Raw genomic sequence first — 57671 nt, 5'->3', positions numbered from 1 at the left:
TTTTTGAAGGATTTCTTCCTATTAAAAAAGGTCGTCAGACAAGATTGCAAATGCTGGCGGAAGAATCGCGGACCATGGTGTTTTACGAATCGCCACACAAACTGATTAAAACTCTGACCCAATTTGTGGAATATTTTGGAGCTGATAGACCCGTTTCGGTTTCACGCGAATTGACCAAAATGTACGAGGAAACAGTTCGGGGAACCCTTACTGAGGTCCTGGAGCGTTTTACGGCAAAACCACCTAAGGGGGAGTTTGTTATTGTAGTGGGAGGAAAGACTTAAACTGTTAGTAAACCGCTTCTTTTCCGACTTAAATTGGCAATAACCAGAAGCCAAAGTGGTAGAAAAGCTACATCCCGAGATAAACAAGGTGTACTTCATAAACAAGTATACGCTACTTCATATTATTTCAGGCTCAGGAACCATTCAGGTCGATTTCAAAAATTACAATGATTGGCAAGACAAGGCCATCTATTTGGAAAAGGGGCAGTACATCAAGTTCTTTTCAGATGATTTTGTCGTTCAAAAAATAGAATTCCCCAACAAGACCATTTTTGAAAAGAAGGAAGTTCGTGTACTCTTTAAGCATTTGATTTCGTTGGGATACATCAACTTTAATGAATGTGAGGAATGTAAAAGATACCTGTCCAACACCGTATTTTCAGAGCATACTTCCGAAATTATCGATATTTCATCAAAGCAGTGGTATTGGCAAAATCCGTTCAAGGCCAGCAAGCAAGAATATCAAATTATTTTTGATGTCAAGGATATCATTGATGAAAACTACTACGGCAATTTCAACCATAATGACCTTACCCAGTTAATGACCGAAAAGGGGTATGAGGCCCAAGCTTTGGTGAAGGATAAAATTGGGTTATCCATCAAAAATTTGATATCCAACAAAAGGTTGATGGAGGGCAAGAAGAAAATCGCGTTTACGGATAAGAGTATTCAAGAGGTTGCTTATGAGGCTGGCTATAAAGACCCAGCGTATTTCAATAGGGTCTTTAAGAATACGACAGGAATAACCCCATCCCAGTTTCGTAATGACTTTGACTATGAAAATAGGGACACCTTTGCCCAAAATCTCATTGAACTTTTGAAGGCGCATCATACCGAGCAGCGCTCCCTTGGTTTTTACGCGGACAAAATGAACCTTTCGGTAAAAGCACTTTCCAAAAAAACAAGGGCGAAAATGAATGCTTCCTTGGGACAACTGATTCGAAATGAATTGATTTTCACTTCAAAAAAAATGCTGGCCCAAGATGCCCCAATAAAGGATATCGCCTTTGCCTTGGGTTTTGAGGAAGCCAATCATTTCTCCCACTTCTTTAAAAATTACACAGGTACAACTCCCTCTGATTACCGTATCAAAAAGTACAATTCTTAGCGTCTTTTTTGTAGGCCATAACGGCCATTCTGTGCTGAAATTTGCAATGTAATTACAAACTAAAATTTGTTTAATCATTAAAAAATAACAGTAATGGATATTAAATCATTAGCCACAGAAATGGACGGTATTGTTGCCCAAGGAGCTATTGTGGATGCGGTAAAGCAATATTTCGCCGAGGACGCGACCACATCGGATTACAATGGCATCGCAACAACCAACAAGCAACAAATGGTTGAAAAAATGGAAGGCTTTGCAGGAGCAATTGCCCAAGTGAACGGTATTACCCATCACCACACTATTGTGGATGGAAATGTATCTGCATCAGAATTCACTTTCGATTTCAACATGAAGGACGACAGTAAAATTTACTGGCACGAGATTATTCGACGCATCTGGAACGACAAGGGCGAGGTAGTGCAGGAAGAATACTTTAACGCACAGTAATGAAGTTCAGATGTATATCTCCAACACTACACGGCGTGGCCGATTATTCAGCCGGAGTCGGTTTGATTTTGGCGCCCTTTTTACTCGGGCTCGGTGGAACCAACAGTTTGGCCCTCTGGATATCGGTGATAACGGGAACGGCGGTCTTGGTGGTAAGTGCCTTAACGGATTATAAATTGGGAGCACTGCGTACCATTCCGTTTCAGGGTCATTTGACCATCGATTTGGCAGTAGCCATAGCCTTTATGGTAATCCCCTTTGCCCTTGGGTTTCAAGGGTTGGACGCGCACTATTATTGGATCAATGCAGCGGTGGTCTTCACCGTGGTCTCACTAAGTGCAACAACAGAAGAATTATAAAACAACATGCAAACAATTATTAAAAACAGAACAATGAAACATTCAATTAAAACAACAATGATCCTTTTTGCTTTGGCGGTTAGCTCAATTGGCTTTGCGCAGGATAAAAAAGCAAACAATATTGACAACAGTAACATCGCCCTGCAAGGGTACAGCCCAGTATCGTATTTGGATTTGGGAATTGCACAAAAAGGCTTGAAAGAGCATAAATCTGAGCATAACAAGGTGGTGTATTACTTTACCAATGCTGAGCAAAAGAAGACGTTTGACAAGAACCCAAGCAAATATTTACCCCAATACGGCGGTTTCTGTGCCTTTGGAGTGTATGCTGGAGCCAAGTTTAGACCAGACCCGAATAAATTCATAGTGAAGGATGGCAAGTACTTTTTGTACCTCTATAATTTGGAGTTGGATGCACAGCAGCTTTGGTTGGCAGAAAACAATCACAAAAAATTGGTAAGCACTGCCAACACCAATTGGAGCAAGCTGAAAAATACCTACAACTAGGGTTTTCATGACAGGTTGTGTGACGAAATGCCCCGACACTTTGTTGGGGTGTTTCTCGTTTTTGGTAAATTTCATTTGATTTTATGAAACAACTCCTCTCCGATATTCGAAACTGTGAAGTGTGCGCAGCACATCTGCCATTAGGTCCAAGACCCATTGTGGCGGCACATCCCGAAGCCAAAATTCTAATTATAGGTCACGCTCCAGGAACCAAAGTACATGAGACTGGAATTCCTTGGGACGACCAAAGTGGCAAACAACTCAGAAAATGGATGGGCGTTACAGATGAAACCTTTTATGACGAAACCAAAATTGCCCAAATGCCCATGGGATTTTGTTATCCTGGAAAAGGAAAGTCTGGAGATCTGCCACCACGACCTGAATGTGCCCCGCAATGGCATAAATTACTGTTGGAAAAATTGACAAGCATAGAATTGACCATTCTAATCGGGCAATATTCCCAACGCTACTATTTGGGCAACCGAATGGAGAAAAATTTGACCGAAACCGTTCGAAATTATGGCAACTATGCGCCTGAATATTTTGTGTTGCCGCACCCCTCTCCAAGAAACCGATTTTGGTTGAGCAAAAATCCTTGGTTTGAAACGGAAATCATTCCGAAGCTTCAAGAACAGATAAGATTACTGTTAATTTAAGCCGTCACTTCGGGATGTCATCCTGAGCGCAGTCGAAGGAGCGGAGAAGTCTTTTTAAATATAGCGCTACGTCAATTCGAGTGAATTTCGCCCATTTAGGGGTGAAATTTGTATCGAGAATTTTTTGTTTTATAGCTGTTCTGATACAAAATATAGCCGCTTCGACTTCGCTCAGCGGCCAATAATTCTCAATAAGAAGTACAGGCTCGCAACCTACTAAACGTTTCCGGTTTCATGTTGAGGTAGGACGCCAAATATTTTTGTGGAATCACCTTGAGTTCGTCGGGGCAACGTTGCATAAAAGTTTGATACCGCTGCTCTGCAGATAAGGTCAACAGCTCGACTTCGCGATGCAATCTTCCAAACAAAATTTGTTGAAAAAACTCATGTCCCCAAACATAAAACTCTTGGTGCTTTTCAAACAAGCTTTGATAATCTTCATAGGAGATGGCCAACATTTTGGAAGGCTTTAAAGCCTCGAGAAAAGTATCCGAAGGTTGTTTTTTGATGAATGAATCAAATGCTCCGGAGGGATTCCCCGAATACGAAAACCCCAACACTACTTTCTCCCCTTTTTCATTTAAAAGATAAATGGCCTGCACACCTTCCAGCACAAAATAAAAATAGCGCTCAATGTTTCCGGCCTCGGTGATAAGATCGTATTGGTTAAACGTCTTTACCGACCACAACGATTTAAAATGGTTTTCTTCTTGTTCGGTCAAAGAGACCTGAGGAAAAAATGTCTTTAGGCGAAGGAAGGCTTCATTATCCATTTCAAAAGGATATTTTTCTCAAAAATAACACATAAAGTTCCTCCCCATGGCTAGGGGGAGGTGTCCACCAAAGGTGGACGGAGGGGGTAAAACACTGCCTCAGTATAAATGTTTGGCATCATCCTGCCCTTATTTGCCAAGTAAAGAACTGTTTATGAAGATGTTAATAGCTTAAAAAGCATATCTTTAGAAAAACCAACCAACTGCTAATGATAAAATTCTTTAGGCGCATCCGCCAAAAGCTACTCTCCGAAAACAAATTTTCGAAATTTCTGCTTTACGCCATTGGCGAAATCATATTGGTGGTCATTGGCATTTTGATCGCGCTACAGATCAATACTTGGAACGAGAATAGAAAAGAGATGGAAAGTCAGCGGAAGCTCTTTGCCAATCTTCAAATTGACTTTCAAAATAGGCTCAATGAACTGGAAGAATTCTACGAACAGAAAAAACAGGCAGTAGCAAAAATCGATAAATTAAATACGGTGATTTCCGATTCTGGAAGTGAGGTCGATAAGGAGGAGCTTACGAGTTTGTTAGCTGCACTGCTGAACAATTTCACGTTCAATGAGGATTTTAAATTGCTCGAGGGCGTTTTTAATACCGGTTTGATTAATGATATCAAAAACGAAAAACTCAAGCGTAAACTCATCGAGTGGCCTCAACTTGTGGAAGAAATGTTAGAAGAGCAAAGGATATTTCAACAAGACAACCTGACCAAGTATGGACCTTTGTTAGATCAATACATTTCCAACCGAAGGTTGTACGAGAGTTTTGAAGTTAGAAATTATGCCTTGCCCAAAGGAGCCCAGGTTTCGCTTAAAGAAGATTTTGTTGGGTTGCTTCAAAACCCATTATTGGAAAACTACTTGGCCACCAAGGAGGTTCATTTAAGAATATCGATCATTGATAATGGCAATTTGATCACTTCGGCCAAAGAGATCATCAAATTATTGGAAACACAGTATGATTAAATTCTTTCGAAAAATTCGACAACGACTACTGTCTGAGAATAGATTCAGCAAATATTTGATATATGCCATTGGCGAAATTATTCTTGTGGTCATTGGAATTTTGATTGCGTTGCAAATCAACAATTGGAATGAAAAGCAACAAGAAAAAAGCGAGGAGTTAAGGCAACTAAAAGCTTTGACACTTGAATTTGAAAAAAACTTAATCTCATTCGATAGTATTTATAACCATCATAAAGACAATGAGGATGCCACAATAAAACTCATGAATGCAAAAAATAGCAGCTATTCTATTGAGGAGTTGGACGAGCTATTTTTGAAGACTATCTATAACTACAATTTTGATCCTTCAAGAGGTATTTACAACGCACTAATTAATTCTGGGAAAATCGAGTTAATTTCTAATGAAGCCTTAAAGTATAAACTAGCTGAAATACAGGACATAGTTGCAGACTATATCGATGACGAAAATCTAGCGCGTAAATACGGCACTCATGACATTATTCCATTTGTGGTTAATCAAATGCCATATAATCCACTTCGGCCTTATAAAAACAGAAGTGATGAAGAAAAAGCCCTTCACTTACAGTATTTTCAAGAAATGCTAAATAATCGCGTATTTATTGAACACTTATCTGTGATAAAACTATTTAGAATTGGTGTATTTGATGAAGGTGAAAGAGTCCGTAAAGAATATAGGGAAATTCTTATGCTCATAAATAAAGAGATTAATGCAAAAGAATATAACAATGATTAAATTCTTTCGTCATATTCGTAAATCTTTGCTGGACCAAAACAAAATGGGAAAATACCTTAAATACGCTATTGGTGAAATTGTCTTGGTGGTCATTGGAATATTGATTGCCCTTCAGATCAATAATTGGAATGAAGAAAAAAAGCTTAAAAATGAAGAAGTTAGGTTTCTTCGAAATTTTAAAACGAGCCTCAAATCGGATATAAAAGAGAATGAATGGCGTAGTAGACAATACTTGTTGGCCAAAGAAGCCATCCCCGTGCTTTTAAATCACCTTGAAGACGATTTACCATATCAAGATTCTCTGAAATTTTATTTCGGGAGAATTACACAAACCTGGACACCCAGAATAAACAACGAGGTATTTGAAACGCTCAAATCAAACGACTTAAATCTAATTGCCAATGATAGTTTGCGAAATAAGCTTGTTAGCTATTATTCTTGGTCCAACAACATAGTTAATGATGATATAAATAGGTATGTGTCCATTATAGAAAACGCAAGCACAAATATTTTCCCTTCAAGATTTAAGGCGCTGTGGAATGGAAATTACGAGAAATTTGAAATTGACAAAAAGAACGTAGCGGCATTAGAATTGGAAATGATTCCAAATGATTTTAACGAGTTAAAAAAGGATGCTGAATTTCTATATTTTTTACGCAGTCTAAAAAATCAATACTATTGGTTTAATGAAGTAAATCAAATGGAAATAAATGAAAGGGCAATGGATTTAATAAAACATATTGACGCTGAGTTAGAAAAAAGAAATTAACAAATAACCAAGGCACAGGGTATTTGCACTTCATGCTTAAACCATTAAAACATGATCAAATTCTTTCGAAAAATCCGCCAAAAATTACTTATTGAAAATCGTTTCAGTAAATACCTTGTTTATGCTATTGGTGAAATAATTCTTGTTGTAATAGGTATTCTTATTGCTCTGCAAATAAATAATTGGAATGAAGAAAGAAAAGCGTATACACTTGGAAACGAATATTTATCAGGAATAAAGAATGATCTCAAAAAAGACTTTGTTCTTTTGGATAGTGTAATGCATCAAAATTCTCAAGAAATAAGCCTTTTACATAGTGTTACACCGGTTTTCACAAAAGACATTTACAATACCGAAAAATATAAAAGTTTCTTTGTAGATAATTCTTCCGCCATTACCCAACAACTATTCTACCGGGGATTATCCTTTAGGCCAGTAAGGGCAAATTACAATTCATTGATTGCAGATGGAAAATCGAGCTTAATAAAAAATAGGACCTTGTTCGAGTCAATCCAGGAAATTTATGATGAACGCCATAATCGAATTGAAAGTATTTATGAGACTTTGAAACCAAGTGAAAACCGCTTACAATGGATGTACGCGTTTGAAAAACGAAACTGGAAATATGAAGATTTGCAAGGATCGGTAAATGATCAGATCTTTTTGGATTTGATAAATTTTATAGAAATCAAATTCTTCTATAACCAACATCTGTTTGATCTAAAGGAGCAAATGGTTGATGTAATTTTCCAAATAGATAGAGAGCTGGAAACCAATGATTAAATTTTTCAGACATATCCGTCAAGGACTGCTCCAAGAGAACCGATTCTCAAAGTACCTTTTGTACGCCATTGGCGAAATTATTCTTGTGGTCATCGGAATTTTGATTGCAATTCAATTGAATGAGTGGAGAAATGATACGCTGAATGCAAAACAAAAACAAAATGTTTTAAAATCGCTGCAAAGAGAATTTAACGCTAACATAGCCCAATTGGACACTGTGGTTTTTTATACTAAAAAAATAAAAAACACCTACCCTCGCGTAATGGAACTTATAAGGGCAGACACAACTGGTTTGGATAACGAAGTATATGTTGAACCTTATCAAAATTTGGGTTGGACCTGGACTTTTAACCCAATTAACGGAGCGCTTCGCTCAGCAATTTCATCGGGGGAGATTCACCTGATCAATAATGATAGACTCATAGAATTATTGTTTAGTTGGGAAGACGTTGTAAAAGATTCGGAAGAAGAAGCCGCAAGATTAAGAAATTATCAGATGGCCACTATAGCGTTTAGACAGAAGTACATTAGAATTCTTGACCCTTGGGTTCAAAACACACCGGGCTTAAAGAGTAGCAACTATGCTTCCAATTATAAAGGCTTATTTAAAGATATTCAATTTGAAGATTATGCAAGCTCTTGTTTCCTTTGGGCTTTTGAATATATTGACGAATTGGATGTGATCAGGACAAACAATACCGAAATTCTAAAGTTGATCGATATTGAATTAAAAAAATAACCCGAGCGCAGCGTATTTGCAGTTCATGTTTACAACCCTTGACTCATGATTAAATTCTTTCGAAAAATCACACAGATTTTAATTCCCTCATTTTTAATGGTTACCCTTTTGGTTTATGGATGCCTGCCAAAACAGGCGGAAAAGAAAAACGTGATCATTAACCCGGAGGGTGTCTTTGCGCAACATTTAAGAATAGAGGTTCAAGATAAATCGGAAGAATTTAAAGATTTGATGTTTCAACTGAAGCAGATAGGGGATTCCGCCCAACTACAAAGCCGATACCACTGGATTTGCTATCAAGAAGCTCCAAATCATTACTGGATTCTTGCCATGAGTGACTCGTTGAACAAGTTCGCTTATCCAGCTTCCATCAAAGGGTTTGCCAGTGTGATTGGCGAATATGCGCGGTCTTCAAAACGAGATAGTATTATGGCTTTGGCCGAATCACTTAAAGATTTACCGGTTACCGAAAGTATCACCCGGCAATATTCCAACTGGAGTACCACAAACAATGTGGAATCCAGGGATTACCCCAACTCTAGGATTGTGACCTACAGTTTTGACGAGGCGGACATCATTGAATTCAATAATGGTATGGTTGAACTGAAAGGGTTTTTGGAGAAGAATCAAGTTTCCTTTCCTATCGAGGGGTTTCTGGCCTATCCCGAAACCAAAAATGAAGCTTGGCGGGTCATTTTTTTGCCTGATGATACCCCTTTTGATGAGGTGCATACATCTTATGACTTTCAGGTCGAACTCAGTGATGAAGCAAAGCACGAACTCAAAAGCATTCAGAAGAAAATCCGTACCAGTACCAACAATATTGAATATCTGGACGGAAAACGTGTCGATAGCTTAAGTTACGGAACGCTCTAGCTTGCAGTATAGGTTTATGACATTGGATTTTGAATCCTAAATTAAATTTCACGAACTTCCATTGTTCAAGCAACAAGCTTAGCTCAAATGAAAACATTGACAAAGGGGCAGTATTATGGAATAAAGGATTCAGAAAAATCATTTGGTGGAATTCTATTGTCCCAATACGAGTACATAAAGGATAGAACCGATTGGCACTATCATGAAAACCCGTACTTTATGTATGTTCTGCAAGGCAATATGAAGGATAGCAATGCCCGAGTAAAAACCTTGTGTCCTGCTGGCAGTCTAATGTTCAACAATTGGCAAGAGCCACATTTTGGATCGAAGCACTCTGAGAACGCAGGTGGCTTTCATCTGGAATTTGAGAAAAATTGGCTTGCAAAAAATGGAGTCTCTCTGAACGTTTGGGAAGGCAGCCAACGTATCCAAGATCCGCAACTGCACTTTCTTTTTGCCCATATGTATCGTGAATTTCTCCTAGCCGATAATTTTAGCGATGTATCTGTAGAAGTTTTACTGCTTCAAGTTTGTGACGCGTTGAGCGAATTGAAACAAACCAATACACTCAAAAATCCGGAATGGGTAGATCATCTAAAAGAGATACTACATTATGACACGGCAAATTTGACCCTTGAACATTTGTCGAATGAGTTGAACGTACATCCAGTGCATATATCCAGGGCAGCACCCAAATACCTTTCCATGAGTCTTGGGGAGTACATAAGACAAGAGAAACTTAAAAAGGCACTTCCGCTTGTTATGGATTCTTCGATAACATTGACCGAAATTGCCTATCGCGTAGGATTTTCAGATCAAAGCCATTTTAACCGTGTGTTTAAATCCCATTTTAATAAGAGTCCAAGTGATTACCGAAAAATAATCAAGAAAAACCACTGATGTTAATTTCATACAAGCTTCCAAGCATGCTAACACACTACTTTTGAAATTCTAATCTTTCAAAAAATGAAAAGACATCAATTGATTATTTTATTCCTGTGTTTATCAGTGCTTTCAAGTTGCGCACAAAAGTTGGTACAACCCGTTGAAGGGGAATGGATAGGCCACCTGCCCAACAAAAACAGCTTTAATTTTAAAGTGGCTTTGGAGAAACTTGAGGACAATACCTTCCATCTTACCATAACTAATGATAAAGTGGTTCTGGAGAAAACCTTAGCATCCTCCATAGAAGACAAGGTGCAGTTGAGTGTTGATGAACAATTGTTTTTTGATTTAGAGTATGGTCAGGATGAACAAACCCTTACCGGATTTATTAAGTCCGGAAAATTTCTCTACCGCACCAGCTTTACCAAGACAGAAAATGGCATCTATGTCGGAGATTGGAACGCATTTATGGTTGATAATGGTCTGCAGTCCGACGACATTATGCTGTATTTGGAATTTGCGGAAGGAAATGATCTTGTAGCCTATCCTTTTTTCGGAGATCAACGATTTAGGGGCACTTGGACAAGCGATTTTAAGCGGCAAGGGAATACGCTCTTGTTTAGGGATACTAATACGGGCTTTAATTTTCGAGCTAACCTGTTGGACAGTGTTATTGAACTCGAGATTTTACTTACAGCCGAGTTGATTACAAAGACCCGTCTAACACATACCAAAGAAGGTTGGGAATATACTTCGGATGCGGTGGAGCAATCTCAAAGCACTGACACTCCAAAACAATTATATGATGGCTGGGATACCGCCAGCATAAATGACTACGCAATTGATAAAAATGAGCTTCTCAAGCTGATTAAGGATATCCAGGCGAACAAGTTGGTCAATACCCATAGTATTTTGATCGCTAAAGAGAACAAACTGGTATTTGAAACCTATTTTGACGGACATAATGCCCATATTCCCCACGACCTACGGTCAGCTTCAAAGAGTATCTCTTCAGCCATGATAGGAGTGGCCATTGATGATGGACTTATCGGCAGTGTCAATGAAACGTTGTACAATTTTATTCCCAAAGATTATCAGTACACCAAGGGCACGTTAAAATCCAAAATACAGATAAAGGACTTGCTTACCATGAGCTCTGGAATGGATGTGAACAACCTGGCCTCGGAAAACCATTATCAAGACCCAAATAATCCCAACAGCTGGCTCAAAACCGTTTTGGAGGCTCCAATGGTCAAGGAGCCTGGGACCTATGCCGATTATGGTTCTGCCAACCCTTTTTTGTTAGGGGTTTGTTTAAACGAAAATTTGGAAATCCCTCTTGAGACCTATATGCATGAAAAGCTATTTGCTCCTTTGGGAATAACCAATTACATCAATCAGACGGATGACACCGAGATTGTTCCCTATTTCGGCGGAGGTATGCTTTTGACCTCTAGGGATTTACTCAAATTTGGGCAACTTTACCTGAACGAAGGACAATGGAAAGGAAAGCAGGTTATCTCAAAAGCGTGGATTGATGAATCCTTTGGCAAGTATATGCGATTGCAGGATACAAAGGATAAAAATGAATATGGATATCTGTGGTGGCACGATGTTTATGAAGTCAAGGGGAAGGCCATAGCATCCATTGAAGCCCGGGGAGCGGGCGGTCAATTTATTTTTATACTTCCGGAATTGGAATCGGTTGTTGTCATCACCTCCGGAAATTTCAGAAATCGTAAGGGCAACCAGCCTAGGGATATTTTAAAGGAATATATTTTGCCTGCTCTATTGAACTAAAAATCAACTTTTAACAACGGCCACTGTTTAATGAGGTTACTGGCTACCCCAAAATCTCATCAATCTGAACCATATGCCGTTCCAAATGGCAGAGTAAAAACTCAAAACACTCAGGCAAATAAAAATTGACAATGGGACCAATGGCCGAAGTAATTTTTGTTTTGGATACGTCCTTGTTCCTACTCTTTAGAATGGCCTCTTTGAGATGGGCATGACGCATAAAAAAGGTTTCAAACACCGCGTCCATTTTTTCTTGTGTCAACGACTGCTTGTCCAACAAAGGTTCAAAACGTTTCAGGGTTTTCATCTTCCATTTCCGCACACCATTTTTAGGCCGTTGACCGGCAATCACAATCTTTTGCCATGTCCTGGCCTTGAATTCTGAAGAGCCTGAGTCAACTGATGGTAATTTAGTAAAGGCCTCATCCAATTTGGGCATGTAAATGCCATAGGCGATGTTCAAATGTTCTAGCACCTCAACGACATTCCATGATTTTGAATGGGGAGGAGTGGTCAATTGCGAGACATCCAAGGTTTGTAGCTCCTTTACCTTGTTTACAATATGGTTCAGCCGCTGGATTTGATTTTCCGAAGTGACTAGTAAGCTTGCCATAACTGTTCGTTTTTTGATTGTAACAAAGTTCAGTTATAACTCGGCAACAAACATTGATGTAAATCAAGAAATCGTACTCTCAGACATCAGACATCAGACATCAGACATCAGACATCGGACATCGGACATCCGCTATTAGTGTAAATTGGTGAAATTCGTGTCAAAAAATCTAAAAGCGAAGCGGTCTTATGTCTTAAATCTGACATCTAGTATCTAGACCCATCATGCTTGCCTTTTTCCCAACCAGTTTTCCCCAAATATTGTTCCGCGCTTTCTACGGCTCCATCTTCAATGGAGGTTCCCATGGAGTCATTCCAGCGGTTCAGGTATCCAAACAATGAAATCACTCCGAGCATTTCCACAATTTCACCTTCGTTCCAGTGTTCATACAAACGCGCTTTGATATCTGCATTCACAGCGTTGGGAACTTGAGAGGCGGCCAATGAAAAATCCAAAGCGGCACGTTCGGCATCAGAAAAAGCGGGATGGGTTCTATATTCCCAAATATTGTCCAATTGCTCTTGTTCAGCGCCATAGCGTTCCGCAGCTCGGATAGCATGGGCCTGGCAATAGCGACATCCGGTGGCATTGCTGCTTACCCAGGCAATCATACGTTTAAGTGCCGAGGTCACTCTCCCCTCATTGGCCATAACAGCTTTATTAAGATTGATAAAGGCCTTGGAAATGGCCGGACGGTGCTGCATGGTCAAGACAGAATTTGGGCAAAAGCCAAGGGTCTCATTAAAGAATTCAGCCAGTTTTTTGGTTTCTATATCGTGGTTGGGGTCAAGCGGTGTTACTAATGCCATAAGTGCGGTTTTAAATCGTATTTTTGAAAGCTACAAGAAACAAAAATTTGACTTCATGACAAATCATATCACGACCAAATGGTTGGGTGGAATGGCTTTTGAAAGCAACAACCCTTCAGGACATAATTTAAAGATTGATGCAGGGCCGGATGATGGAGGCGAAGGCTCTGGTTATAGGCCCAAAGCACTTATGTTATCGGGTCTAGCCGGATGTTCGGGCCTTGATGTGGCTTCCCTGATCAAGAAAATGAAATTGGAAGTAGATGACTTTTCCATAGAAACCATCGCCAATCTCACTGATGAGCATCCAAAATACTACGATGCTGTTACGATTGAATATCACTTTTATGGCGCCAACTTAAACGAAGCCAAGCTTAAAAAAGCCGTAGACCTTTCCATTGAAAAATACTGCGGTGTTATGGAGATGTTTCGAAGGTTTGCCAAGCTGGATGTGCAGCTGATATATCATCATAATTAAGAGTAAGTTCAAAAAAGAAGTGCAAGTTCAAGGTTTAAGTACAAGGATAAGTTCAAGCTCAATTTTGAAGTTCAAACACAAAGACAGGAAATAACAGTACATTTAGAAACATTTTCAGCCTCAAAATCAAATCATAAAGGTTATGGATGATAAGAAGTTTGATTTAGAGGATAGGTTTGTGGCTTTGGCAGCTAGTATTGCTTTATTCTGTAAAGGATTGCCTTCAGATTTTACCGGACAATATTATGGGAATCAATTGCTTCGTTCGGGTGGAAGCGCAGCGCTGAACTTTGGAGAAGTCCAAGGAACCAATACAAATAGGGATTATCGTTTCAAAGCATCACTTGTTTTAAAGGAGTTGAAGGAATCAAGGGTTAATTTAAGGATCTTGACTAAGATTAACTACGGTTCGGAACAAACCAAACACAACCTTTTAGACGAAATAGAGCAATTAGTTAAGATTATCTCCACCATTATCAAAAACAAAACCCCTTGAATTTGCACTAATTTTTTGAACTTTAAATTTTTCCCTGAACTTGCACTTCACCTATGAGATGGACCATAAAACCAAATCCTGAGACTCAAGAGATAGAAAGGCTTTCCAAAGACTTAAATGTCGATAGGTTGATAGCAAATCTGCTTTTGCAACGGGGCATAGGAACATACGAGGAGGCCAAACAATTCTTCCGCCCGCAATTGTCCGATTTGCACGACCCTTTTCTGATGAAGGACATGGATAAGGCCGTTGAACGCATTGAATTGGCAATAGCTAACGGCGAAAACATTTTGGTATATGGGGATTATGATGTGGATGGTACTACCGCTGTAGCATTGATGTCATCATTTCTTCAAGAAAACTACCCCAATGTAGCAACCTATATTCCCGACCGATATACGGAAGGCTATGGGGTATCTTTTCAAGGCATTGATTATGCTTCGGATAACGATTGCACCTTGATCATCGCTTTGGACTGTGGAGTGAAGGCTGTTGATAAGGTGACCTATGCCAAAGAAAAGGGTATCGATTTTATCATATGTGATCATCATAGACCTGGGGACGTGCTGCCGGATGCTGAGGCAATTCTGGACCCAAAACGGGAAGATTGCACATATCCCTATAAAGAACTTTGTGGTTGTGGTGTGGGCTTCAAATTGATTCAAGCCTTGGCTTCCAGAGAGGGAAGAACAATAGACGATTTGATTCTCTATTTGGATTTGGTGGCTACGGCAATTGGGGCGGATATCGTTCCAATAACCGGTGAGAATAGGGTTTTGGCCCATTATGGATTGAAAGTGATCAACGCCAACCCTAGAATCGGATTTAAGGCCATCATAGACCAAATCAAAAAGAAGGAACTTACGATTACCGATGTGGTTTTTATCATAGCTCCTAGAATCAATGCAGCGGGCAGAATGAAGCATGGCCAGTACGCCGTGAATCTTTTGAAAGAAATGGATATGACTGTGGCCCAGAAGTTTGCTGCCGAAATTGAGCAGTTCAATGCTGATAGAAAGAATTTGGACAAGGAAATCACTGAGGCAGCATTACAACAAATTCGAGAAAATGGAGAGGAAGAAAAATTTACCTCTGTTGTTTACGACAAAGATTGGCATAAAGGGGTAATCGGCATCGTGGCATCAAGACTAACAGAGACTTACTATCGTCCTACGCTGGTATTTACAAAGAGCGGGGATAAACTGGCAGCTTCTGCTAGATCTGTCAAAGGATATGATGTATATAACGCTCTTGAAAAATGTGCTGATTGCTTGGAACAATTTGGCGGACATAAGTACGCAGCAGGATTGACCCTTTTGGAGGAGCAATATGAAAACTTCAAAAAGCAATTTGAAAAGGTGGTCTCCGAATCCATAGAACCCAGACTGCTGGAACCTGAGATATCCATCGACACAAAAATCGATTTGAACCAAATCAATCCAAAGTTGATGCGAATCCTAAAACAATTTGCTCCTTTTGGCCCCGGTAATATGACGCCCATTTTCATGGCGGAAAAATTAAAAGACACAGGATATGGCAAAGGTGTGGGTGAAGATGAAAAGCATTTGAAACTTTCGATTACCCAAAACCGCACCCAGCCAATTGGGGCCATAGGATTTAACCTGGGACCAAAATTGGATAGGGTAAAGGGCAAGAATTCTTTTGATGCCGTCTTTTCCTTGGATGAAAATGAATGGAACGGGCAAGTTAGCCTTCAGCTAAAACTGCGAGATATTCGCTAAGCATCTATGGATCCATACGCTGCACTTCGGTATAAGGAATTCAATATTTTTTTGGTGGTTCGCTTTGCCATGGTTTTTGCATGGTCCATGCAGTTCATTGTGATTGAATGGCAGGTATATTCCATGACAAAAGACCCTTTGTCGTTGGGAATAATTGGGTTGATGGAAATCATTCCTGCAGTGGGAATGGCCCTGTTCGCTGGCCACGTGGTGGATCAAAAAGAAAAGCGAAATCTACTGATCAGATGTATTTTAGGGTTTTCGGTTATCAGTCTCGGATTATTTTTGATCAGTGACCCAGATTTGGAAGCTACTGTCAGCCAAAAAACCATATTGTACTCCATTTATTTTCTGGTTTTTTTGGGTGGCCTGGTGAGGGCTTTTATCGGACCAACAGTTTTTTCGTTGATTGCTTTGATTGTTCCAAAGAAAATTTATCCGAATGCTGCAACTTGGAGCAGTTCAACTTGGCAATTGGCATCAGTTGTGGGTCCCGCGTTTGCCGGGTTTTTGATCAGTTGGATTGGAGTGCATTGGTCCATGTGCGTTATTTTGGCCTTTTCGCTGATGGCCTTGCTCTTCCTTTTGAAAATTTCCAGAAAGCCTATTATGAACCCTAACATCGGTGAACCCATTTTAAAAAGCCTTAAAGATGGATTGAAGTTTGTTTTTGGAAACAATGCCATCCTTGGTGCGTTGACCTTGGATATGATTGCCGTGTTGTTTGGTGGAGCAGTTGCATTATTGCCGATCTATGCCCAAGACATTTTGCATGTAGGTTCTGAAGGATTTGGAATTTTACGGGCCGCACCGGCTGTGGGAGCATCCATTACTATGCTTGGGTCCACAAGATTTCCCCTGCACAAGAAGGCAGGAAAAAAACTGTTATGGGCCGTATTCGCTTTTGGAGTCTGTATTTTGGTCTTTGGTATTTCCAAAATATTTTGGGTTTCGGTGGCGGCACTGTTTTTAAGTGGAGCGGTGGATGGTGTCTCCATGATCATACGCCAGACTATTTTACAATTGAAGACACCAGATAATATGCGAGGAAGGGTAGCATCTGTGAATTCTATTTTTGTGGGGTCTTCCAACGAACTTGGCGCTTTCGAAAGTGGATTGGCAGCCAAACTTCTGGGGACGGTGCCCGCCGTTGTTTTTGGAGGATGTATGACCTTGCTGACGGTTGGAACAACCGCATTGGTGTCTCCCAAATTTAGACGATTGGACCTTCAAAAAGATGTTGAAGAGCACGGGGAAACCTAGTCTCCACTTTGTTCAATTGAACTTTCCCAAAACCCAAAAGTGAATAGCACAACTGCCATTAACAGCAGTCCAATAATTGAAGCGAGAAGGTCATTGAAATCGTAGACATTGTTTCCCCCGATATTATGATATTTCAACTCTTGGGAGATGACATAGATCGCAGCAAAGGAGATTGAGATTGCATAAACGTAAACTTCTTGAAGCTTCAATTTTAAACGATCATTTAGCATAAATAGCAGGGCTGTGGTGACAATGGTTCCCATAATAGCCTCACACAGATTTGGAATTGAATAAACCAACACCTCAGCAATAGAGGAGGATTCCATATTTAGCACCCATGGTCTCAGATAAAATTTGTTGAGTACAAAAATTAGAAATGCCGCTATAAACAAAATTCGAATAAGAGGTTTTAAGCGCATACCCGGGATTTACTTAAACTCCTCGAGGGACAAACGCTCCCCATCAAAAACGGCATAGGTAAAATAGGAAATCCAATCCCCTAAATTGGTATAGGTGGATGTTGGATTGAGTTTAATTTCCATAGGAAGATGACGATGCCCAAAAATAAAATGGTCAAAATGTTGGGTCTCCAATTTTCGTTTGGCGTAGAGAATCAACCATTCCTTGTCCTCTCCTAAAAAAGATGCGTCGGCATCCCCAGAGATAATCTTATTGTTTACGGAAAGGTGCTGCCCCAATCGCACTCCTAAATCCGGATGTAGCCATTTAAACAGCCATTTTGCCAAAGGATTGGTAAAAACCTTTTTCATTCGTTTAAAACCTTTATCACCTGGCCCAAGTCCATCACCGTGCCCAACAAAAAAGGAAGTGTTGTTAATACTGAAATGTTGGGGGTTGTGGTAAACAGGAATGTTCAACTCTTCTTCAAAATAACCATTCATCCAAAGATCATGGTTGCCCACAAAATAGGTAATCTGGATACCCATGTCAGATAGTTCCGCAAGCTTACCCAGTGTTCTGGTAAATCCTTTGGGTACTACAGTTTTGTATTCAAACCAAAAATCAAAAAGATCTCCCATCAAAAAAACGGCAGCTGCATCATCCTTTATGGAATCCAACCAAGCCACAAACTTCTTTTCCCTTGGCAGACTTTCTTTGGATGTTGGGGCACCCAAATGATTGTCGCTGGCAAAATAGACTTTTTTGTCCTTTGGAAGTTGAATGTTAGAAATTGCCACTGTACTATCTTTTAAACCTTCTACGGTTCCGGATTCTGGTAACAATATAAACTACAATGACCAAAAAGGCCACTAATGGAAAAACGATATCACTGTTTAAAAACGAAAGTATATCCATAAAATAATTACTTCTTAAATTTTTCGAGGGCGTTTTTGGTGTTCGGAGATAGTGCAAGTCTGCCAGAAGCTTCAGCGCGTTCTACTAATAAAGATTCCCAATGTTCCGTTCCTTCCCAAAGCACTCTTTTCATTTCAGCCAGGGCTTCAGGGTTAAAGGATGCCAATTTTTGTGTGTGGAATTCCAGCTCTTTATCCATTTTTGCAATAGAATCAAATACCTTGGAGAATAATCCTTTTTCTTTGGCCCAATAGGCATTTTTCCATTCTGTCGGATTCAAAGAGAGTTCTGCCAACCCAGCTTTTCCTATTTTTCGTTCCACTACTGGCGCAATTACTAGAGGTGCAATTCCGATGGAAATTTCAGATAGTTTAATGGATGCAGCTTCAGTGGCATATACATAATCACAGGCGGACGCCAATCCTACTCCCCCGCCAACAGCTTTCCCTTGGACGCGTCCAATAATGGGTTTGCTACAGCTTCGCATGGCGTTTATTACATTGGCAAAACCACTGAAAAAGGCCTTTCCTTCTTCCAGATTTGAGATTGCAACGAGTTCATCAAAAGAAGCACCTGCACAAAAAGCCCGTTCTCCTTCAGACTTGAGTACAATCAAGGAAACGTTCTCGTCGGCAGAGAGCTTATCAAGTTCCTTGGTCAAACGTGCCAATAGTTCGGAAACAAACGAATTGCTGGCCGGATGTCCAAACTCAACTACTGCGATTCGATTTTCAATCTTCGTATATAGGCTTCCGTTGGTTCTGTCCGTAGGCATTGGTTTTAATTATTGGTTGTCAGTTGTCAGTTGTCAGTTGTCAGTGAACAGTAAACAGTAAACAGTGAACAGTGAACAGGTGTCTGATTTCTGATTTCCACATTAACGAGCACTAAATTAACTGTTTTGCACCAAGGGTTTGAACTTTCTTCTGAATTTCCATACCAAAGCCAACCCTCGAATCATCATCCAGACGACAAATGCAATCCAAATGGCATAGAACCCCCATCCCAGATATTTTCCTAGATACAAGGTTGGAATAAAGCCCAAAAAAGTGGCCGAAAGGAGTACATTTCTTAAATATTTCATCTCACCCAAACCCTTGAAAAGTCCGTCGAAAACAAATGCCAAGGTATTCATGGGAAGTCCAAGGATAACAATGAAGAAGATTCCATAAAAGGTATTCAGAACAACGGCTTCATTCGAAAAAATATCGCCTATGGCCTTGTAAAAGATAAATCCGAACAACATTAAAACAACGCTAATGATCATTCCGTAGGTGATGATTTTCTTGGCCAATTTCCAAAGGCCTTTGTAATCCTGCGTTCCTAATAATTTTCCACCCATACTATTTCCCGCAGCCCCGTATCCATCAATAAAAAATGCCGCAAATAACCATAGGTTTATGGCAATGGTATGAGCTGCTATAAATTGATCACCTAGCACTGTAGCTTCTCTGGCAGCTATCACTATAACTGTGTTCAATGCCAATGTCCTAACAAAAAGATTCAAGCTCATAACAACCAATCGTCCTAATTCCTTGTTTAAAGGGAACTTCAGCTTTAAACTGATATTGGTTTTTCTTTTTAAAAAGAAGAAGGCAAGGAGAGCCATAATGAATTGGGAAATTAGACTGGCCCAGGCGGCTCCTTCCAAATACATGGCAGGAACCAATCCATCGATGCCATAAACAAGGATGAAATCCAAGATTATGTTTAGCCCAGCACCAACGAGTGCAATTATCATAGGGTAAAAAGTGTTCTGAAGCCCCCTGAAGATGCCGAAAACTGCAAATGTGAAGAGCGTTAAGGGGAATCCCCATACACGAATAGAATAATAAGATATGCAGTATTTCAATATTTTTCCTGAAGCCTCAAACAGACTAAAAATTTCTTCAATGAAAAAAATTGTCGAAACAAGAATGATGATGCTTAATAGAATATTGAAAAAAATAGCCTGTGCAGGAAGGTTTTTGACCTCTTCCAATTTTCCCGCACCGAGATATTGCGAAATAATGGCAGATATGGAACTCCGGGTCTGACCCAATATCCATATTAAAGCTGAGAGAAAAAAACCGACGATTCCAGCTGCTGCCAATGATTCAAGCCCGTCTACCGGAATGTTGCCCACAATTGCCGTATCGGTAATGGATAGAATGGGCTCTGCAATACCCGAAATGGTAGCAGGGACCGCAAGTTGGTTTATGGTTTTAAAGTTGACCTGTGTCCTCAAAGTCGGTGCAAGTTACAGCACTAGTTCATAACAATGAAAAGGATGGACACTTTGTTTTGGGAAGAAAATGTCTCCCAATCTTTCATAGCCCCTTTGCTCATAGAATCTTTGATTTCGTTTGTTTTGGGAAAAGGTATCCAGACGAACGGATACAAAGCCATTTTTTTTGGAGTATGATTCGGCATAGTCCATCAATTCTTGGGCAAATCCCAAACCTTGATGGTCAGGATCGATACAAACACGGTGAATATAGGTGCTATTTCCATTTGGGGTAAGCCATTTAATCGGGACATATTCATCATCCATAAGTGTTGATATGACAATGGCGCCGATAACTCGACCTTCGTGCAGTTTTACATAAAGTTCCTCTCGTTCCAGATCATTTAGAAAGGCATTTTTGGTAGGGTAATGTTCGTTCCACTGATATACGCCGTTTTGTACCATTTTGCGGGCACAAGAACGGGTTATGGAAAGGATATCATCGATTTCGGATATCTTTGCGGGTCTAATCATGGATTGATTTCAATTAAATTGTAAATTTAAGCTATAATCATAACCGCCAAACAATGAATAATATACTGGTACCCATCGGCACGTCGCCCAATGCTAAGGAGACACTTCAATATGCTATTGATTTTGCATCCAATTTTGGAGCAAAGGTTTTTGTGATGGATGTATTTTCCGTGACTTCTACCGCTGGCAGTTTGGCCAATGTAACCGAGAAGGTGGCCAAAAGCAGCAAGGAGCATATCAAAGAAGTTATTGATGAGGTAAACACCAATAATGTGGAACTAAAAATAGCCACATACAATGGAGATATTATTGATGGGTTGAATGACATAAACAATGAGCTGGGAATAGATTTGATTATTATTGCTCCTAGAAGTAACGACATTCAAGAGGAGCTGTATTTGGGCAATACCACGGGAAGAATTGTGAAGCAGACCAATATTCCTACCTTGATCGTGCCCAAAGGGACTTCCTTCAAACCTATAAAAAGTATTTTGACCGCTTTTGGTTCCGGAATTCTTAAAAGAAATAGGGTGTTGAATCCTTTGGCGGCTATAAGGGATAAGTTTAGGGCCAAAATAAACCTGTTGCTGGTAAAAAGACCAGGTTATTCTGAAGAGGATTTACAGGTGAACACGGCACTTTTGGATATCAGCGAGCAACTTATCATTACCGAGCAAGGGACTACCTATCTAGGTGTGTTGGAGCATTTTCAAAAGCAACATCCCGATTTACTCTGCGTTTTCCGGAGAAAACGTGGTTTTTTCAAGAAGCTCTGGGAGAAAAACACCATTCCAAAATCTGAATTTTTTGTTCCGATACCTGTTTTGGTATTGAGCGTTAAAAAATAGTAAGGAAGTTAAAAAGTTACATTTTGAAACTTTGAGAAAATGTCTTTCCTTTGCGACGCTCTATTTTGGGGGATTAGCTCAGCTGGCTAGAGCGCTTGCCTGGCAGGCAAGAGGTCACCGGTTCGACTCCGGTATTCTCCACTAATAAACATAGGCCTTCACAGATGTGAGGGCTTTTTCTTTTTTCGCAATGCACAGTTTGTGCACACTTTTTAAAAATTTATCTCTCATCAATAAAATTTAACATTTAAACAGGTTTATTACTTCTATTTGTTTGGCTTTATCAAACTTTAGTAAGGATATTCCCTATTTTTAGGTTGTAAAAAATTGATGACGCTTAATGGCCTTATTCCAGACCTCTGTATTAAAAAATTACCTAAAACAACTTGATCAAAAAACGATTGAAAAGGCCTATAAAAAATACCAAGCCTATTTTTTGAACGGCACAATACAAGAAAATATTAGAAACTCAAAAGAAGAGCAGTTTCAAGCTACCTTTTTAACGGAGCTTTTTGTAAAAGTATTGGGATATACTATTAATCCAAGCCCTGATTATAATTTAACCACTGAGTTCAAGAACGAAAAGAACAACCGAAAAGCAGACGGGGCTATTTTAAAAGAAGGTAGTGCCATTGGAGTCGTGGAGTTGAAAGGCACAAAAACTAAGGACCTAGAAAGTATTCGCAAGCAGGCTTTCGATTATAAAGCCAACCAAAAAGGATGTGTTTATGTAGTTACTTCTAATTTTGAAAAACTTCGCTTTTATATTAATGATGCCACCGAGTTTCAAGAGTTCAACCTTTTTGAACTTTCGTTAGAGCGTTTTAGTTTGTTTTACCTCTGCCTTCAAAAAGATCATATTTTTAATGGCTTGCCCTTGACCATTAAAGAATCTTCATTGGTAGAAGAAGAAAAAATTACCAAACGCTTTTATGCAGATTATTCACTTTTTAAAAGAGAATTGTACCGTGATTTGGTTAAACGCAACGCTAAAACTCTAAAAAACCTTCGCTCAGAAGAGTTACATCAAATTTCAATTGGTTCAATTGAAGAAACTGAACTTGTTCGTCTTGAAAAAAATGTAAAGCTTACCCTCTTTAAAAAATCTCAAAAGCTGATTGACCGTTTTCTGTTCATCTTTTTTGCTGAGGATAGAGGATTGCTTACCCCAAACTCCACCCTTCAGATATTGGATAAGTGGAAGGCAGATATGGATTTTGGTGACGAACGCCCACTCTATGGATTGTTCAAACAGTATTTTAAGTTTTTAGACTCTGGTAGAGCTGGCACCGAAAAACGAGCAGAAATCTATGCCTATAATGGAGGTCTGTTTAAATCAGACACTATTCTTGACAATTTGGAGATTGATGATGAGCTACTGCATAAGCACACAAATGCTTTGGCGAGTTATGATTTTGAAAGCCAGGTAGATGTAAACATTCTTGGACATATTTTTGAAAACTCACTAAATGAGATTGAAAGTGTTAATGCAGAAATTGAAGAAGCTGATTTTGATAAGCAAAAAAGCAAACGAAAAAAAGATGGTGTATTCTACACGCCCAAATATATTACCAAATACATAGTAGAAAATACGATTGGAAAGCTTTGTGATGAAAAGAAAACTGAATATGGCTTTAAGGAAGAAGAATATTTTAAAGGGCGCGCCAAAAGACCAAAAACAAAAATCCTGGAATTAGTTAAACTTTTAGATAATTATAGAGATTGGTTGTTGCAATTGACTATTTGTGACCCAGCATGTGGTTCTGGGGCTTTTTTAAATCAGGCCTTGGACTTTTTAATTAAAGAACATCGCTATATTGATGAGTTGAAAGCAAAAATCTTAGGAGCGGGTATCGTTTTCAGTGATATAGAAAACACCATTTTAGAAAATAATATTTATGGGGTTGACCTTAATGAAGAAAGTGTTGAGATTGCAAAGCTTTCGCTTTGGTTGCGAACTGCGCAACCCAGAAGAAAGTTAAACGACCTAAGCAATAACATTAAGTGCGGAAATAGCCTTATTGATGATAAGAAGGTGGCGGGTCATAAAGCATTTAATTGGGAAGCACAGTTTTCTAAAGTATTTGAGAAAGGCGGTTTTGATGTAGTCATCGGGAATCCGCCTTATGTTGCAAGAACACTTGATGACGGAATTAAATCCTACATAAATAAAAATTACCAAACTGCTCAATATCAGATTGATTTATATGTTTCTTTTATGGAAAAAGGAACAGAGATATTAAAGAGAAATGGGGCAATTAGTTTTATAGTTCCAAATTCATGGCTGAAAAATCTTAGGATGTCTGATTGTAGAAAATACGTATTGAATCATCTTGAATTTACAATCATAATTCCCAACTTAAATAATGTTTTTCCAGATGCCTCGGTAGATACCTTAATTTATGTTGCGAACAAGAATATTTCTACGAACCAGTTAATCGATATAGTCGAATTCGTAGAAAAACAAGTGTTTTTAAAACATCAAATTAAGCAGAAAAGATTTCTGGATAACGAAGGTTATGTTTTCGATGTTGAAATAAGTGAGGCTATTTTACCCATAATACAAAAAGTCAGAACGGAAGTAATTTCTGTAGGGGAAATAATGGACGTTATAAGAGGAGTAAATCCTTATGACAAGTATACTGGACAAACTCCTAACATAATAAAAAATAGAGCATACCATTCAAGTTTTAAAAAGGATGATTCATTTGTCCCAGAATTAAAAGGAAAACATATTTCGACTTATAACTATTCTTGGGATGAGAAACATTACATTAGTTATGGGGACTGGCTAGCCGCACCCCGGCAAGAGAAGTACTTCAAAGGTCCAAGAATTATTTTCAGAGAGATATTGGGAAAAACTCTTGTTAGCACCTTAATTAAAGAACAGTTTATTATTGACCGAAGCCTATATATTGCACGAATTGAAGAAGATAGCGAGGCTGACTTTATTATCGAATATGTTCTTAGTATTTTAAATTCTAAATTAATGTCATTTTATTTTCGTTACTCCAATAATGAATTTGATAATTTATTTCCAAAAATAAGAGTTGCAGAATTCAAAAAGCTGCCAATTAAGGTTGTTGAAATGGAAACTCAACTAAAGGCTAAAGCTAAAGTTGATGAATTATTGTCCTTCAAATCAGATGCTGTCAATGTGGTTTCGAAATTTAAACGGTACTTCATTCATAATTTTTCACTATCGAAATTATCTCGAAAACTTCAAAACTGGAATGAGTATGAGTTTGGTGATTTTATTAAGGAATTGGACAAAGCCGTAAAAAAAGAGGGTGGTACACCTTTTACAAAAAAAGATGAGTTTGAGTGGTTAGACCTATTTGAAGAAAACAAAAAGAAAGTACAAGGCTTACAATTTCAAATCAACCAAATAGAGAAGGAAATAAACCAAATGGTGTATGAGCTTTACAGGTTAACGCCAGAGGAAATTAAAATTGTTGAGAATAGTTAGTACAATGGCTAAATCTAAAAAAGAAATTGAGCAATGGAAAGAATATAGACTATTACTTCTAGAAGAGAAGGGGAAGAGTGATGATGATTTCGAAAAGTATATCACTTTTATAGTTTCTGGGGGGTTAGGTCTTACCTTAACATTCGTTGATAATATTAGCCCATTGAAAGAATCAATTTGTGTATGGGTTATAATTCTAGGGTGGTTTAGTTTGGCGACGACCTTGTTTGTTAATTTATTATCGCATTATATCTCCAGTGCCAACAATACAAAAACCGTTCAAGATATAGATGATGATTTGTCATATGAGGATATTGTAAATAACATAGATAATCGAAATATAGTTGTTTCAAGGTTGAATTTATCGTCTATTATAGCTTTAGGCTTTGGAATCCTATGTATTTTGATATTCACCACTATAAATGCGTATAATGGCTAAAAATAATAATTCAAAACCGACACCGAGACAAACTCCTAAACCACAACCTAGACCTTCTTCGCCTAAACACGGACAAAAAGGCCGTACAACTCCCAAACCACCTATCAGACCAAAAAAATAATATGACTAAAAAAGAGACATCTTCTAAAACGAAAAAAATCAATGTTGATTTAGGTAGAACTATCTCCAAACCTTCCAACACTTTGAAACCGAAAGAAAAAAAGGCTAAAAAGTGATTATGTTTTCAAATAGGGTAAATTATTATGGCAGATTGCATTGATTGTGGGAAGCAAGTAAAAGACATCTATCAAAGATGCTATAGTTGCAATAATGAACACCAGAAAATAATTAAACATTCTAAAGGGAAAAAGAAAGAGCCTTCAGAAGGGGAGTTATTTTTAGTAGAATATTTTGAAAGTGAAGGAATAACTGCCAAACGTGAAAAACCTATTATAGGTTTGAAAAATGACCCTAAAGCATATAGACTAGCAGATTTTTACCTATCTAATTATGGAATCTATGTAGAGTTTTTAGGGAAATGGTTTGTGTCAGAAAATGAGAAGGAGCGTTATCGAGAAAAGAAAAAGGTTTATAAAGACAATAACATTCCTTGTATCTTTCTGTACCCAGAAAATTTAGGAATAATAGACTTTATTCTTCCCACCAGAGCAATTAAGGAATTTAAAAAGCATGGTTTAACTAAAGGCTTGTGGTTGTTTAGACTAAAATTTTTGTGGCTTTACAAACGAGACAATTTTTTCATACTAATGTTAATGTTTTGCTTACTCTTCTTAGGGGACTTTAAGTGGGAGGAAGATGCAAACTTGATTTTAGGTATGATAGGAATAAGTGGGTATCAAGTCTATACCATATATCAGTTTTATAAGAAAAAATTAGATTAACGATTTATTAGATAGAGCTCTAGTTTTTTTTCAATTAATTTAAGCAAAAAAACTTCATAAATTTTTCTTAGAATAGTAATTTCTTGTAAAATAGTAAAAATAATTTACTTTATTTAACTATATTTGTGTCAAATAAAATAATAAATGGTTGAAAAAATATCTAAATCGCAGGTTTTAGAACGTATACAGTTTGAAAACTACTGGTGGCGTAACAGCGGTATTGAGGAAGATTACAATGCCATGCAGCGACGACTGTACTTTGATATTTTCAAACCTATGGTCTTTGACCTTTCTATAAACAGAGCCGTTGTGCTTATGGGACCAAGAAGGGTAGGTAAAACCGTAATGTTACATCATACTATTCAAGAGCTAATAGACAAAGGTGTGCCTAAGCAAAAGATTATTTTTATTACGGTTGAAAATCCAATTTATACGAATATTGCTTTAGAAGAACTTTTTAAATATGCTTTAGAAGCAATTGGCAACCAAAACCCTAAAGACTGTTTTGTTTTTTTCGACGAGATACAATATCTAAAAGATTGGGAAATTCATTTAAAAACATTGGTAGACAGTTATAGAGGTACAAAATTTATAGTATCAGGCAGCGCGGCCGCAGCGTTAAAGTTTAAAAGCAATGAGAGTGGAGCAGGGCGTTTTACCGACTTTTTACTGCCACCTCTTACATTTTACGAATACATACACATTAACGATCTACAGCACTTAATGGTTGAAAGTAATTTACTGTGGAAAGGGAAGGAAAAACATTTTTTCGACACCGTAAACCCCCAATTGCTTAATGAGCATTTTGTAAAGTATATCAATTTTGGCGGCTATCCTGAAATAATCTTCTCGCCCCAAATGCAGAAGAACCCTGGACGCTATATAAAACAGGATATTGTTGATAAGGTTTTACTACGTGATTTACCAAGTTTGTACGGCATAAAAGATGTGCAAGAATTAAACAGATTGTTTACGACCATTTGCTTTAATACCGCACATGAGTTTGAGTATGAAGAATTGAGTAGAACTTCAGGGGTAAAAAAACATCTTATAAAAACTTATATTGAATATTTGGAGTCAGCTTTCTTAGTAAAAAAAATTAGTAGGGTAGACCAGAGTGGAAAACGATTTAAAAGAGAGGTGAAGTTTAAAATGTATCTCTCAAACCCTTCCCTATATGCTGCCTTATTCACTCCATTGGCAATTACGGATGAAAAACGAATGGGAGACCTTGTAGAAACTGCCATTTATTCACAATGGATGCACCGTGATTGGTTCAATCCGTATTATGCGCATTGGGGAAAAGGGGAGGTGGATATGATAGGAATAGATGAAGGTACGCTGCAACCAATTTGGGCATTAGAAATTAAATGGAGCAATAGATATGTAGAAAAACCAAATGAATTAAAAAGTCTAATTGATTTCTGTAAGTCCAATAAACTGTCATCGGCGTTAGTAACTACCATAGATATGAAAACCCAAAAAGAGTTTCAAGGTGTAACATTGCAGTATGTACCTTGCGCAACTTATGCCTATAATGTTGGAAAGAACACGCTAGACAAGAAAAAATAATTGTAGAATACCCTCTGTTTAATTAACCATTATAATATTAAAGGTCAGTATCTTTACATTAGCATGTTTACTTCGCTTACGACTTGAACAGCTCACTCAGGATAAGCCTATTATTTTTAAAAAGCCCTACCCTTTAAATTTTCGCTTAATATTTCATTTTGAATCGGAATTCAAGATGTGTCATTGTCATGACAATCTTGCTTTTTCTCCCGGAGGTCGCAAAAGAAACCCTTCCTTCAGGGAATTACATAAGCGGCAAAAATGAAATGGCGAGTGAAACGAAGTTTCACGCTGCAAGTGTCCCAAAGCCTTACAAAAACTAATACTACTGAGCGAGGCTAAAGTTCTGTTTCAAAGCAAAAATGGGTCAACTTTTTCTACTGTTTATAGGACTTTCAAGAGGATTTGACACAATTTCCAAAAAAAAGACCTATAGAAAACAGTGGCTGGCCTATCCATTTGGGCTGACCTAAAAACACCATTACTTTGTTTATTTTTTTAGGTTTTTACTGTAAACTTTTTCAATGTTTTCAAGGGATTCCAGAGTTTTTACAATAAAAAAGAATGATTTCTTCAGGAAGATGAAATGACAAAAAGGACTGATTCTACTGGCCTTTTGGCCAGAAATTGGATAATGTAGCGCCGCTTTAGCGCGCTACCCTCTCGCTATACAAAATTGGTCTACTCCGTATCCCAAATTTTGTATACTATCGAACAGACTTTTTGATTCAAAAAAGCAGGTTGTGCGCACCTATTCCAATTTTACTTCACGCTTATCTATCAGAACGCTATAAAATTGAAACAGAATCCATGCGCAAAGTTAAGAGGTAAGGATTTGGGATGCCTGAATTTCTATGCGACTATCAATTCGTTAGCCTCATCAAGTGTATTATTATCAAAACGCTTCAAATAAATTTCAGTAGTCTTTAATGAGCTATGTCCAAGCCCTTCACTAATTATAGCGGTTGATATACCCATATGTTTTGCTATGGTCGCCCAAGAATGGCGTATTGAATATGTAGTAAAATGTTCTTTTATACCTGCGTCGCGAGCAATTTGTTTTAATCGTTGATTAACCCTTCTTCTAATAGTTTTATACTTTTCATACTTTGCTGTACTGCCATCATAATTTGCCGGAAACAAGTAGCCATCATTATAGTCATACTTCAAATAATAACTTAGAATTTGGTTCAATTCCGCAGTCAACTTAACGGACAAAGGATCACCTGTTTTACTGCGGCCATAAAATAATCTATCTTGATTAATATTGGACTTTTTCAACTTGACCAAATCAATCAGATTCATTCCTCTACAGTTAAACATTATCAAGGCATAGTTTTTTGTGTGCCACAATGCAGAACCCTCTGGATATTCTACATTTCTGATTCTTAAAAAAGTTTCTTTTGGTATTGCTCTTTTCTTTGTGGGGTTTGACGAAGGTATTTTATATCGTTTAAAAGGATTTTTAACTACATCTATTTTATCCTCGTAAAGAGCAGCGTTGAATAGTGCACGTAAGGCTCTTATGTGAGAGTTGATGCCGTTTGGCTTTAGTCCTTTACTTTCTTTATATATTTCAAAATCTTTTAAAATACTTACACTAAGTTGGTCTAAGGGAAAATCTCTATGATTATTGAACCTAATAAAATCTTTTATTGCATAATGATACCAATCGGCCGAACCAGGTTTGTTTGTTTTTCTTTTGCGCTCTATAATAACCTTTCCCCATTCAGATAACATTAAACCATTAGACATTTTACTTTTAAGTTTTGGGCTAATTTTATCCTGCCATCTTTTCTTAATTTCATTTACTAAAACGTCTACATCCATAAATTGAATACCATTACCCAATTCATTGATAAGACTTTTGGCATCATGAAGTTTATTGTAAAGTATTTGATTGATTTTATTACATTCTAATGACTTATTCGCAGCAACAGATTTTTTCAAAACTTGATTATTATTATTCCAACCAGCTTTTGATGTTTGGTATGGCAACCGAATCAATCTTGGTTTAATATGATAAACTCGTAGCGCAATTGGAAACAAATTCGAATTAGCACTTTTTGATGATTTTCGAGTATCTAAAATGAGCCTAACTTTAGCCATTTTTGCAACTTTATTTACTTCAAGTTAGCAATAAAAATGCACAGTTTGTGCACACTTTTTTTTGAAATCAATTGATATCAGCTGATATCAATTTTTATGAAAAAAGACACAACATTCTGAAAATAAGGTAATTAAAATGATTTATGACTTTTTTGGTTAAGCTAATTCGGAAACTGGCAGGCAAGAGGTCACCGGTTCGACTCCGGTATTCTCCACTAAAACCATCCAAATTTTGGGTGGTTTTTTGATTTATATAGCCAGGATTTCCCGAATTTTGGTGGGACACAAAGCAATACATATGGAACTAAAAGGAAAAGTAGCGTACATAACGGGAGGAACTAAGGGAATTGGACTTGGTGTTGCCAAGTGTTTGTTGGACCAGGGAATAAAAGTGGCCATAAGTGGACGTAGCAGCGATGGCGTAGAAAAAGCAATCAAAATGCTCGATAGTTCTGGGGATGTTATGGGAGTTTGCTCCGATGTTTCCAAACTAGCGGATGAGGAAAAAGCCGTGCAACAGATATTGGACAGATGGGGTCACTTGGATATGGTGCTCGCCAACGCAGGAGTGGGCCATTTTGCTCCGATTGATGAAATGGAGGAGGGTCAATGGCATCAGATGATTAACACCAATTTGAATGGGGTTTTTCATACGCTAAAGGCTTCTGTGGAAGCATTAAAGATTTCAGAAGGATATTATATGACCTTGGCCAGTTTGGCCGGGACCAATTTTTTTGCGCAAGGTGCAGGATATAATGCCACAAAATTTGGAGTGGTCGGATTTACCCAAGCAGCTATGTTGGATTTGAGAAAATACAACATCAAGGTTACCACCATAATGCCGGGTTCTGTTGCAACTTATTTTAATGGGAACGAGCCATCGGAAAAGGACGCTTGGAAAATTCAATCAGAGGACTTAGGAAAGCTTGTGGTGGATTTATTACAGATGCACCCGCGTACATTACCCAGCAAAATTGAAGTGCGACCTACGCGACCTGACTTAAAATAATTCAAACTTCCTTTTCTAGCAACGGAACCTCTGGGTTACAGATTTCCAGAATGAGTTTTTCCAGATATACTTTGAAAGTTGTTATGGTCTCGGTAGTTATTGAAGTGCCAGATGAAACAAAGGGTAAAAACCCTTGTCCAAGATTTTTAAAAGAATAAATACCTGCTTGAAGATTTTCGATGGGATTCTCCTTTGTATAAAGTAATGCATAGCAAAGTAATTGGAAGGCTTTGCTTTTATCATAGTCGGTGATTAGGTCATCCCAGTCTAAGACCTTGACATTTTTAGGGTCTACTCTTCCCGTTTTATAGTCTACAATTCTGATTATTCCATCAATCTCATCCACACGGTCTATGGTTCCTCGAAGTTTGACAGGGAAATCCAGGCCTCCAAAACGCAATTCCACTTCATGTTTTTTTTCGAGTTCAAGAATACGGATTTGATGCCTTGATAACGCAGCTTTTTCAAGTTCGATAAAGTTCTTTAGGTATTTAACGATTACATTGAAAACCAAAAGGAATTTGCCCTTTTTAAGGTTGGCACCAGGTAAAAGCTTTTTAAAGTGCTGTTGTACCACATTTGGAATCATTTCAGCTGCTTTGGACAGATTCTCAACACTTAAGAATTGACCTAAAAAAGGACTGTACAGTTGCTCCAAGCTATCGTGAATGATGGTTCCAAAGGTGTTTGCAGCTATATTCTCCTCCACTTCATCAGTATCATTGATTTTAAGGACACTTCTTTTATAGAAGTCAATGGGATTTCTGATGTAATTGGTCAATGAGGTAGGTGAAAAGCCCTTTTGCGCCAAGGTTCTGATTTCTTGTTGAAGCAATGGGGTCTTTGTTATTTCGGTTAGAGGGTTGGCCGAAATTTTGACCTCTGGAGAGGCAATATTATGTGATACGTATTTGGCGATTGCTTCGTCGGTCAACAATTGGGAAATCAATCTACTTTTTTCGCCACCCTCTAGCACATCAGGTTCGGTATTGTAAATAATATGCACGTGTTTGGCCCTCTGGATTAAGCGATAAAAATGGTATGTGTATATGGCATCTTTTTCTTTGTAGGTTGGAAGCCCATATTCCCGCTTTACGTCAAAAGGGATAAAGGAATTATTCGATTTTCCTGATGGAAGAATACCCTCGTTTACCGAAGTAAGTATGACGGTTTCAAAATCGAGGTTTCTACTCTCCAGCATTCCCATTATTTGAAGTCCGGATAAGGGTTCGCCTATAAAGTCCAAGGTTTCAGAGGCTGCCAATTGCTTGAAGAAGCTCTTTAATGATTTTAAATCGGTAATAAAATCAATATCCGTAAGATGGGTGTCCAGTTGATTGAACAGTTCATGGAAACGATATAGATATTCTAGTTCTAATGTATTCCCTGAAGTTTGAAAATGGGACCTCAATTGTTGTATAAGATGGGAACAATTGTTGATCCATTCGGAAGGAGAGGGGGCTTGTTCCGGGAACAAAGTATTCAGTGCATGTTGTTGAGTTCCATATTTTAGGAGAGTGGCCCTATTTAGATATATCCAGTTGTTCTTCTTTATGTCGGCAATCAGGTTTTGTAAAAAGGCGAACTCTTCAAATTGTGCAAGGCTATTGGAGTAGGGATTGGAAAGAAATTCCAATACATCGATATAGAACCATCCTTTTTCGGATTGGGCGATATTGAGCTCAAGAAAGGACGCGAAGAATGAGTAAAGCACTGTTTTGTTCAATGGAAGCCCCATGGTAATATTGGCATCTTCGATATGGGAGGGAATAGCCGTCAGAATGGGGTTTAATAAAGCTTCATCAGCAAGTACCAGAGCTGTATGCTGTATTTTGTTTTTTCCTGCACCGTTTAGTTCATCAAGCAATTTACCTGCATACTTGGCTTGGGAAACACTTTTGGGCACGCCGGTAATTGAAATGGTTTTTGGCGCAAGAAAATTGTTGTGAATACCAAGAAGTTGCTTATCGTCGTAGTAGGACCATTCCTTTTGATAGCCCCTCATAAATAATCCTGCATCATGTATTTTGTCATTGAGGAAATGGGTGTCGATATCCCAATAAATTTGATTTTCGGGCCGTTCCAAAAAGTATTGGATGATTTTTGATTCAGCAGTGTTGAGCGCATTGAAACCGATAAAAATGATATGGTCCGTTTCCAGGCCTTCAGAATAGCTTTCCAAGCACTCTACAGCAGTTTTGTAAACAAGGCCTTGATATCCCTTGTTTTGTTGTAAAAGGGATGAGGTAAAAGAATTGTAGAGAAATTCCAATTGATTCCATAGCTGAAGATAGTTTTGGACCAATTCGGTCTTTTCCTGTTTTAACGACCAATGGCTCAAGTCTTTTATTGCCGAAAGGTAGTTCAGTATATCATGCGCTGGGATCAGGTAGCGATCTATTTCATTGAAATCCTGGATCAGGACTTGCCCCCATTTTAGAAAGGCATTAAAATCATCGTGATTTTTGATTTCAGCCTTTTTATAGGCTTGAAATAGTGTAAGCAATAGATCAATGGAAGAAGTAGCAGATATTCCAGCAATGGTGGATATAAAGTCCTCAATCGATAAAATTTGGGGAGCAAAGACGTTTTTGGAAAGTCTTGCCGAGATGTGTTTTTTCAGAAAAGTCCCAGAACGTTTGCTTGGAAGGATGTAAGTACATTTTTCAATGGAAACACCCTTTTGTTGTAAATCGTCCAGAACATATTCAAGAAAGCTTTGGTGCATGCATTAAAAATAAAAAAGGCTCCGCATTTGCGGAGCCTTTTTTGAAAAGAAAACGTTTGTTTTCTTATTATTTTATCAAGTTGATTTCAACTCTTCTGTTTTGCGTTCTACCAGCTCTCGTGTTGTTGGTGGCGATTGGCTTATCTTCACCGTATCCGATAGCAGTCAATCTACCAGCATTGATTCCTTTGTCAATCAAGAAATCTCTAACAGAGTTAGCTCTCTTCTCAGAAAGTGACTGGTTCAATTTAGCGCTACCTACACTGTCAGTGTGACCTTCAACAGTAAACTTAGCGTTAGGATACTCATTCAAGATTTGGATGATATCAACCATTACTGAAGTAGACTCAGCTTTGATAGAAGATTTACCAGTATCGAACAAGATAGTTCTAGCGTAGTCGTTCAACTGCTTCTGAACTTCCTCAGTTACTTCTGGGCATCCGTTGTTAGCAACCGTACCAGCTACTTGAGGACACTGATCGTCTTTGTCAAGAACGCTGTCACCATCGCTATCTGGCCATGGGCATCCGTTGTTCTCAGCAGGACCAGCTTCGTTTGGACACTGATCATCTTTGTCAGCAACACCGTCACCGTCAGCATCAGGACAACCGTTCAATGCAGCAAGACCAGCTTCGCTAGGACAAGCATCATCTTTATCAGCTATACCATCGCCATCAGCATCAGGACAACCGTTCAATTCTTTAGAACCAGCTTCGTTAGGGCAGCTATCTTTACTGTCTTCGATACCATCACCGTCAGCATCAGGACAACCATTGAAAGCTTCCAATCCAGCAACTTCTGGACAAGCGTCATCTTTATCGTAGATACCATCACCGTCAGTATCAGTTCCACCAAATTTGATGCTGATACCAGCCATGTGCTGGAAGTGTTGTGCTAAAAAGTCTTCGAAAGCGTGCTTATACTGAGTTTGTAATGTAAGACCGATGTTTTCAGAAAACCAAACGTTTACACCGATACCACCGTTAACGGTACCTGCACCGATTTCATCAACCCAAGTATAACCACCACCTATCTCAGCAAAAGGATCAATGGTAGTGTTTTTAAGGAAGTTGTACTTTACAGTACCATCTACAGCGTAGTGAGAAAGATCGTCAACAGACAAATCTCCATTGTTTTCTATTCTGTTCAAAGAACCTCTCGCTCCAACAGAGAAACCATCACCGATGTACTTGGAAACAGCTACATAAGAAACGGAAGGTAAGATGTTCCAGTGGTCAGAAACATTGAAGTACTCATCAAACAAAGTAGTACTTGAGGCAATGTTGTCAGGATCGTTGGTAGGATAAAAGTCGATTGCGTTTACCCCGAAACTAACTTGCCATGGATTATTCTCGTCTTGCGCTTGTAGATTGTTAACCCCCAAAACAACAAGGGCAACAACTAATAATTTGCTAAGATGTTTCATGCTCAAAATTTTAAGTTTAAGTGTTTATCAGCAGCAAATGTAAGTTGTTAAGACTTATTAACAAAATCAAATTTTCTTTTTTTTTGGTGCATTACGTGGGATATTTAGTGCATTTCAACGATTTTCAGGGCTTTCCCGACCTTAATGAATGCATTTATGGCCTTGTCCAAGTGATGTCTTTCATGCGCAGCGGACAATTGTACCCTAATTCGCGCTTTTCCCTTTGGTACCACTGGATAGAAGAATCCGATGACATAGATGCCCTCTTCCAATAATTGGTCGGCCATTTGCTGTGAAAGCTTGGCGTCGTACAACATTACCGGTACAATTGCGGAATCACCATCAATTATATCAAATCCGGCATCTTTGATCCCTTTTTTGAAGTATTCCGTGTTTTCCTGGAGTTTATCACGCAGCGAAGTATCCGAATCCAACATTTCAAACACCTTAATGGAAGCTCCAACAATGGCTGGCGCCAGGGAATTGGAGAATAAATAAGGGCGAGATCGTTGGCGCAGCATTTCAATGATTTCTTTTTTACCAGTGGTATAGCCACCCATCGCACCGCCAAGAGCCTTACCTAAGGTGCCTGTGATGATGTCTATTCTGTCCATAACACCCTTTTCTTGCAAGGTTCCCCTTCCTGTTTCACCTATAAATCCGGCAGAATGACATTCATCGATCATTACTAGAGCATCATATTTATCGGCCAGATCGCAAATTTTGTCAAGGGGAGCCAAAAGGCCATCCATTGAGAAAACACCATCAGTAACGATAATCGTAAAACGGGCACCATCTTCCTTACTTTGTTTGAGCTGCTTTTCCAAATCTGCCATATCATTGTTTGCATAGCGATATCTTTTTGCCTTGCAAAGGCGAACCCCGTCAATAATCGACGCATGGTTCAAGGAGTCAGAAATTATGGCGTCTTCAGCAGTTAATAGGGGCTCAAAAACACCACCATTGGCATCAAATGCGGCAGCATACAATATGGTATCCTCGGTTCCGTAGAAATCTGCGATTTTCTGCTCCAGCTCCTTATGGATATCCTGGGTGCCACATATGAAGCGTACGGAAGACATTCCAAAACCATGTGTGTCCAAGGTATCTTTGGCCGCTTGGATAACATCTGGATGGGAGGAAAGGCCCAAATAGTTGTTGGCACAAAAATTAATGACTTCCTGCCCGGTTGAAATTTTGATCACCGCATCTTGGGGCGAAGTAATAATGCGTTCCTTTTTGAAAAGGCCTGCTTCCTGTATGGCTTGAAGTTCGTTTGCTAAATGTTCTTTGATTTTTCCGTACATAGTGTTTGATTAAAGAAATAGGGGTTTTATTTCGGGTGCAATGTAGACAATTATAGTCTCTTTTACAGTAAAATTCATAGCCTTAAGCGTATCAGCATAGTTTAAAATTTGTTCTTTATGTGAGGGCGCAGGTTTTCCTGTTTTGTAATCTATAATGGTCACCTCATTGTTCAAAATGACCAATCTGTCTGGCCGCATCGATTTACCGTCTGTTGTTAAGATTTCTTGCTCGTTCAGTACCTGATAAGGCAATGAAAAATATTTCTTCAAATTTGGATGTTCCACAACTTTCTTAAGTATCCCGTAAACAATACTCGCTTCACTTGCGTTGAGGTGTCCCTGGGATTTTAATCTTTCCATGACTTCTGGAATATCGTTGGCGGTATTTACCAGACTCAGCGCAAAATGAACCAAATTTCCGGTTTCAATCGCTTCGCGTTTGTCATCATCCCATAATCGACTTGATTTTGTGGAAATCGTAAAACGCTTTCCTTCTTTTTGTCTTGTGATGTAGGGGATAGTTTCGTTTTTTACGGATGATTGTTGTGAGGACTCACCCTTCCCAACGAGTTCACCAAAGGTGTAAAACCCTTTTTCATCCTTGGGTATTTCCTGTTCGTGCAAGTAGTATTGGAACAAATCCGAATAGGTATTGGAATCTTCTAGGGTCGAGCTGTTTTTAGTGGTTTCGGATATGATATACATTCCTTTTTCCGCCCTGGTCAGAGCCACATACAGCACGTTTATGGCATCCAGTTCTGTTTTGCTGGCTTCATCTGAATAACTTTCGAATGCGCTCTCATTGTAATATTGCATGTCCTTGGAGGAATTGATCAGAAACTCTTCCAATCCCAAGGATTCTTCCGCTTCCGTTTTTGGGACCCAGGATTTCTTTTTAATCCCCACTCCATTGATAGACATGTTGGCGAAAGGAAATATCACAATTGGGAATTCGAGTCCCTTCGCTTTGTGAACCGTCATGATTTTTACGGCATTTATGGCTTCAGGGGCGGTCAACGAAAGGCTTTGTTTTTTTACATCCCAATACTTCAGAAAGGAATGGACCCCCGGACCTTCCCTTTTTTCGACCTCAAGTACCTTGTCCATCAAAAAATTGATATGGGCCGAAGCCATTCCGGCCAAGTCAAATTGTACTATAGCGGTTTCAAGAATGGTCAATACGGGTTGACTTTTCACCTGTTGAAGATCGAATCCATAGCGTCCTGACAACAAATTATTCAAATCGTCGATATGCTCTTTTATGAAGTCGTGTTTTTCCGATTGATTTTCCGCCAAAAACGAGAGTGCTTCGTAAGCAGCTTCCTTGTACTTATCATTCTCAACAATTTTCAATAAGGAAACAAGAAAGGAAACTACATCACTGCTTTTCAATAACAACGATTCCGAAGAAACAATGGGAATGTTTTTTTCCGAGAGAAAATTGGCCAAAAGTGTACCGTATTCATTTTTTCGGACCAGGATGCAAATATCAGAGTAATCATAGTTTTTGGACCGTACTTCGTTGATGGCTTCCAATACTTGGGAACAATGCATGTCTTTTTTGTTCTCCAATGAGTTGTCAATGAAAGACAATTGAACAAAACCGCCCAATTTATTCTGGGGAATTTGTTGTCCGCTTTCCAAAAACAGGGATTGATAGTCAGGATTTTTTAAAAAGGGTGCTATTGAGGTAAAAAAGCTATTGTTGAATTTTACAATTTCACTATAGCTTCTCCAGTTTGTGTCCAAAGTTCGGACAGTTGGATTTATTACAAAGGGATGTGTTCTTAGGTTCAGGAGATTTAAAAATTGTTCGGCCTTTCCACCCCGCCATCTATAAATAGCTTGTTTTGTATCTCCAACAAGAAAAAGCGTACCCAGTTCTTTCTTTTCGTTTTCACTCTCAAGGGCATTACCTATCAATGGGATTAGGTTTTCCCATTGCATTTGCGAAGTGTCCTGGAACTCATCAATGAAATAGTGGCGATATTTTTCTCCCAACCTTTCATATATAAAGGGAACTGGCTGATTTTTTATCTCTTTGGAGAGTAGCGAGTTCATCGCTGAAATTGGTATAAGGTCCTTTTCAACCTCAATATTTTTAATCTCTTTGGCGATTTCATTCAATACCGTAAGCGGAACAATATTGCCATAAATGTTTTTGAGATAACTGTGTTGGTACAAGTTCTTTTTGATATGGGAATAAGTCTGTAAAATGGTGCTGGACAGCTGAGAGGAGTCCCTAGCATCGCTGGCTTTTAAAATTGTATTGTCAATCAGGTTTTGTTCAAGCTTATTGTTGTAGAGTATTCTCGTATTGAACACTTTTTCAATAATCTTCTTGAAATGGTTGGGCAATGTCTGTCTTGGGAAATCGGTTAAGGCGAAACCTAAATTTTGAATTTCTTCCAGAACTGCTTCAGCCCTTTGGATAACATTTTTTTCAATCGACTTGACCTGATCAAGAATGTTGTCGCGTACCTCCTTTAATTCGGGGATGGTCTTTGAACGTAACCTATCAATGTGTACTGCATGATTTTCCTGAAACAGTAATTTTCCGATTTCAACAAGGTCATGACCAATGTTCCAGCTTTTGTTGTCATCGATCTTTTCCAATGAGAATGCAATCAAGACGTTGGTAAGCTCTTTGTCGCTTCCCGCCCTCTCCAACAATTGGCCAACAGCTTTTTCGAGCAGGAGTTCTGTGTCCAATTCCACTTCAAAACTCTGTGAGAGTTGAAGGTCACGGGCAAAAGTTTTGATGATTTTATGGTTGAATTTATCAATGGTGGAAATCTCAAAAAAAGAATAATTGTGCAATATCCTTTTAAGCATAAGTTTAGCGCGAAGTTGAAGCTGGCTTGGTTCTAGTGAAAGTTCGTCGCACAGTTCTTTGAACAGGCTATTCCCGTTTTCAATAGCTGTTGTCTGCCCAAAATCATATAGATTCTGCAGAATTCTGCTTTTCATTTCGGCAACGGCCTTATTGGTAAAAGTGATAGCCAGAATCTGTCTAAACTTTAATATCGCACCATCGGACAACAGCAATTTGAGGTATTCCTTGGTCAAGGTATAGGTCTTGCCCGAGCCGGCCGAGGCATTAAATATTTTAAAGTTGGAAACTGTCAAAAAGTTTTTCAGGCAAATTACGGATTACCTTGCTGAACTTAATAATGATTTAAAGGAATATATGTCTTAAAACCGTATTTTTACAGAACGATTAATAACTTAAAAACAATACGATTATGGCTTTTGAATTACCAAAATTATCCTATGCATATGATGCTTTGGAGCCACATATAGATGCGAGAACAATGGAAATACACCATACCAAGCATCATAATGGATATACCACCAAACTTAATGGCGCGATTGCTGGAACGGATTTGGAAGGAAAAGGAATCATGGATATCCTTTCCAACTTGGATATGTCCAATGGGGCGGTACGAAACAATGGTGGTGGGTTCTACAACCACACCCTGTTTTGGGAAGTAATGTCCCCTGATGGAGGTGGAACTCCAAGTGGAGATTTAGCTGCTGCCATTGACGAAGCTTTTGGTTCCTTTGATGCATTTAAAGAGCAGTTTAGTGCTGCCGCAGGAACTAGGTTTGGTTCAGGCTGGGCTTGGCTTTGTGTTCATAAGGGAGGTAAGTTGGAGATTTGCTCAACACCTAATCAAGACAATCCAATTATGCCAGGAACCGGATGTGGTGGACATCCAATTTTAGGGTTGGACGTTTGGGAACATGCGTACTATTTGAATTACCAAAATAGAAGACCTGACTATGTTGCGGCATTCTTTAATGTAATCAATTGGGATAAGGTTGCAGAGAACTTCGCTGCCAATAAATAATTAAGATAGAACAAACCCAAAAAAGGCCGGGCGCATAATTGTGCCCGGCCTTTTTTATTTCATAAAATGGATATAATAGAAAAGGGCGAGGAAGCCCTCACCCTTTTCGTCCCAAATCTTACCATAAACTTAACCTACTTATGCTATGGCAAAACTAAATTACTGGTATTGTGAGAAATAACAAAAGTTTTTGTGGAAATTTTTGCTTTTAAAAACAAAAAGAAAGAAGATTTCGATCAAGGAAATTAGATAAATCGTTGGGGTTCAAACATAAAGAAGGCGGAGTTGCCTCCGCCTTCTTTCCCCAAATCTTACCATGAACTTAACCTACTTATGCTATGGTCCTCCAAATGTAAGCCAAGGCCGCCCTTATTCGAAAAGCTTTTAGACGAAACCCCTTTTATTTGGTTGAATTGCTAACCTTGTCGATGGGGAGTACTATTATTAAGGAAAAGGATTACGAAGAGCTAAGGTGGGATTACTTTAAAATAAAAAAGGTGGAATAGCTTCCACCTTTTTTGCCCCAAATCTTACCATGAACTTAACCTACTTATGCTATGGCAATACTAAAGTAGGCTCGACTTTTGCCCATTGTGCAAAAAGCCGATGACATGCATATTTCATCGATGAAATGCACTATTGATTTTACCCAAAAGTGATTGGATCAATAAGCCCTTTGGTTTTTTCCTTCATAAAAATTGATAAATGCCCGGTTCACGACCCTATTCCCTCCAGGTGTTGGATAGTTTCCGGTAAAGTACCAATCACCGAGGTTTTTTGGACAAGCCTCGTGAAGACTTTCAATGCTTTGGTAGATAATGTCCACTTCGGCCTTAATATTTTCCGGACTTAGGATCTGCGCAATCTTTTTTGATATTTGGTCAGCTGTGAATGGTTGGTAAAATTCTTTCACATAATTGACGACCTCATTATCATTCCTTTCCGTCTGTGTCAGACATTTTTCATAAATTTCTTTGATGATATGCGTGGTTCCATGCTCTTCATGCAACGCTTGGGCAGCCTTGAAGGCAACAAAGTCTTCGAGCTTCGCCATATCGATACCATAACAATCCGGATATCTTATCTGGGGAGCAGAGGACACCACGATGATTTTCTTGGGGGATAATCTATCCAAGATTTTAAGAATACTCTTTTTAAGTGTGGTTCCCCTTACGATACTATCATCAATGATGACCAAATTATCACCTTTTTTTACTGAACCATATGAAATGTCATAAACATGGGCTACCAAATCATCCCGACTACTATCCTGGGTAATAAAGGTTCTCAGCTTGGCATCCTTAATGGCGACTTTTTCAATTCTTGGGCGCACGTCCAAAATCTTGTGTAGCTCCTCGCCAGTAATATTTGGACCTAATGCCAAAATCTGTTCTTCCTTAAGCTTGTTGAGGTAGTTCTGCGCCTCTTTTACCATACCGAAAAAAGAAGTTTCGGCGGTGTTTGGGATGTAGGAGAAAACCGTATTGCTCAAGTTACCATCTATGGACTTCAAAATTTGGGGGAAGACCAATTTCCCGAGTTGCTTCCGCTCCTGATAGATTTCCTTATCACTTCCTCTTGAAAAATAGATGCGCTCAAATGAACATGCTTTACGTTCGGTTGGTTGTTTGATTTCTTCGATATGTACCGAACCTTTTTTCTTTATGATTATGGCATTGCCCGGGTCAAGTTCTTTGATATCCTCAAAAGGGACATTGAACACCGTTTGAATCACAGGTCGTTCGGATGCTATGACCACAATTTCGTCATTCTTGTAAAAATAAGCGGGACGAATGCCTGCAGGATCTCTGACTACAAATGCATCTCCATGGCCCAACAAACCTCCCATGGTATAGCCACCATCCCAATTTTTGGAAGATTTTCTAAGGATTTTCGCAACATTCAATCGCTCCGCAATTAATGGCGAGGCTTCTCTTTTGTTGTGGCCTTCCTTCTTTATTTGTTTGTAGAGCTTGGCCACTGCGTCATCCAAAAAGTGACCAATTTTCTCCATTACGGTTACGGTATCCGCTAACTCTTTTGGGTGCTGACCTAAATTTACCAAGTTGTTGAAGAGTTCATGGACATTGGTCAGGTTAAAGTTACCGGCTACTATAAGGTTCCTGTGCATCCAGTTGTTCTGTCGCAAAAAGGGATGAACGCTCTCAATGCTATTTTTTCCAAAAGTACCATACCGAACATGGCCCATAAGCAACTCCCCAATGTATGGGATGTTCTTTTTTTGCAGAGCAACATCGTTCTCGTATTCGGGATTTTCCGCTATGGCGGTATTTATACGATCGTTGATTTGTGCGAAGATATCCTGAATGGGCTGTTGTTGTGCCGAGCGTACCCTGCTCATGTAACGTTCCCCGGGGTTCATGTCGAGCTTAATGCTTGCAAAACCTGCACCGTCTTGGCCCCGGTTATGCTGCTTCTCCATCATCAGGTACATTTTATTTACCCCATAAAAAGCTGTACCGTACTTTTCTTTGTAGTATTCTAGAGGTTTAAGCAAACGGATCATTGATATTCCGCATTCGTGCTTAATCGCATCACTCATAACAAACCAAAATAAATAAAAAAGCCCCGAAATTTTCAGGGCGTATGTCTATGTTAACTCTATATTGAATTGTGTCAATTCCTTAAACTGTAACAAGCGGTCTTCCACTTCATGTTTTTTCAACGACAGCATGCGTTCCGTACCAAATTTCTCAACACAGAACGACGCCAAGTTCGAGCCATGTATAATGGCATTTTTCAAGCTTTCAAATGAAATGTTTTTGGTCTCGGCCAAATAACCTGCAAATCCACCTGCAAAGGTATCCCCGGCTCCAGTAGGATCAAAAACTTCTTCCAAGGGTAATGCGGGGGCAAAGAAAACATGGTCTTTATGAAATAGGAGTGCACCGTGCTCCCCTTTTTTGATGACCACATATTTGGGCCCCATTTCCTGAATTTTAGCAGCAGCTTTGACCAAAGAATATTCATTGGTCATCTGACGTGCCTCCTCATCATTAATGGTAATCACATCGATACGCTCAATAACCTTCATCAACTCATCCCAGGTGTTGTTCATCCAAAAGTTCATAGTGTCCGCTATGATTAATTTTGGTCGTTCTTCCATTTGATTTATTACACCTGTCTGAATGTCTGGATGTAGGTTTCCAAGCATGACCACATCAGCATCCTTAAAATCCTCTGGCACTACCGGATTGAAATCGGCCATGGTGTTGAGCTCAGTGATCAGCGTATCCCTAGAGTTAAGGTCATTGTGATATTTCCCCTTCCAGTAAAAGGTCTTTCCACCTTGCACGATTTCCATTCCGGAAACATCGATATCGCGTTCGGTAAAAATGTCGATATAGCTTTGTGGAAAATCATCACCCACAACCGACACTACCGCCGACTCTACATTGAACTGTGAAGCGGCCAAACCTATAAAGGTTCCTGCACCACCCAATATTTTATCGCTCTTGCCAAAAGGGGTTTCAATATCATCAAAAGCCACACTTCCAACAATCAACAATTTGCCCATCCACTAAAATTTGCTGCAAATATACACTTTCACAATTCCATTTATAGCAACTAAGCGCGATTTTAAGATAAAGAGGTCAAAACGAAGAAGCCAAGGCTTATTTTCTTCCAAAATCCGCAGGAATTTCTCCCCAGGCAGCGGTCTCCCATTTAACAATAGGAGTGTTGTAGCGGTTTTTTTTGAGCCAGTCCTCGGCTCGGGTAATTAACTCAAATAGATGGGCATTTTTAGCATGCCTTTTCAACTTGGTACCACACTTTTTCTTGCGTACCCACCCAATCGCTATTCTAGAATCTGAATAAACAATTCGATTACTGTTCTTACTCTTTAAAAAAGCAAGTCCGTGCACCAGGGCAAGAAATTCACCAATGTTATTGGTCCCTTGTTCAAACGGACCTTGTTTAAAAAGAACTTTCTTTGACTTGGTATCTACCCCTTGATATTCCATCTTTCCGGGGTTTCCGCTGGATGCCGCATCCACCGAAATGGAATTGTAATTGGGGTCGCCTATTTTTAAAAGTTCTTCGGGGGATAATTCCTTTTTCTTTTTGGATTTACCCTTATACTCCAAATAATTGCTGTTAAAGGCTTTTTTGGCCTCGCTGAATTCCGAAAACGATTTGTACTGTGCGCCTTTAAAGCCCTCAATCTGTGCCTTGCAATCGTCCCATGATTCGTAAATGCCTGGGTGTTTTCCTTTCCAGACGACATAAAACTTCTTCTTGGCACCCATTATTTCAGCAGTTTTTCAATGACCTTCGGAAAATGCTCGTACTCCAGCCGATGGACTTTCGCGGCAATAGCATCCGTACTATCGTTTGGGTCAATGGTCGTTTTGGCCTGAAAGATTATAGCGCCCTCATCATAATTTTCATTTACATAATGTATGGTGATACCGGTCTCGGTCTCGGAATTTTCCTTTACCGCTTCGTGTACTCTGGCGCCGTACATTCCCTTACCACCGTATTTGGGCAATAGGGCGGGATGTATGTTGATGATTTTATTCGGAAATGCAGCTACGAGCCGAGAGGGTATTTTCCATAGGAATCCAGCAAGAACAATAAGGTCTGGAGACAATCCCTTCAATAACCTAATGATACTATCGGAGCCAGAAAAAGCTTGTTTGTTGAAATAAAAGGCAGGTACTGCCAACCTTTCGCAACGTTCCAAGACTTTGGCGGTCTTCTTGTTTGTTAATACGGCGGTGACTTCAACATTATTGCTTCCCTGAAAATATGAGATGATGTTTTCCGCATTGGAACCACTACCGGAAGCTAATATTACAACTCGTTTCATTCAATTAAGAATAGATTCAATTTAGGACTGACTTTATGCAGCTAAAGTAATGTACTGAGCCTTAAGATGTTTAATTTGAGGCACATTTTATCGACAAATAGTGTATTTAATCCAAAGTTTTATATTTTTGCCAACGATTAAATTTTTAAAACCGATATAATTATGTCAGACATTGCATCAAGAGTAAAGGCTATCATCGTTGATAAACTAGGTGTTGATGAGAATGAAGTTGTAGCTGAAGCGAGCTTTACCAACGATTTAGGGGCGGATTCCTTGGATACTGTTGAGCTTATCATGGAGTTTGAAAAAGAATTCGATATTCAAATCCCGGATGATCAAGCAGAGAACATTGCAACTGTTGGTCAAGCCATTAGCTATATAGAAGAAGCGAAGTAATATATATGATATTTTACTAAAGATTTTAAATTATCCATGTGATGATCGTCACATGGATAATTTTTTTTTAATTTAGGTTCTAAAGGGTAAAAAATAGTTCAATGCAGTTAAAGCGAGTAGTGGTTACCGGAATGGGCGCACTTACGCCCATTGGCAACAATTTAGAGGCTTATTGGGAAGGACTTAAGAATGGAAAAAGCGGTTGCGCTCCCATTACTTACTTCGATACCGAAAAGTTTAAGACCAAGTTTGCCTGCGAGTTAAAAGGCTACAATGCCCAGGACTTTTTTGACAGAAAAGAAGCCCGGAAACTTGATCCCTTTGCACAATATGCGTTGGTATCTTCAGATGAAGCAATAAAAAACTCGGGACTTGATCTTGAAAAAGTGGACAAGTTTAGAGTTGGTGTCGTTTGGGGTGCCGGAATCGGAGGGTTGGAAACTTTCCAGAATGAAATGATAGGGTATGCCGGTGGTGACGGAACACCAAGGTTTAACCCATTCTTTATTCCTAAAATGATTGCGGATATAGCTCCAGGGAACATTTCCATTAAGCATGGCTTTATGGGACCAAACTATACCACGGTATCTGCTTGTGCATCTTCGGCGAACGCCATGATCGATGCACTCAACTATATACGATTGGGGCATTGCGATGTTATTGTTACTGGAGGTAGCGAAGCGGCGGTCACCATTGCAGGTATGGGTGGTTTTAATGCCATGCATGCATTGTCGACACGTAATGAGAGTCCAGAATCTGCTTCAAGACCGTTCGATGCCACCAGAGATGGTTTTGTCTTGGGTGAAGGGGCGGGAGCCCTGATTCTTGAAGAATACGAACACGCAAAAGCTAGGGGAGCAAAAATTTATGCCGAAGTTTTAGGCGGAGGACTTTCCAGTGATGCGCACCATATGACCGCACCTCATCCCGAAGGGATAGGAGTGGTGAAAGTAATGGAAAATTGTTTGCAGAATGCTGGCCTGAATCCTGAAGACGTGGACGCCATAAATACGCATGGTACATCAACACCTTTAGGGGATGTTGCTGAATTAAAGGCCATTTCAAAGGTATTTGGGTCACACGCCCCTAACATCAATATCAATTCTACCAAGTCCATGACCGGACATTTGTTGGGTGCTGCTGGTGCTATTGAAGCCATTGCCTCTATTTTGGCCATGGAACATGGCTTGGTGCCGCCAACCATTAATCATAGTGTGGTGGATGAAAACATAGACCCTTCCTTAAACTTAACCTTGAACAAGGCACAGGAAAGGGAGGTAAACGTGGCCATGAGCAACACCTTTGGTTTTGGCGGGCACAACGCATGTATCTTATTTAGAAAAATAGGGTAGTTTTGTAAGCAATGAAATTTTCTTCCAAAATATTCAATTCCCATCCGAAAACGGATGGGGATTTTTTTTGGGGCATAAAGAAGATCTTGGGCTTTAAGCCCAAGGATATTGACATCTACAAAAAGGCCTTTTTGCACCGTTCGGTCAATAAAAGAGACTCGGATGGCAATCCCATGAACTATGAACGGCTGGAGTTTTTGGGAGATGCCATGCTGGGCACCATTATTTCCAAGCATTTATACAACGAAGTGCCGGAGGGGGATGAAGGATACCTCACAAAAATGCGCTCGAAGATCGTGAGCAGGAAACACTTGAATGAATTGGGAAAGGATTTAAAATTGCTACAATACGTTGAAAGTAGAATTCCCAAATCGCATTTCGGAGAGAACATCCATGGAAATGTTTTTGAAGCATTGGTGGGGGCCATTTATTTGGATAGGGGCTACCAGTATTGTGAAAAATTCATCAATGCCAAGGTGATAAAGCCTTATGTCGATATTGAGCAATTGGAGGGAAAAGTCATAAGCTATAAAAGTTTGGTGATAGAGTGGTGCCAGAAACAAAAAAAGAGCTTTCATTATGAGGTTTACGAAGATACCGGCAACGATGAGCTTAAACATTTTGCCGTAAAACTCACCATTGGAGAGAAGATCACTGCAAAGGCCCGGGCCACATCCAAAAAGAAGGCCGAAGAAAAAGCTTCAAAAAGGGCATATTTCGCGTTACAGAGTAAAATTGAAAATCCACACCATTAAATAAGTGTAAACTCAAACGTTTTCGTTTGGTTTTAGACCGTATTGTTTTCTTTCAACTAGGCTAGAAAGGGTATTAAGAGTATATTTACGGTTCGCTTTTGAATCATGTTGACAACGCACAAGATATCTGCTGATTTTTACGATGATAATTTTCAGCTTATCGCCATACATTGTGGTTTGGAAGATTATGCCATGGGATATGCCATAAACTCCATTTGCGGATTACATCTGAAACGAATGAAAAGCGACCTTGAATTGAACCAAAATCTTTCCTTTTCAATATTTGAATGGGAAGATGGGTTAAGCGATAATTATTGGACACTCATTGCCAATAAATGCACTATCATGGAAGTCATGCCTTCAACAGGATTATTCGAAAATAACACTTCAATCAGAACAGATTATCTGATACGGGAAAAAAGGGAAGTGGATTATTTTCTAAAAGTGGATGCTGGATGTGAACTATCCATAGAAACCTATGTAAAGGCAATCAACAAAATACCAAGTGTAATAACTGCTTATTGTGTTAATGCACAAACATTAAAATCAAAAAGAAACTTAATCTTTTAGTAATGCCAACTAGAAAAAAGACCAAGATAATAGCAACATTGGGACCTGCAACGAGTAGCAAGGACGTACTTAAGGAAATGATCAAGGCAGGAGTCGATGTGTTTCGTATAAACTTCTCCCATGCGTCACATGATGATGTGGCCAAAAGAATCCAGATGATTCGGGACCTCAATGAAGAAATGGAGGTCAACACATCCATTCTTGCCGATCTTCAAGGCCCCAAATTACGTGTAGGGGTTATGGGAGGTGAAGCAGTTGTAGCACCTGGTGATGAAATCACATTCGCCACGGGGGAACCTTTTGAGGGCAGTGCCAAAAAGGTGTACATGAACTATTCGAATTTCCCAAGGGACGTAAATCCGGGAGAACGTATTTTGCTTGATGATGGGAAACTGATTTTTGAGGTAAAATCCACCAATGGAAAGGATGAAGTTCAAGCAACCGTGATTCAAGGGGGGCCGTTGAAATCGAAAAAGGGAGTAAACCTCCCCAATACTGATATTTCGTTGCCCGCTTTGACAGAAAAGGATATCAAGGATGCCATATTTGCTATCGGACAAGAGGTGGATTGGATTGCACTTTCATTTGTGCGCCATAGCCAAGACCTTATGGATCTTCAGAACCTTGTTAACCAGCACTCTGAACATAAGATTCCAATTATTGCAAAGATTGAAAAACCTGAGGCCGTTGATAATATCGATAAGATTGTGGCTTATTGCGATGGGCTGATGGTTGCCAGAGGAGACCTTGGGGTGGAAGTAGCTGCACACGAAGTGCCACTAATTCAAAAACAACTGGTACTTAGGGCGAAAAAAGCTAGAATTCCCGTAATCATTGCAACCCAAATGATGGAGACCATGATTACAAGTTTGACCCCGACCAGAGCAGAGGTTAACGATGTTGCCAATTCGGTAATGGACGGTGCCGATGCGGTAATGCTTTCGGGTGAAACATCCGTTGGAAATTATCCGGTTCAGGTGATTGAAAAAATGTCGAGCATACTAGTTAGTGTTGAAGGCTCGAGTTTGATCAGTGTTCCGCAGACACCACCTCATATCAGGACCAAAAGATACATTACCAAATCGGTGTGTTACCATGCCGCTATTATGGCAAACGAGATTCAGGCCAAGGCGATTTCAACATTGACAAATAGCGGTTACACGGCGTTTCAGATTTCCGCTTGGAGACCGAGCGCCCATATTTTGGTATTTACCTCCAACAAAAGGATCCTTACCCAATTGAACCTGTTATGGGGGGTCAAGGCATTCTTTTACGATAAATATGTTTCGACCGATGAGACCATTGATGATGTAAACCAAATTGCCTGCAAAAAAGGATTTTTGGATGTTGGCGACATGCTCATCAGCCTTGCGGCCATGCCGATCAAGGACAAGGGAATGGTAAACACCCTTCGTGTTACGGAAATCGAAACCTGTAATTTCTAGAGAGGAGAAGAATAGTTATTAGGCTACCTCTTTTTCAAACGCGATAAAGTTGACCACCTTTCCAGCTTTGTCAAAGACAGGAGAACCTTGGATCCAACATTTATAGGTGGAGCCATCTTTTCTGTAGTTGACCAAAATCACCTCAAAAGGTTGGTGTTGTTTGATGGCGTTGGAAACTTCTTTTCTGGTTTCTTCACTGGTTTGCTCTCCCTGGAACATTTTGGGTTTTTTACCAACTACCTCGTTGGGGCGGTAACCGTTCATGCCATACATATTCTGTGAAGCATAAATGATATTCAGATGGGGGTCTGTGACCACCACTACATGCTCCTTTTTCAAAATCTTGCTGCGAATGGAAAGCTCTCCATGCCATTTTTGCTTTTCCGCTAATTCAATAAGATTTGCAATATCATTCAAATCTTTACAGATGTTATCGAAATGACATGAATGAAAATCCAATGAATTTATAGTGAAGCCTTTTAACTCCAAATTTGCATAGAAATTATTAGCGGCTTCGTCATAATACTTTAACTTTTCCATACCCAATACTATAAAAAGTCCCAATTATGGTAAAATCTGGGCCGGACATTAACATTATTGTTTAAAGATTAACCCAATATCGAACCTCAAACCATATGTAAGTATCAACAAAATATCTGGACTAAAAACGCAAAACCACTAGTTTTAGAGCATTAATCAAGGAGACATTGGCTGATGAGATACGAATATAAAGACCCAAAATTAGGGTCAATACTAGGCTTGACCGACGATATAAAAAGTGATAACCAACGGTTCACTTCAACCGCAAATACCATTAAATTTCTTTGGAATAGAAATGAAGAACCGTTGACCATTGTGGTTGACGATCTGGCATTGGAGTTGAAGCCCAATCAACTGGTTACGGTTACCTATCTGCAGCATGTTTCTTTCGCCAAAACACATTTACCCCTGTCCGCTGTTCTTTTTAACAGGGAATTCTATTGTATTTCGGATCACGATAGTGAGGTTTCCTGTAACGGAATCCTATTTTTTGGAACACAGGATTTGCCCATTATCTCGGTTCCTTCGGACCAGCTCAAAAAATTCAACCTTTGGTTCGATGTTTTTGTGGAAGAGTTTTCCACACCGGATAATATCCAAGGTGATATGCTTCAAATGCTGTTGAAACGGTTGATCATAATGAGCACACGTTTGGCCAAGGAACAGCTTATTGTAAAAACACTTAAGAACGATCAGATAGATGTGATCCGAAAGTTCAACTACTTGGTGGACATGCACTACAAAACAAAACGAAAAGTGAGCGATTATGCCGAAATGCTTTTCAAGTCGCCCAAGACCTTGTCCAATCTTTTTTCCATATACAATCAAAAACCACCACAGCAAGTTATTTTGGAACGACTAGCACTGGAAGCAAAAAGACTTATTCATTTTACCGACAAACAGAACCAGGAGATTGCTTTTGATCTAGGGTTCAACGACCCGGCCCATTTTAGTCGTTTCTTTAAGAAAATGACCCAAATGACCCCCTCCGAATACCGCGAAAACACTTTAGAAATAGCCTAAGGGAAATTTAGGCAAGCCGTCGGGAAATTCCTGCTAACACTCCCCCTCCTTTTCGCAACATCTTTGCATAGTAATTAAAACAAGATAAAGATGAAAGCAAAGGAAAAATCAATTTTTAATCTCATCGAAATTTTCAGAGCGGTCAGAAAACCTGAGCCACAACCCATCATATCTGAAGCGCATTGCGAGCAAAAACATCATCACGATTTCTATTGCGATGCGGAAAAACCATTTGTAAAGAATTTTTAATCCATATAACAACACGTATAAAATTTTAATAATTATGAGCACATTTAATGTACCTACAAGAGAAGAAGTAAGTTCGGCTAACCAAGCCATATTTGACAATTTGGAAAAAGCTGTTGGTTTTGTTCCCAACCTTTTTGCCACTTACGCCCATTCAGAAAATGCATTGGCCAACTACTTGAACCTGTCCAATGCCAAGACATCACTAAAAACTAAAGAAAAAGAGGTTGTAAACCTTGCCGTGAGTGAAGTGAACGGATGTCTATATTGTTTGTCCGCACACACAGCTATCAGCAAAATGAACGGATTCACAGATGATCAAGTCTTAGAGCTTAGAGCAGGTAGAGCCTCATTTGACAGCAAGTTGGATGCTTTGGCAAGATTGGCCAAGAACATTACAGAGAACAGAGGAGCCACGGATGCAGCTGTAGTAGAAAATTTCTTTGCCGCTGGATGGACCAAGGAAAACTTGATTGATACTATCGTTCTAGTGGGAGACAAAACTATCTCCAACTATATCAATAACACTACTGAGATCCCTGTTGATTTTCCGGTAGCACAACCCTTACAGGCTGTTGAAGCTTAACAAAAACAATTAACCCTAATAATTAATTAAGATAAAGATGAAAAAAGTAATTGCAATTTTAGTATTGGCTGTTGGTGTAGTATTCTCGACCAGCGCGCAGGATAAAATGATGAAGGATGCCCCGGTTAAGACCTTGGCATTGGAGCAAACTGCTGGAGAGTTTACCCAAAAACAGATCACTGTTTCTGCCGGAACCTATGTTTTCGATATTACAAACAATGGAGTTGGACATGATGTTGGTTTTGTATTGGTGAAAAAAGGTCAAGACGTAAGCAAGCCGGAAAACCATATCCAAACTGCTTATGTTACGAAACCGGTTAAAACAGGTACATCACAAACCTCTAAGCCCACAAAATTGGAAAAAGGTGAGTATGTATACTTCTGTCCATTAAACCCTACATCGACCGACAATACTTTGGTTGTAAAGTAAGTAAGATGATTTGTGCAAAAAGGGCTCCTTGATTTAAGGGGCTCTTTTTGTTTAGACTAATTCCGAATCTGCCGCTACCGCGCGTGTCCCGTGCGTGGTATCCCTGCTTCAAAATCTTTCCTTCCCACACGATACAATCGTGCGGTAGCAGGGGAGTATTCCAAAATAATTTGTAATCATCAACATTTTTAACCACCGTTTAGCCAGATTACTAGTCCTATCATAATGGACTGATATTCATCTAATTATAGGCTCTAATTTTTGATAATTAATAAAATAAGACTTTAGCCTCTCAATTATAATCGCTTTTTGCCCTGATGTAATTTTCTCGCCTGTATCATCCCACTTTTTGATTGAGTTTGAGTATATACTCCCATTTCTTATTTGAATTTCGGAAATAAATGCTCTATTCTTTTTTTTATCCCAATAAAATAACTGCTCTCCTCGATGAAGTATCCTTATTTTATATTCTTCTACATCTTCAATCATTGGAGCTGTGTAATCATCAAGCTTTAATTCCTGAATATAATTTTTATCCCAAGCCATGTTTAGTCATCTCATTCAGGGTTAACATCAATATGGCCCGTTTTAGAAATTGAACCATCCTTATTCCTTCGTACTATTTTAATCACATTAGGGTTTTGTAACAAGGTAGGTTTTTCAATCCTCCACCATGTTCTTTGCCCATAATCACCAATCTCTTTTGCACCGCTACCGCGCGTGTCCCACACGTGGTATCCCTGCTTCAAAATCTTTCCTTACTACACGATACAATCGTGCGGTAGCAGGGGAAAAATTCAAAGCATTATGTGATATTTTTTCCTCCTTTTAAATATTTGATCTTCTCTACCTTAAAAGGAAATTTTGATAACTTCTCCCTTTCTTCCCATATTTCGTCTAACTCATCAACATCTACTTCAATATTGGCATCTTCACGATAATTAAAACCAAAGTGATCGTATGCCTCAAAATCTAAAGAGTCTAACCAAAGCCGAACCTTACCTTTCTCTAGTTTTGAGTTCTCATGTAAAGAGAAAGTAAAACCTTTGTATTTTGCCTTTGTGCGAACTCTAGAAGCTGACTGAATTTTTTTTATCTCTTTTCCTTTAAGCTCTAGATTTGCAAACCCTGTACTTTGATTTTGCAAAACCACTACCCAACCTGAACTAGTTCCTCTTAACTTACATTCTTTCCCCTCGAATAACCCATAATAACCTGATCTAAACATACTATTCAACTTTGATAAATTTTCCGTCAACTATCTTGCCTTTCAAAACCTCCGTACCATCGTTGAATATTTCCCTAGCCACCGCAAGTTTGTAACTTGTGGCATTTTCAATCTAAAAACCGTATATCAATCCTTAATCAGATTGGTTTTCTGTATCATCCTTTTTTTCGTCCTTAAAAACATCCTCTTTCTTTTCATCTGGATGCTTGTCATAGCCTAACATCTCGACCCTAACTTTACGTTGGTGACGTTTACGAGCTTTTTGCAATCCCTCTTTCTCTTCAGTAGACATTTTATCATAGCGTTCTTTTCTTCTTGTCTTAATTTATCCATCTCCTCAGAGAAGTCTTGATTTTCTTTATCTTTTGAAGTCATAATGTTGTTATTTTTCAATTAACCTTACCTCAATATATTTTCCTACATCTGATTTGTTTAGCATCAGTTATTTATAATATTAGGAGTACTATTGCTTAGTGCAGAATCTACATCAGTTTACTTAAATCTAATCTTAAACAACAGTTGGGGTAATATCCAGCTCAATTGAACTCCAATGACATTCACACGTTAATTTTGATTCTGAGTGTTGAATTATATTTTCAAAAGCAGGAATATTGATTTTTTCTCCTTTTAGTTTAAAATAAAGTTCATGAAAGTGATAATCAGAAACTTTTTTTTCAATCATCTCAAAACCATTTTCTAATAAAAAGTTGAGAACATTTTTAATTGGTTCGCAAATAGGGCAGTCATCTACTGTTTCCATCATTTCAGAGGTATTTCTTTAATGAAGTCTAACTTATTGGCAAAATCGTCGCTACCGTACATGTCCCACGCGTGGTATGCCTGCTTCAAAATCTTTCCTTACTGCACGATGCAATCGTGCGGTGGCAGTGGAAACAGTCAAAGGACAAGGGTTTTCTTTATTAGATGCCTTTATCGCTAAAACGAAAATTAAAAGGTTGGTTTGATTAACTTCTTTTTATCTATGTGATCAGGCATAGGTAAATCATATTTACTTTTTGACCTTTCCTCCCACATTTCCGTGATTTCAGTAAGTTTAACTCGAATGATAAATCCATCAAAAACCTTAAAATATTTTGTCTTATAAAGCTGGTCTTCACTAATTTTTTTCTCGTCATTGACTTTATATAATGAGTATCTCATTTTTTCAAAAGTAGAGGGATTATCTGTTTTTAAGCCAATATAACCTATTTCGGAATCCAACTCCACAAAAAAAGAATATCCATTGAATGTGGCTTTTGTAATAATATAAAATGCATTATCTAAATCATTAATTTTGATTCTTTTAGAAAATTGATTATTACTTTCGTCTAGTTGAAAATCATCCATAATTCCATTAGTTTTATCATATGAAATTAATCTATAATTTTCTTCAATATTTTTATTAAGTCCATGACCATAACACTCCGTAATAGCCATTTCAATTCCTCTATAAAAAGTGTAAGTTCCTTTCCTCATTATTATGGTACTGCTATAAATCTATTTTGACCACTATCAAATATGGCTCTTATTGTTTCTGTCCCATCAGATGCAACCTCCCATAACTCAGCTCCATCGTTAGGTGTATTATATGGAGTTTTCCATTCAGGAACACCTAATTTACCATTGTTACCTGATGTAAAACCGTTTCCTGTAAATGGAAATTTATCTTTAGGTCCGGTAATTCTCGGAACTTCGGCACTAGGTACAGGTGTTTTGTATCTAATAACCCCAAAACTACCATCAGAAAGATTAAAAGCTGTTCCATCATAATCTAATCTCATTCCATAATAAACATCATCAAATGTTGATAGATGTTTAGCATCTTTAGCTGTGGTAACAAAACCTCCTACTTGATAATAAGGGTCTGTATCTCTTAAATACTTAGCTATATCAGCTTTTGGAATAGCTTTTTGTAAAATTGTGTTTCCGTCAGGTAAAGGAATTTCACTTCTTATTGCATCTATCTTTCCTTTTTCTATAGGAGTCATCACATCATATCTCTTCTGTTGCAGTAATTTAAAATCATCAATACTTAGACCTTGCTCACTAGCTAAAGAAGCTATGTCATCTGAAAAACCATTCAGTGAATTAATAAAAGATTTCCCAAATTTTGCACCCTCAGCCTTAACCAGCCCAAGTCCCAAAGTACCATTTTTATCCCTTACAAGGGCTATTTCGGCAGTTTCGGTTGCAATCCCCTCAGTTTTTTTAATGGCCAATTGTCCCAACCCATAAACGGTCTGTTCAGGCTCATCGACCCAATTCTTTGCAACCAAAACCCCATCATCGGTATAGCGCGCTATCTCTATAGATGTATTGGCGCTTAGAACATAGGCCAGGGTATTGTTCCTTAACTTTTTGAACTTTCCTGGCAATGCCCTGAACAAGTTGGCAAGGTTGCTTGGCATCCTGGCCAGCCCCTGTAACAATTTGGATGTCAGTTTTCCCGTTTTCAGAAGGATCTTTGCCTCTGCTATCCCAAAAAAGGCGCTGGCGACCTCAAAGATCAGTTTACCTTGGTTATAGCGTCCCTGTGCATCCATTGACACCGTGTCATCGATATATTGTTCCATCTGCTGAACAACCATCTGCCTGGCCTGCTGAAAGGCACCCTCCTCGGTCACCAACCTGTTGAGCATAATCAGTGTGTCCAGGGTCTTCTTGCGTATATCCAGGCCCCGTTGGGTATGGAAAACAGGGTTCAAGGGGTGCCATGCCGCTGAAAACTCGGCTATGCCATGTGCAAGTTCCAGGACCTCCCAGGCCCCGTCTATAAAGCCTGCATAATACGCCATGGAAAATGCCAGGGGCGTTTCACTGTCCCAAAGGCAGCGTGGCACTATACCCTCCTCTTGTTGGGCAAAACCCTCCCCACAACTTCGCATGAAGCTGAGGGCCGTTTTTAACACATCATGTGCCGTATAGCCTTCTATGACCTCAGCGTCCATATAGGGCAATTGGCCGTTGTATTCTTCCAACAAGCGGTCCAACCCTTCCGATAATGCCACAATGGATGAGCCGATGGCATCCTTTAAATCGTAGGAAAGGGCATCGTTCATCAGGTCCACCAGTTCGTTTTGGGCAATGATGGCTTCAGGGAAGTAGCCATTGCCAAAGCTTACCTTATACTTTACCTGGTTTTTGTGAAAGTCGTAATGGAGCCACAATAGATAATCTTCGTTCCGCACGGACCCCATCCGTTCCATGACGCCCTTAATGTCCCCATCGGAGCCGATATTCGTCCTGTTGGACGTGGACACTATCAATTGTTTGTTATCGGCCAAATGGGTTTCAATGACCCTTGTGTGGTCTCCTTCATCATCTTTAGGCCGCATTTGGGATATGTCAACCAATTCTGGACCGTCCAAGACCCTTTCCTGGACCTTTTCATCCGCAATGGTAAAGTTGATGACCCCGTCAAAATAGCCGTC

58 protein-coding genes and 1 tRNA gene (2 of these 59 cut by a window edge) are annotated in these 57671 nt (G+C 39.1%); 35 read left to right on the top strand and 24 right to left on the bottom strand.

Going from position 1 to position 57671, the window contains the following annotated elements; translation table 11 throughout:
• The 6 genes from rsmI to ACULLH_RS01115 all read left to right on the top strand — a co-directional run.
• Positions 1-284, top strand: partial view of a 16S rRNA (cytidine(1402)-2'-O)-methyltransferase gene (gene rsmI, locus ACULLH_RS01140; protein WP_454086885.1) — the end only. It extends 388 nt beyond the left edge of the window; the window shows 284 of its 672 coding nt (coding positions 389-672); the start codon falls outside the window, past its left edge; it ends in the stop codon at positions 282-284.
• A gap of 55 nt (positions 285-339) precedes the next feature.
• On the top strand, positions 340-1392 hold the full coding sequence (locus tag ACULLH_RS01135; RefSeq protein WP_454086884.1) for a helix-turn-helix domain-containing protein: 1053 nt from the start codon (positions 340-342) through the stop codon (positions 1390-1392).
• A gap of 93 nt (positions 1393-1485) precedes the next feature.
• Complete coding sequence (locus ACULLH_RS01130) at positions 1486-1839, top strand: hypothetical protein (protein ID WP_454086883.1); 354 nt, start codon at positions 1486-1488, stop codon at positions 1837-1839.
• Positions 1839-2198 carry an SPW repeat domain-containing protein gene (locus tag ACULLH_RS01125; protein WP_454086882.1) on the top strand — a complete coding sequence of 120 codons (360 nt, stop codon included), beginning with the start codon at positions 1839-1841 and terminating at the stop codon, positions 2196-2198. Before ACULLH_RS01130 ends, ACULLH_RS01125 begins: the two co-directional genes overlap by 1 nt.
• Positions 2199-2231: 33 nt before the next feature.
• Positions 2232-2705, top strand: a complete 474-nt coding sequence (locus ACULLH_RS01120) for a YHS domain-containing (seleno)protein (RefSeq protein WP_454086881.1) — start codon at positions 2232-2234, stop codon at positions 2703-2705.
• 83 nt (positions 2706-2788) lie between these two features.
• Positions 2789-3361 (top strand): uracil-DNA glycosylase family protein, encoded by a 573-nt coding sequence (locus tag ACULLH_RS01115; RefSeq protein WP_454086880.1) that lies wholly within the window; start codon positions 2789-2791, stop codon positions 3359-3361.
• 188 nt (positions 3362-3549) lie between these two features.
• Here the strand turns inward: ACULLH_RS01115 and ACULLH_RS01110 are convergent, their stop codons facing one another.
• Positions 3550-4134 carry a Crp/Fnr family transcriptional regulator gene (locus ACULLH_RS01110; protein WP_454086879.1) on the bottom strand — a complete coding sequence of 195 codons (585 nt, stop codon included), beginning with the start codon at positions 4132-4134 and terminating at the stop codon, positions 3550-3552.
• A gap of 209 nt (positions 4135-4343) precedes the next feature.
• Here ACULLH_RS01110 and ACULLH_RS01105 point away from each other — a divergent pair, with 209 nt between their 5' ends.
• From ACULLH_RS01105 to ACULLH_RS01070, 8 genes are all read left to right on the top strand, one after another.
• Entirely contained in the window at positions 4344-5108 is a 765-nt protein-coding gene (locus ACULLH_RS01105; protein WP_454086878.1) for a DUF6090 family protein, read from the top strand.
• Positions 5101-5862, top strand: coding sequence for a DUF6090 family protein (locus ACULLH_RS01100; RefSeq protein ID WP_454086877.1), 762 nt, complete (start codon positions 5101-5103; stop codon positions 5860-5862). The genes ACULLH_RS01105 and ACULLH_RS01100 overlap by 8 nt, the downstream gene beginning before the upstream one ends.
• On the top strand, positions 5837-6631 hold the full coding sequence (locus ACULLH_RS01095; protein ID WP_454086876.1) for a DUF6090 family protein: 795 nt from the start codon (positions 5837-5839) through the stop codon (positions 6629-6631). The genes ACULLH_RS01100 and ACULLH_RS01095 overlap by 26 nt, the downstream gene beginning before the upstream one ends.
• 51 nt (positions 6632-6682) lie before the next feature.
• On the top strand, positions 6683-7414 hold the full coding sequence (locus ACULLH_RS01090; RefSeq protein ID WP_454086875.1) for a DUF6090 family protein: 732 nt from the start codon (positions 6683-6685) through the stop codon (positions 7412-7414).
• Positions 7407-8153: a DUF6090 family protein gene (locus tag ACULLH_RS01085; protein ID WP_454086874.1), complete on the top strand. Its 747-nt coding sequence runs from the start codon at positions 7407-7409 to the stop codon at positions 8151-8153. The genes ACULLH_RS01090 and ACULLH_RS01085 overlap by 8 nt, the downstream gene beginning before the upstream one ends.
• 45 nt (positions 8154-8198) lie before the next feature.
• Complete coding sequence (locus ACULLH_RS01080) at positions 8199-9029, top strand: hypothetical protein (protein ID WP_454086873.1); 831 nt, start codon at positions 8199-8201, stop codon at positions 9027-9029.
• 87 nt (positions 9030-9116) lie between these two features.
• On the top strand, positions 9117-9929 hold the full coding sequence (locus ACULLH_RS01075; protein WP_454086872.1) for a helix-turn-helix transcriptional regulator: 813 nt from the start codon (positions 9117-9119) through the stop codon (positions 9927-9929).
• A gap of 66 nt (positions 9930-9995) precedes the next feature.
• Positions 9996-11714, top strand: coding sequence for a serine hydrolase (locus ACULLH_RS01070; RefSeq protein ID WP_454086871.1), 1719 nt, complete (start codon positions 9996-9998; stop codon positions 11712-11714).
• A gap of 43 nt (positions 11715-11757) precedes the next feature.
• Here ACULLH_RS01070 and ACULLH_RS01065 read toward each other — a convergent pair whose 3' ends face one another.
• Positions 11758-12327 carry a DinB family protein gene (locus ACULLH_RS01065; protein ID WP_454086870.1) on the bottom strand — a complete coding sequence of 190 codons (570 nt, stop codon included), beginning with the start codon at positions 12325-12327 and terminating at the stop codon, positions 11758-11760.
• Positions 12328-12533: 206 nt separating this feature from the next.
• On the bottom strand, positions 12534-13136 hold the full coding sequence (locus ACULLH_RS01060) for a carboxymuconolactone decarboxylase family protein (RefSeq protein ID WP_454086869.1): 603 nt from the start codon (positions 13134-13136) through the stop codon (positions 12534-12536).
• 55 nt (positions 13137-13191) lie between these two features.
• Between ACULLH_RS01060 and ACULLH_RS01055 the strand changes: the two genes are divergently transcribed.
• From ACULLH_RS01055 to ACULLH_RS01040, 4 genes are all read left to right on the top strand, one after another.
• A complete protein-coding gene (locus ACULLH_RS01055) occupies positions 13192-13614 on the top strand; it encodes an OsmC family protein (RefSeq protein ID WP_454086868.1) in 423 nt (140 codons plus the stop codon).
• A gap of 142 nt (positions 13615-13756) precedes the next feature.
• Positions 13757-14110 carry a four helix bundle protein gene (locus tag ACULLH_RS01050; RefSeq protein ID WP_454086867.1) on the top strand — a complete coding sequence of 118 codons (354 nt, stop codon included), beginning with the start codon at positions 13757-13759 and terminating at the stop codon, positions 14108-14110.
• A 53-nt stretch (positions 14111-14163) separates the two neighbouring features.
• Positions 14164-15852 carry a single-stranded-DNA-specific exonuclease RecJ gene (gene recJ / locus ACULLH_RS01045; protein WP_454086866.1) on the top strand — a complete coding sequence of 563 codons (1689 nt, stop codon included), beginning with the start codon at positions 14164-14166 and terminating at the stop codon, positions 15850-15852.
• Between the two features lie 6 nt (positions 15853-15858).
• Positions 15859-17115: an MFS transporter gene (locus tag ACULLH_RS01040; RefSeq protein ID WP_454086865.1), complete on the top strand. Its 1257-nt coding sequence runs from the start codon at positions 15859-15861 to the stop codon at positions 17113-17115.
• Here the strand turns inward: ACULLH_RS01040 and ACULLH_RS01035 are convergent.
• The 5 genes from ACULLH_RS01035 to ACULLH_RS01015 all read right to left on the bottom strand — a co-directional run bounded on the left by ACULLH_RS01035 (position 17112) and on the right by ACULLH_RS01015 (position 21172).
• Positions 17112-17441, bottom strand: a complete 330-nt coding sequence (locus ACULLH_RS01035; RefSeq protein WP_454086864.1) for a hypothetical protein — start codon at positions 17439-17441, stop codon at positions 17112-17114. The genes ACULLH_RS01040 and ACULLH_RS01035 overlap by 4 nt on opposite strands.
• A 102-nt stretch (positions 17442-17543) precedes the next feature.
• Complete coding sequence (locus ACULLH_RS01030) at positions 17544-18299, bottom strand: UDP-2,3-diacylglucosamine diphosphatase (RefSeq protein ID WP_454087942.1); 756 nt, start codon at positions 18297-18299, stop codon at positions 17544-17546.
• Positions 18300-18439: 140 nt separating this feature from the next.
• On the bottom strand, positions 18440-19207 hold the full coding sequence (locus ACULLH_RS01025; RefSeq protein WP_454086863.1) for an enoyl-CoA hydratase/isomerase family protein: 768 nt from the start codon (positions 19205-19207) through the stop codon (positions 18440-18442).
• 117 nt (positions 19208-19324) lie between these two features.
• Entirely contained in the window at positions 19325-20659 is a 1335-nt protein-coding gene (locus ACULLH_RS01020; protein WP_454086862.1) for an MATE family efflux transporter, read from the bottom strand.
• Between the two features lie 12 nt (positions 20660-20671).
• Complete coding sequence (locus ACULLH_RS01015; RefSeq protein ID WP_454086861.1) at positions 20672-21172, bottom strand: GNAT family N-acetyltransferase; 501 nt, start codon at positions 21170-21172, stop codon at positions 20672-20674.
• 53 nt (positions 21173-21225) lie between these two features.
• Here ACULLH_RS01015 and ACULLH_RS01010 point away from each other — a divergent pair, with 53 nt between their 5' ends.
• The 6 genes from ACULLH_RS01010 to ACULLH_RS00985 all read left to right on the top strand — a co-directional run bounded on the left by ACULLH_RS01010 (position 21226) and on the right by ACULLH_RS00985 (position 28402).
• A complete protein-coding gene (locus ACULLH_RS01010) occupies positions 21226-22020 on the top strand; it encodes a universal stress protein (RefSeq protein ID WP_454086860.1) in 795 nt (264 codons plus the stop codon).
• 67 nt (positions 22021-22087) lie between these two features.
• Positions 22088-22161, top strand: a tRNA-Ala gene (locus ACULLH_RS01005).
• A 199-nt stretch (positions 22162-22360) separates the two neighbouring features.
• Positions 22361-25489 (top strand): Eco57I restriction-modification methylase domain-containing protein, encoded by a 3129-nt coding sequence (locus ACULLH_RS01000; RefSeq protein ID WP_454086859.1) that lies wholly within the window; start codon positions 22361-22363, stop codon positions 25487-25489.
• 4 nt (positions 25490-25493) lie between these two features.
• Positions 25494-25928, top strand: coding sequence for a hypothetical protein (locus tag ACULLH_RS00995; protein WP_454086858.1), 435 nt, complete (start codon positions 25494-25496; stop codon positions 25926-25928).
• Positions 25929-26191: 263 nt separating this feature from the next.
• Positions 26192-26830, top strand: coding sequence for a hypothetical protein (locus ACULLH_RS00990; protein ID WP_454086857.1), 639 nt, complete (start codon positions 26192-26194; stop codon positions 26828-26830).
• Between the two features lie 144 nt (positions 26831-26974).
• Entirely contained in the window at positions 26975-28402 is a 1428-nt protein-coding gene (locus ACULLH_RS00985; protein WP_454086856.1) for an ATP-binding protein, read from the top strand.
• Between the two features lie 852 nt (positions 28403-29254).
• Here the strand turns inward: ACULLH_RS00985 and ACULLH_RS00980 are convergent.
• Positions 29255-30511 (bottom strand): tyrosine-type recombinase/integrase, encoded by a 1257-nt coding sequence (locus ACULLH_RS00980; RefSeq protein WP_454086855.1) that lies wholly within the window; start codon positions 30509-30511, stop codon positions 29255-29257.
• Positions 30512-30809: 298 nt separating this feature from the next.
• On the opposite strand from ACULLH_RS00980, the gene ACULLH_RS00975 reads away from it, so the two are divergent.
• Positions 30810-31520 (top strand): SDR family oxidoreductase, encoded by a 711-nt coding sequence (locus tag ACULLH_RS00975; protein ID WP_454086854.1) that lies wholly within the window; start codon positions 30810-30812, stop codon positions 31518-31520.
• Between the two features lies 1 nt (position 31521).
• On the opposite strand, the gene ACULLH_RS00970 is transcribed toward ACULLH_RS00975, so the two are convergent.
• From ACULLH_RS00970 to ACULLH_RS00955, 4 genes are all read right to left on the bottom strand, one after another.
• Positions 31522-34248 carry a PD-(D/E)XK nuclease family protein gene (locus ACULLH_RS00970; protein ID WP_454086853.1) on the bottom strand — a complete coding sequence of 909 codons (2727 nt, stop codon included), beginning with the start codon at positions 34246-34248 and terminating at the stop codon, positions 31522-31524.
• A gap of 67 nt (positions 34249-34315) precedes the next feature.
• Positions 34316-35674: an OmpA family protein gene (locus ACULLH_RS00965; protein ID WP_454086852.1), complete on the bottom strand. Its 1359-nt coding sequence runs from the start codon at positions 35672-35674 to the stop codon at positions 34316-34318.
• Positions 35675-35778: 104 nt separating this feature from the next.
• Complete coding sequence (gene kbl / locus ACULLH_RS00960) at positions 35779-36981, bottom strand: glycine C-acetyltransferase (protein ID WP_454086851.1); 1203 nt, start codon at positions 36979-36981, stop codon at positions 35779-35781.
• Between the two features lie 9 nt (positions 36982-36990).
• On the bottom strand, positions 36991-40110 hold the full coding sequence (locus ACULLH_RS00955) for a UvrD-helicase domain-containing protein (RefSeq protein ID WP_454086850.1): 3120 nt from the start codon (positions 40108-40110) through the stop codon (positions 36991-36993).
• 116 nt (positions 40111-40226) lie between these two features.
• Between ACULLH_RS00955 and ACULLH_RS00950 the strand changes: the two genes are divergently transcribed.
• Positions 40227-40835 carry a superoxide dismutase gene (locus ACULLH_RS00950; protein WP_454086849.1) on the top strand — a complete coding sequence of 203 codons (609 nt, stop codon included), beginning with the start codon at positions 40227-40229 and terminating at the stop codon, positions 40833-40835.
• 664 nt (positions 40836-41499) lie between these two features.
• Here the strand turns inward: ACULLH_RS00950 and ACULLH_RS00945 are convergent.
• The 4 genes from ACULLH_RS00945 to purN all read right to left on the bottom strand — a co-directional run bounded on the left by ACULLH_RS00945 (position 41500) and on the right by purN (position 45669).
• Entirely contained in the window at positions 41500-43398 is a 1899-nt protein-coding gene (locus ACULLH_RS00945; RefSeq protein ID WP_454086848.1) for an amidophosphoribosyltransferase, read from the bottom strand.
• Positions 43399-43446: 48 nt separating this feature from the next.
• Complete coding sequence (locus ACULLH_RS00940; RefSeq protein ID WP_454086847.1) at positions 43447-44373, bottom strand: PfkB family carbohydrate kinase; 927 nt, start codon at positions 44371-44373, stop codon at positions 43447-43449.
• A gap of 97 nt (positions 44374-44470) precedes the next feature.
• Positions 44471-45106, bottom strand: a complete 636-nt coding sequence (locus ACULLH_RS00935) for a ribonuclease H1 domain-containing protein (RefSeq protein WP_454086846.1) — start codon at positions 45104-45106, stop codon at positions 44471-44473.
• Positions 45106-45669, bottom strand: coding sequence for a phosphoribosylglycinamide formyltransferase (purN, locus tag ACULLH_RS00930; RefSeq protein WP_454086845.1), 564 nt, complete (start codon positions 45667-45669; stop codon positions 45106-45108). The genes ACULLH_RS00935 and purN overlap by 1 nt, the downstream gene beginning before the upstream one ends.
• Positions 45670-45831: 162 nt before the next feature.
• On the opposite strand from purN, the gene ACULLH_RS00925 reads away from it, so the two are divergent.
• The 5 genes from ACULLH_RS00925 to pyk all read left to right on the top strand — a co-directional run bounded on the left by ACULLH_RS00925 (position 45832) and on the right by pyk (position 50187).
• Positions 45832-46065, top strand: coding sequence for an acyl carrier protein (locus ACULLH_RS00925; RefSeq protein ID WP_009778413.1), 234 nt, complete (start codon positions 45832-45834; stop codon positions 46063-46065).
• Positions 46066-46166: 101 nt separating this feature from the next.
• Positions 46167-47417 carry a beta-ketoacyl-ACP synthase II gene (fabF, locus tag ACULLH_RS00920; RefSeq protein WP_454086844.1) on the top strand — a complete coding sequence of 417 codons (1251 nt, stop codon included), beginning with the start codon at positions 46167-46169 and terminating at the stop codon, positions 47415-47417.
• Positions 47418-47428: 11 nt separating this feature from the next.
• Complete coding sequence (gene rnc, locus ACULLH_RS00915) at positions 47429-48172, top strand: ribonuclease III (RefSeq protein WP_454086843.1); 744 nt, start codon at positions 47429-47431, stop codon at positions 48170-48172.
• Positions 48173-48277: 105 nt separating this feature from the next.
• Positions 48278-48742: an IPExxxVDY family protein gene (locus ACULLH_RS00910; protein ID WP_454086842.1), complete on the top strand. Its 465-nt coding sequence runs from the start codon at positions 48278-48280 to the stop codon at positions 48740-48742.
• A 2-nt stretch (positions 48743-48744) separates the two neighbouring features.
• Positions 48745-50187 carry a pyruvate kinase gene (gene pyk / locus ACULLH_RS00905; protein ID WP_454086841.1) on the top strand — a complete coding sequence of 481 codons (1443 nt, stop codon included), beginning with the start codon at positions 48745-48747 and terminating at the stop codon, positions 50185-50187.
• An 18-nt stretch (positions 50188-50205) separates the two neighbouring features.
• Here pyk and ACULLH_RS00900 read toward each other — a convergent pair whose 3' ends face one another.
• On the bottom strand, positions 50206-50727 hold the full coding sequence (locus ACULLH_RS00900) for a PAS domain-containing protein (RefSeq protein ID WP_454086840.1): 522 nt from the start codon (positions 50725-50727) through the stop codon (positions 50206-50208).
• Between the two features lie 174 nt (positions 50728-50901).
• Here ACULLH_RS00900 and ACULLH_RS00895 point away from each other — a divergent pair, with 174 nt between their 5' ends.
• The 4 genes from ACULLH_RS00895 to ACULLH_RS00880 all read left to right on the top strand — a co-directional run bounded on the left by ACULLH_RS00895 (position 50902) and on the right by ACULLH_RS00880 (position 53012).
• Complete coding sequence (locus ACULLH_RS00895; RefSeq protein WP_454086839.1) at positions 50902-51750, top strand: helix-turn-helix domain-containing protein; 849 nt, start codon at positions 50902-50904, stop codon at positions 51748-51750.
• A 90-nt stretch (positions 51751-51840) separates the two neighbouring features.
• Positions 51841-51999, top strand: coding sequence for a hypothetical protein (locus ACULLH_RS00890; RefSeq protein ID WP_454086838.1), 159 nt, complete (start codon positions 51841-51843; stop codon positions 51997-51999).
• Between the two features lie 34 nt (positions 52000-52033).
• Positions 52034-52582, top strand: coding sequence for a carboxymuconolactone decarboxylase family protein (locus ACULLH_RS00885; protein WP_454086837.1), 549 nt, complete (start codon positions 52034-52036; stop codon positions 52580-52582).
• 37 nt (positions 52583-52619) lie between these two features.
• Positions 52620-53012, top strand: a complete 393-nt coding sequence (locus tag ACULLH_RS00880) for a cupredoxin domain-containing protein (RefSeq protein WP_454086836.1) — start codon at positions 52620-52622, stop codon at positions 53010-53012.
• Between the two features lie 237 nt (positions 53013-53249).
• On the opposite strand, the gene ACULLH_RS00875 is transcribed toward ACULLH_RS00880, so the two are convergent.
• From ACULLH_RS00875 to ACULLH_RS00850, 6 genes are all read right to left on the bottom strand, one after another.
• A complete protein-coding gene (locus ACULLH_RS00875) occupies positions 53250-53558 on the bottom strand; it encodes a hypothetical protein (RefSeq protein ID WP_454086835.1) in 309 nt (102 codons plus the stop codon).
• A gap of 259 nt (positions 53559-53817) precedes the next feature.
• Positions 53818-54240: a hypothetical protein gene (locus tag ACULLH_RS00870; protein ID WP_454086834.1), complete on the bottom strand. Its 423-nt coding sequence runs from the start codon at positions 54238-54240 to the stop codon at positions 53818-53820.
• Positions 54241-54373: 133 nt separating this feature from the next.
• On the bottom strand, positions 54374-54532 hold the full coding sequence (locus ACULLH_RS00865; protein WP_454086833.1) for a hypothetical protein: 159 nt from the start codon (positions 54530-54532) through the stop codon (positions 54374-54376).
• Positions 54533-54748: 216 nt separating this feature from the next.
• Positions 54749-55003: a hypothetical protein gene (locus ACULLH_RS00860; RefSeq protein WP_454086832.1), complete on the bottom strand. Its 255-nt coding sequence runs from the start codon at positions 55001-55003 to the stop codon at positions 54749-54751.
• Between the two features lie 185 nt (positions 55004-55188).
• Positions 55189-55716 (bottom strand): hypothetical protein, encoded by a 528-nt coding sequence (locus ACULLH_RS00855; RefSeq protein WP_454086831.1) that lies wholly within the window; start codon positions 55714-55716, stop codon positions 55189-55191.
• Between the two features lie 2 nt (positions 55717-55718).
• Positions 55719-57671: the 3' portion of a fibronectin type III domain-containing protein gene (locus ACULLH_RS00850; protein WP_454086830.1), read on the bottom strand. 1722 nt of this gene lie beyond the right edge of the window; 1953 of the gene's 3675 nt are visible here — the last part of the coding sequence; the start codon falls outside the window, past its right edge; the stop codon is at positions 55719-55721.

Source organism: Flagellimonas sp. 2504JD4-2, assembly GCF_053642935.1.
Note: the sequence above shows the minus strand (reverse complement) of the source record. Positions and strands in the feature narration are given on the sequence as shown.

Bases quoted from the DNA above. Each gene is read 5' to 3' on its own strand.
- ACULLH_RS01130 (WP_454086883.1), top strand. From the start codon at position 1,486: ATGGATATTAAATCATTAGCCACAGAAATGGACGGTATTGTTGCCCAA.
- ACULLH_RS01125 (WP_454086882.1), top strand. From the start codon at position 1,839: ATGAAGTTCAGATGTATATCTCCAACACTACACGGCGTGGCCGATTAT.
- ACULLH_RS01120 (WP_454086881.1), top strand. From the start codon at position 2,232: ATGAAACATTCAATTAAAACAACAATGATCCTTTTTGCTTTGGCGGTT.
- ACULLH_RS01115 (WP_454086880.1), top strand. From the start codon at position 2,789: ATGAAACAACTCCTCTCCGATATTCGAAACTGTGAAGTGTGCGCAGCA.
- ACULLH_RS01110 (WP_454086879.1), bottom strand. From the start codon at position 4,134: ATGGATAATGAAGCCTTCCTTCGCCTAAAGACATTTTTTCCTCAGGTC.
- ACULLH_RS01105 (WP_454086878.1), top strand. From the start codon at position 4,344: ATGATAAAATTCTTTAGGCGCATCCGCCAAAAGCTACTCTCCGAAAAC.
- ACULLH_RS01100 (WP_454086877.1), top strand. From the start codon at position 5,101: ATGATTAAATTCTTTCGAAAAATTCGACAACGACTACTGTCTGAGAAT.
- ACULLH_RS01095 (WP_454086876.1), top strand. From the start codon at position 5,837: ATGCAAAAGAATATAACAATGATTAAATTCTTTCGTCATATTCGTAAA.
- ACULLH_RS01090 (WP_454086875.1), top strand. From the start codon at position 6,683: ATGATCAAATTCTTTCGAAAAATCCGCCAAAAATTACTTATTGAAAAT.
- ACULLH_RS01085 (WP_454086874.1), top strand. From the start codon at position 7,407: ATGATTAAATTTTTCAGACATATCCGTCAAGGACTGCTCCAAGAGAAC.
- ACULLH_RS01080 (WP_454086873.1), top strand. From the start codon at position 8,199: ATGATTAAATTCTTTCGAAAAATCACACAGATTTTAATTCCCTCATTT.
- ACULLH_RS01075 (WP_454086872.1), top strand. From the start codon at position 9,117: ATGAAAACATTGACAAAGGGGCAGTATTATGGAATAAAGGATTCAGAA.
- ACULLH_RS01070 (WP_454086871.1), top strand. From the start codon at position 9,996: ATGAAAAGACATCAATTGATTATTTTATTCCTGTGTTTATCAGTGCTT.
- ACULLH_RS01065 (WP_454086870.1), bottom strand. From the start codon at position 12,327: ATGGCAAGCTTACTAGTCACTTCGGAAAATCAAATCCAGCGGCTGAAC.
- ACULLH_RS01060 (WP_454086869.1), bottom strand. From the start codon at position 13,136: ATGGCATTAGTAACACCGCTTGACCCCAACCACGATATAGAAACCAAA.
- ACULLH_RS01055 (WP_454086868.1), top strand. From the start codon at position 13,192: ATGACAAATCATATCACGACCAAATGGTTGGGTGGAATGGCTTTTGAA.
- ACULLH_RS01050 (WP_454086867.1), top strand. From the start codon at position 13,757: ATGGATGATAAGAAGTTTGATTTAGAGGATAGGTTTGTGGCTTTGGCA.
- recJ (WP_454086866.1), top strand. From the start codon at position 14,164: ATGAGATGGACCATAAAACCAAATCCTGAGACTCAAGAGATAGAAAGG.
- ACULLH_RS01040 (WP_454086865.1), top strand. From the start codon at position 15,859: ATGGATCCATACGCTGCACTTCGGTATAAGGAATTCAATATTTTTTTG.
- ACULLH_RS01035 (WP_454086864.1), bottom strand. From the start codon at position 17,441: ATGGAATCCTCCTCTATTGCTGAGGTGTTGGTTTATTCAATTCCAAAT.
- ACULLH_RS01025 (WP_454086863.1), bottom strand. From the start codon at position 19,207: ATGCCTACGGACAGAACCAACGGAAGCCTATATACGAAGATTGAAAAT.
- ACULLH_RS01015 (WP_454086861.1), bottom strand. From the start codon at position 21,172: ATGATTAGACCCGCAAAGATATCCGAAATCGATGATATCCTTTCCATA.
- ACULLH_RS01010 (WP_454086860.1), top strand. From the start codon at position 21,226: ATGAATAATATACTGGTACCCATCGGCACGTCGCCCAATGCTAAGGAG.
- ACULLH_RS01000 (WP_454086859.1), top strand. From the start codon at position 22,361: ATGGCCTTATTCCAGACCTCTGTATTAAAAAATTACCTAAAACAACTT.
- ACULLH_RS00995 (WP_454086858.1), top strand. From the start codon at position 25,494: ATGGCTAAATCTAAAAAAGAAATTGAGCAATGGAAAGAATATAGACTA.
- ACULLH_RS00990 (WP_454086857.1), top strand. From the start codon at position 26,192: ATGGCAGATTGCATTGATTGTGGGAAGCAAGTAAAAGACATCTATCAA.
- ACULLH_RS00985 (WP_454086856.1), top strand. From the start codon at position 26,975: ATGGTTGAAAAAATATCTAAATCGCAGGTTTTAGAACGTATACAGTTT.
- ACULLH_RS00980 (WP_454086855.1), bottom strand. From the start codon at position 30,511: ATGGCTAAAGTTAGGCTCATTTTAGATACTCGAAAATCATCAAAAAGT.
- ACULLH_RS00975 (WP_454086854.1), top strand. From the start codon at position 30,810: ATGGAACTAAAAGGAAAAGTAGCGTACATAACGGGAGGAACTAAGGGA.
- ACULLH_RS00970 (WP_454086853.1), bottom strand. From the start codon at position 34,248: ATGCACCAAAGCTTTCTTGAATATGTTCTGGACGATTTACAACAAAAG.
- ACULLH_RS00965 (WP_454086852.1), bottom strand. From the start codon at position 35,674: ATGAAACATCTTAGCAAATTATTAGTTGTTGCCCTTGTTGTTTTGGGG.
- kbl (WP_454086851.1), bottom strand. From the start codon at position 36,981: ATGTACGGAAAAATCAAAGAACATTTAGCAAACGAACTTCAAGCCATA.
- ACULLH_RS00950 (WP_454086849.1), top strand. From the start codon at position 40,227: ATGGCTTTTGAATTACCAAAATTATCCTATGCATATGATGCTTTGGAG.
- ACULLH_RS00945 (WP_454086848.1), bottom strand. From the start codon at position 43,398: ATGAGTGATGCGATTAAGCACGAATGCGGAATATCAATGATCCGTTTG.
- ACULLH_RS00940 (WP_454086847.1), bottom strand. From the start codon at position 44,373: ATGGGCAAATTGTTGATTGTTGGAAGTGTGGCTTTTGATGATATTGAA.
- ACULLH_RS00935 (WP_454086846.1), bottom strand. From the start codon at position 45,106: ATGGGTGCCAAGAAGAAGTTTTATGTCGTCTGGAAAGGAAAACACCCA.
- purN (WP_454086845.1), bottom strand. From the start codon at position 45,669: ATGAAACGAGTTGTAATATTAGCTTCCGGTAGTGGTTCCAATGCGGAA.
- ACULLH_RS00925 (WP_009778413.1), top strand. From the start codon at position 45,832: ATGTCAGACATTGCATCAAGAGTAAAGGCTATCATCGTTGATAAACTA.
- fabF (WP_454086844.1), top strand. From the start codon at position 46,167: ATGCAGTTAAAGCGAGTAGTGGTTACCGGAATGGGCGCACTTACGCCC.
- rnc (WP_454086843.1), top strand. From the start codon at position 47,429: ATGAAATTTTCTTCCAAAATATTCAATTCCCATCCGAAAACGGATGGG.
- ACULLH_RS00910 (WP_454086842.1), top strand. From the start codon at position 48,278: ATGTTGACAACGCACAAGATATCTGCTGATTTTTACGATGATAATTTT.
- pyk (WP_454086841.1), top strand. From the start codon at position 48,745: ATGCCAACTAGAAAAAAGACCAAGATAATAGCAACATTGGGACCTGCA.
- ACULLH_RS00900 (WP_454086840.1), bottom strand. From the start codon at position 50,727: ATGGAAAAGTTAAAGTATTATGACGAAGCCGCTAATAATTTCTATGCA.
- ACULLH_RS00895 (WP_454086839.1), top strand. From the start codon at position 50,902: ATGAGATACGAATATAAAGACCCAAAATTAGGGTCAATACTAGGCTTG.
- ACULLH_RS00890 (WP_454086838.1), top strand. From the start codon at position 51,841: ATGAAAGCAAAGGAAAAATCAATTTTTAATCTCATCGAAATTTTCAGA.
- ACULLH_RS00885 (WP_454086837.1), top strand. From the start codon at position 52,034: ATGAGCACATTTAATGTACCTACAAGAGAAGAAGTAAGTTCGGCTAAC.
- ACULLH_RS00880 (WP_454086836.1), top strand. From the start codon at position 52,620: ATGAAAAAAGTAATTGCAATTTTAGTATTGGCTGTTGGTGTAGTATTC.
- ACULLH_RS00875 (WP_454086835.1), bottom strand. From the start codon at position 53,558: ATGGCTTGGGATAAAAATTATATTCAGGAATTAAAGCTTGATGATTAC.
- ACULLH_RS00870 (WP_454086834.1), bottom strand. From the start codon at position 54,240: ATGTTTAGATCAGGTTATTATGGGTTATTCGAGGGGAAAGAATGTAAG.
- ACULLH_RS00865 (WP_454086833.1), bottom strand. From the start codon at position 54,532: ATGTCTACTGAAGAGAAAGAGGGATTGCAAAAAGCTCGTAAACGTCAC.
- ACULLH_RS00860 (WP_454086832.1), bottom strand. From the start codon at position 55,003: ATGATGGAAACAGTAGATGACTGCCCTATTTGCGAACCAATTAAAAAT.
- ACULLH_RS00855 (WP_454086831.1), bottom strand. From the start codon at position 55,716: ATGAGGAAAGGAACTTACACTTTTTATAGAGGAATTGAAATGGCTATT.